52 protein-coding genes, 22 pseudogenes and 1 other annotated feature (1 of these 75 running past the window's edge) are annotated in these 56987 nt (G+C 46.6%); of the genes and pseudogenes, 54 read left to right on the top strand and 20 right to left on the bottom strand.

What is annotated here, in order from left to right; all coding sequences use genetic code 11:
* Positions 1–373 (top strand): annotated as a pseudogene (locus tag FQ015_RS23285) (S6 family peptidase); its annotated part reaches 222 nt to the left of the window's first position; the annotation flags it as partial.
* Between the two features lie 10 nt (positions 374–383).
* On the opposite strand, the pseudogene FQ015_RS23280 reads toward FQ015_RS23285, so the two are convergent.
* The 3 pseudogenes from FQ015_RS23280 to FQ015_RS23265 all read right to left on the bottom strand — a co-directional run.
* Positions 384–563, bottom strand: a pseudogene (locus tag FQ015_RS23280) (DDE-type integrase/transposase/recombinase); the annotation flags it as partial.
* Positions 564–643: 80 nt separating this feature from the next.
* Positions 644–2016: pseudogene (locus FQ015_RS24040) on the bottom strand (reverse transcriptase domain-containing protein).
* A 674-nt stretch (positions 2017–2690) separates the two neighbouring features.
* A pseudogene (locus FQ015_RS23265) lies at positions 2691–3077 on the bottom strand (IS3 family transposase); the annotation flags it as partial.
* 175 nt (positions 3078–3252) lie between these two features.
* Here FQ015_RS23265 and FQ015_RS24460 point away from each other — a divergent pair.
* The 5 genes and pseudogenes from FQ015_RS24460 to FQ015_RS23245 form a co-directional block, all read left to right on the top strand.
* Positions 3253–3354, top strand: a pseudogene (locus FQ015_RS24460) (hypothetical protein); the annotation flags it as partial.
* A gap of 449 nt (positions 3355–3803) precedes the next feature.
* On the top strand, positions 3804–4541 hold the full coding sequence (locus tag FQ015_RS23260) for a fimbrial biogenesis chaperone (RefSeq protein WP_000750408.1): 738 nt from the start codon (positions 3804–3806) through the stop codon (positions 4539–4541).
* 14 nt (positions 4542–4555) lie between these two features.
* The gene (locus FQ015_RS23255; protein WP_001470028.1) at positions 4556–7006 is read left to right on the top strand and encodes a fimbria/pilus outer membrane usher protein; all 2451 of its coding nucleotides are present in this window, start codon (positions 4556–4558) and stop codon (positions 7004–7006) included.
* A gap of 67 nt (positions 7007–7073) precedes the next feature.
* Positions 7074–7580 carry a hypothetical protein gene (locus FQ015_RS23250; protein WP_160524555.1) on the top strand — a complete coding sequence of 169 codons (507 nt, stop codon included), beginning with the start codon at positions 7074–7076 and terminating at the stop codon, positions 7578–7580.
* Between the two features lie 205 nt (positions 7581–7785).
* Positions 7786–8201, top strand: a pseudogene (locus FQ015_RS23245) (DDE-type integrase/transposase/recombinase); the annotation flags it as partial.
* Here the strand turns inward: FQ015_RS23245 and FQ015_RS23240 are convergent.
* From FQ015_RS23240 to tnpC, 3 pseudogenes are all read right to left on the bottom strand, one after another.
* Positions 8180–8451 (bottom strand): annotated as a pseudogene (locus FQ015_RS23240) (IS3 family transposase); the annotation flags it as partial. The pseudogenes FQ015_RS23245 and FQ015_RS23240 overlap by 22 nt on opposite strands.
* Before the next feature lie 16 nt (positions 8452–8467).
* Positions 8468–8773, bottom strand: a pseudogene (locus FQ015_RS23235) (integrase core domain-containing protein); the annotation flags it as partial.
* A gap of 90 nt (positions 8774–8863) precedes the next feature.
* Positions 8864–9657, bottom strand: a pseudogene (gene tnpC / locus FQ015_RS23230) (IS66 family transposase); the annotation flags it as partial.
* A 52-nt stretch (positions 9658–9709) separates the two neighbouring features.
* On the opposite strand from tnpC, the pseudogene FQ015_RS23225 reads away from it, so the two are divergent.
* The 5 genes and pseudogenes from FQ015_RS23225 to FQ015_RS24450 all read left to right on the top strand — a co-directional run.
* Positions 9710–10936, top strand: a pseudogene (locus FQ015_RS23225) (IS3 family transposase).
* Positions 10019–10135 (top strand) — a sequence feature (AL1L pseudoknot). (Overlaps the previous pseudogene by 117 nt.)
* A 74-nt stretch (positions 10937–11010) precedes the next feature.
* A pseudogene (locus tag FQ015_RS24455) lies at positions 11011–11166 on the top strand (hypothetical protein); the annotation flags it as partial.
* 678 nt (positions 11167–11844) lie between these two features.
* Positions 11845–12138, top strand: a complete 294-nt coding sequence (locus FQ015_RS23215; RefSeq protein ID WP_000061333.1) for an adhesin biosynthesis transcription regulatory family protein — start codon at positions 11845–11847, stop codon at positions 12136–12138.
* 177 nt (positions 12139–12315) lie between these two features.
* Positions 12316–12867, top strand: a complete 552-nt coding sequence (locus tag FQ015_RS23210; protein WP_000789840.1) for a hypothetical protein — start codon at positions 12316–12318, stop codon at positions 12865–12867.
* A 768-nt stretch (positions 12868–13635) separates the two neighbouring features.
* Positions 13636–13992, top strand: a pseudogene (locus FQ015_RS24450) (IS481 family transposase); the annotation flags it as partial.
* A gap of 398 nt (positions 13993–14390) precedes the next feature.
* Here the strand turns inward: FQ015_RS24450 and FQ015_RS24815 are convergent.
* The 3 genes and pseudogenes from FQ015_RS24815 to FQ015_RS23195 all read right to left on the bottom strand — a co-directional run bounded on the left by FQ015_RS24815 (position 14391) and on the right by FQ015_RS23195 (position 20122).
* Positions 14391–14600, bottom strand: a complete 210-nt coding sequence (locus FQ015_RS24815) for a hypothetical protein (protein ID WP_354125705.1) — start codon at positions 14598–14600, stop codon at positions 14391–14393.
* Positions 14567–15265 (bottom strand): annotated as a pseudogene (locus tag FQ015_RS24810) (IS3 family transposase). Before FQ015_RS24810 ends, FQ015_RS24815 begins: the two are co-directional and overlap by 34 nt.
* Before the next feature lie 975 nt (positions 15266–16240).
* The gene (locus tag FQ015_RS23195) at positions 16241–20122 is read right to left on the bottom strand and encodes a S6 family peptidase (protein ID WP_001034077.1); all 3882 of its coding nucleotides are present in this window, start codon (positions 20120–20122) and stop codon (positions 16241–16243) included.
* A 988-nt stretch (positions 20123–21110) separates the two neighbouring features.
* Here FQ015_RS23195 and FQ015_RS24445 point away from each other — a divergent pair.
* The gene (locus FQ015_RS24445) at positions 21111–21260 is read left to right on the top strand and encodes a hypothetical protein (RefSeq protein ID WP_064717472.1); all 150 of its coding nucleotides are present in this window, start codon (positions 21111–21113) and stop codon (positions 21258–21260) included.
* A gap of 120 nt (positions 21261–21380) precedes the next feature.
* Positions 21381–22121, top strand: coding sequence for a tyrosine-type recombinase/integrase (locus tag FQ015_RS23185; protein WP_001066927.1), 741 nt, complete (start codon positions 21381–21383; stop codon positions 22119–22121).
* Between the two features lie 284 nt (positions 22122–22405).
* Here the strand turns inward: FQ015_RS23185 and FQ015_RS23180 are convergent, their stop codons facing one another.
* The 5 genes and pseudogenes from FQ015_RS23180 to FQ015_RS23160 form a co-directional block, all read right to left on the bottom strand.
* Complete coding sequence (locus FQ015_RS23180) at positions 22406–23383, bottom strand: RepB family plasmid replication initiator protein (RefSeq protein WP_001470054.1); 978 nt, start codon at positions 23381–23383, stop codon at positions 22406–22408.
* 643 nt (positions 23384–24026) lie between these two features.
* A pseudogene (locus FQ015_RS23175) lies at positions 24027–24438 on the bottom strand (DDE-type integrase/transposase/recombinase); the annotation flags it as partial.
* 1 nt (position 24439) lies between these two features.
* Positions 24440–24727: a type II toxin-antitoxin system RelE family toxin gene (locus FQ015_RS23170; RefSeq protein WP_001270421.1), complete on the bottom strand. Its 288-nt coding sequence runs from the start codon at positions 24725–24727 to the stop codon at positions 24440–24442.
* Entirely contained in the window at positions 24724–24975 is a 252-nt protein-coding gene (locus tag FQ015_RS23165) for a type II toxin-antitoxin system Phd/YefM family antitoxin (protein ID WP_001132895.1), read from the bottom strand. Before FQ015_RS23165 ends, FQ015_RS23170 begins: the two co-directional genes overlap by 4 nt.
* Positions 24976–25149: 174 nt before the next feature.
* Positions 25150–25362 (bottom strand): hypothetical protein, encoded by a 213-nt coding sequence (locus FQ015_RS23160; protein WP_000402944.1) that lies wholly within the window; start codon positions 25360–25362, stop codon positions 25150–25152.
* Between the two features lie 373 nt (positions 25363–25735).
* Between FQ015_RS23160 and FQ015_RS23155 the strand changes: the two genes are divergently transcribed.
* Together FQ015_RS23155 and FQ015_RS23150 are read left to right on the top strand one after the other, a co-directional pair.
* A complete protein-coding gene (locus FQ015_RS23155) occupies positions 25736–26941 on the top strand; it encodes an AAA family ATPase (protein ID WP_000817642.1) in 1206 nt (401 codons plus the stop codon).
* Positions 26938–27900 (top strand): ParB family protein, encoded by a 963-nt coding sequence (locus FQ015_RS23150; RefSeq protein WP_000756325.1) that lies wholly within the window; start codon positions 26938–26940, stop codon positions 27898–27900. Before FQ015_RS23155 ends, FQ015_RS23150 begins: the two co-directional genes overlap by 4 nt.
* Before the next feature lie 140 nt (positions 27901–28040).
* Here the strand turns inward: FQ015_RS23150 and FQ015_RS23145 are convergent.
* Positions 28041–28214: pseudogene (locus FQ015_RS23145) on the bottom strand (DUF4113 domain-containing protein); the annotation flags it as partial.
* A 306-nt stretch (positions 28215–28520) separates the two neighbouring features.
* Between FQ015_RS23145 and FQ015_RS24440 the strand changes: the two are divergent.
* From FQ015_RS24440 to FQ015_RS23125, 3 genes and pseudogenes are all read left to right on the top strand, one after another.
* Positions 28521–28802: pseudogene (locus tag FQ015_RS24440) on the top strand (antirestriction protein); the annotation flags it as partial.
* Positions 28803–28844: 42 nt separating this feature from the next.
* On the top strand, positions 28845–29309 hold the full coding sequence (locus tag FQ015_RS23130) for a DUF1380 family protein (protein WP_050554502.1): 465 nt from the start codon (positions 28845–28847) through the stop codon (positions 29307–29309).
* Positions 29306–29497, top strand: coding sequence for a hypothetical protein (locus FQ015_RS23125; RefSeq protein ID WP_001027496.1), 192 nt, complete (start codon positions 29306–29308; stop codon positions 29495–29497). The genes FQ015_RS23130 and FQ015_RS23125 overlap by 4 nt, the downstream gene beginning before the upstream one ends.
* A 261-nt stretch (positions 29498–29758) precedes the next feature.
* On the opposite strand, the pseudogene FQ015_RS24805 reads toward FQ015_RS23125, so the two are convergent.
* Positions 29759–30020, bottom strand: a pseudogene (locus tag FQ015_RS24805) (hypothetical protein); the annotation flags it as partial.
* A gap of 511 nt (positions 30021–30531) precedes the next feature.
* Between FQ015_RS24805 and FQ015_RS23115 the strand changes: the two are divergent.
* The 3 genes from FQ015_RS23115 to FQ015_RS23105 are packed head-to-tail and all read left to right on the top strand — an operon-like array spanning position 30532 to position 32786.
* Positions 30532–30762 carry a hypothetical protein gene (locus tag FQ015_RS23115; RefSeq protein WP_032200972.1) on the top strand — a complete coding sequence of 77 codons (231 nt, stop codon included), beginning with the start codon at positions 30532–30534 and terminating at the stop codon, positions 30760–30762.
* Between the two features lie 51 nt (positions 30763–30813).
* A complete protein-coding gene (locus tag FQ015_RS23110) occupies positions 30814–32175 on the top strand; it encodes a DUF3560 domain-containing protein (protein ID WP_160524552.1) in 1362 nt (453 codons plus the stop codon).
* A gap of 47 nt (positions 32176–32222) precedes the next feature.
* Positions 32223–32786, top strand: coding sequence for a methyltransferase (locus tag FQ015_RS23105; protein WP_104730534.1), 564 nt, complete (start codon positions 32223–32225; stop codon positions 32784–32786).
* A gap of 75 nt (positions 32787–32861) precedes the next feature.
* Here the strand turns inward: FQ015_RS23105 and istB are convergent, their stop codons facing one another.
* Positions 32862–33644 (bottom strand): IS21-like element IS100kyp family helper ATPase IstB, encoded by a 783-nt coding sequence (istB, locus tag FQ015_RS23100; protein ID WP_001300609.1) that lies wholly within the window; start codon positions 33642–33644, stop codon positions 32862–32864.
* The gene (gene istA, locus FQ015_RS23095; RefSeq protein ID WP_000255944.1) at positions 33641–34663 is read right to left on the bottom strand and encodes an IS21-like element IS100 family transposase; all 1023 of its coding nucleotides are present in this window, start codon (positions 34661–34663) and stop codon (positions 33641–33643) included. The genes istB and istA overlap by 4 nt, the downstream gene beginning before the upstream one ends.
* A 58-nt stretch (positions 34664–34721) precedes the next feature.
* Here istA and FQ015_RS24025 point away from each other — a divergent pair, with 58 nt between their 5' ends.
* Positions 34722–34910, top strand: coding sequence for a hypothetical protein (locus FQ015_RS24025; protein ID WP_237427090.1), 189 nt, complete (start codon positions 34722–34724; stop codon positions 34908–34910).
* Here FQ015_RS24025 and FQ015_RS24020 read toward each other — a convergent pair.
* Positions 34834–35256 (bottom strand): annotated as a pseudogene (locus FQ015_RS24020) (hypothetical protein); the annotation flags it as partial. The gene FQ015_RS24025 and the pseudogene FQ015_RS24020 overlap by 77 nt on opposite strands.
* Positions 35257–35325: 69 nt before the next feature.
* On the opposite strand from FQ015_RS24020, the gene FQ015_RS24015 reads away from it, so the two are divergent.
* The 3 genes and pseudogenes from FQ015_RS24015 to FQ015_RS23080 all read left to right on the top strand — a co-directional run bounded on the left by FQ015_RS24015 (position 35326) and on the right by FQ015_RS23080 (position 36783).
* The gene (locus FQ015_RS24015) at positions 35326–35532 is read left to right on the top strand and encodes a hypothetical protein (RefSeq protein ID WP_053287522.1); all 207 of its coding nucleotides are present in this window, start codon (positions 35326–35328) and stop codon (positions 35530–35532) included.
* Between the two features lie 24 nt (positions 35533–35556).
* Positions 35557–35844: a hypothetical protein gene (locus tag FQ015_RS23085; RefSeq protein WP_104730532.1), complete on the top strand. Its 288-nt coding sequence runs from the start codon at positions 35557–35559 to the stop codon at positions 35842–35844.
* A gap of 118 nt (positions 35845–35962) precedes the next feature.
* Positions 35963–36783, top strand: a pseudogene (locus FQ015_RS23080) (DUF932 domain-containing protein).
* A gap of 295 nt (positions 36784–37078) precedes the next feature.
* Here the strand turns inward: FQ015_RS23080 and FQ015_RS23075 are convergent.
* Complete coding sequence (locus tag FQ015_RS23075; protein WP_000601037.1) at positions 37079–37726, bottom strand: transglycosylase SLT domain-containing protein; 648 nt, start codon at positions 37724–37726, stop codon at positions 37079–37081.
* Positions 37727–38001: 275 nt separating this feature from the next.
* Between FQ015_RS23075 and traM the strand changes: the two genes are divergently transcribed.
* The 29 genes and pseudogenes from traM to FQ015_RS22935 all read left to right on the top strand — a co-directional run.
* Positions 38002–38385, top strand: coding sequence for a conjugal transfer relaxosome DNA-binding protein TraM (gene traM / locus FQ015_RS23070; protein WP_001151520.1), 384 nt, complete (start codon positions 38002–38004; stop codon positions 38383–38385).
* Positions 38386–38576: 191 nt separating this feature from the next.
* Positions 38577–39224, top strand: coding sequence for a transcriptional regulator TraJ family protein (locus FQ015_RS23065; RefSeq protein WP_000337547.1), 648 nt, complete (start codon positions 38577–38579; stop codon positions 39222–39224).
* Between the two features lie 119 nt (positions 39225–39343).
* Complete coding sequence (gene traY / locus FQ015_RS23060) at positions 39344–39571, top strand: conjugal transfer relaxosome protein TraY (RefSeq protein WP_000589558.1); 228 nt, start codon at positions 39344–39346, stop codon at positions 39569–39571.
* 33 nt (positions 39572–39604) lie between these two features.
* On the top strand, positions 39605–39970 hold the full coding sequence (traA, locus tag FQ015_RS23055; RefSeq protein WP_000340270.1) for a type IV conjugative transfer system pilin TraA: 366 nt from the start codon (positions 39605–39607) through the stop codon (positions 39968–39970).
* Between the two features lie 14 nt (positions 39971–39984).
* A complete protein-coding gene (gene traL / locus FQ015_RS23050; protein ID WP_000012106.1) occupies positions 39985–40296 on the top strand; it encodes a type IV conjugative transfer system protein TraL in 312 nt (103 codons plus the stop codon).
* A 21-nt stretch (positions 40297–40317) separates the two neighbouring features.
* Positions 40318–40884 (top strand): type IV conjugative transfer system protein TraE, encoded by a 567-nt coding sequence (gene traE, locus FQ015_RS23045; RefSeq protein ID WP_000399792.1) that lies wholly within the window; start codon positions 40318–40320, stop codon positions 40882–40884.
* Positions 40871–41599 carry a type-F conjugative transfer system secretin TraK gene (gene traK / locus FQ015_RS23040; RefSeq protein WP_202385158.1) on the top strand — a complete coding sequence of 243 codons (729 nt, stop codon included), beginning with the start codon at positions 40871–40873 and terminating at the stop codon, positions 41597–41599. Before traE ends, traK begins: the two co-directional genes overlap by 14 nt.
* Positions 41599–43025, top strand: a pseudogene (gene traB, locus FQ015_RS23035) (F-type conjugal transfer pilus assembly protein TraB). The gene traK and the pseudogene traB overlap by 1 nt, the downstream one beginning before the upstream one ends.
* A complete protein-coding gene (gene traP, locus FQ015_RS23030; RefSeq protein ID WP_000002771.1) occupies positions 43015–43602 on the top strand; it encodes a conjugal transfer pilus-stabilizing protein TraP in 588 nt (195 codons plus the stop codon). The pseudogene traB and the gene traP overlap by 11 nt, the downstream one beginning before the upstream one ends.
* Positions 43589–43909 carry a conjugal transfer protein TrbD gene (locus FQ015_RS23025; RefSeq protein WP_053287529.1) on the top strand — a complete coding sequence of 107 codons (321 nt, stop codon included), beginning with the start codon at positions 43589–43591 and terminating at the stop codon, positions 43907–43909. The genes traP and FQ015_RS23025 overlap by 14 nt, the downstream gene beginning before the upstream one ends.
* On the top strand, positions 43906–44421 hold the full coding sequence (traV, locus tag FQ015_RS23020; RefSeq protein WP_000724020.1) for a type IV conjugative transfer system lipoprotein TraV: 516 nt from the start codon (positions 43906–43908) through the stop codon (positions 44419–44421). The genes FQ015_RS23025 and traV overlap by 4 nt, the downstream gene beginning before the upstream one ends.
* A 134-nt stretch (positions 44422–44555) precedes the next feature.
* The gene (traR, locus tag FQ015_RS23015) at positions 44556–44777 is read left to right on the top strand and encodes a conjugal transfer protein TraR (RefSeq protein WP_104730540.1); all 222 of its coding nucleotides are present in this window, start codon (positions 44556–44558) and stop codon (positions 44775–44777) included.
* Entirely contained in the window at positions 44770–45243 is a 474-nt protein-coding gene (locus tag FQ015_RS23010) for a hypothetical protein (RefSeq protein WP_000549569.1), read from the top strand. The genes traR and FQ015_RS23010 overlap by 8 nt, the downstream gene beginning before the upstream one ends.
* A gap of 79 nt (positions 45244–45322) precedes the next feature.
* Positions 45323–45541, top strand: a pseudogene (locus tag FQ015_RS24430) (hypothetical protein).
* Between the two features lie 27 nt (positions 45542–45568).
* Positions 45569–45931, top strand: coding sequence for a hypothetical protein (locus FQ015_RS23005; protein WP_000836687.1), 363 nt, complete (start codon positions 45569–45571; stop codon positions 45929–45931).
* Between the two features lie 125 nt (positions 45932–46056).
* Positions 46057–48687 (top strand): type IV secretion system protein TraC, encoded by a 2631-nt coding sequence (traC, locus tag FQ015_RS23000; RefSeq protein ID WP_160524551.1) that lies wholly within the window; start codon positions 46057–46059, stop codon positions 48685–48687.
* Entirely contained in the window at positions 48684–49070 is a 387-nt protein-coding gene (trbI, locus tag FQ015_RS22995; RefSeq protein WP_015059013.1) for a type-F conjugative transfer system protein TrbI, read from the top strand. Before traC ends, trbI begins: the two co-directional genes overlap by 4 nt.
* Entirely contained in the window at positions 49067–49699 is a 633-nt protein-coding gene (gene traW, locus FQ015_RS22990) for a type-F conjugative transfer system protein TraW (RefSeq protein WP_001203734.1), read from the top strand. Before trbI ends, traW begins: the two co-directional genes overlap by 4 nt.
* Complete coding sequence (gene traU / locus FQ015_RS22985) at positions 49696–50688, top strand: conjugal transfer pilus assembly protein TraU (RefSeq protein WP_000830839.1); 993 nt, start codon at positions 49696–49698, stop codon at positions 50686–50688. Before traW ends, traU begins: the two co-directional genes overlap by 4 nt.
* Before the next feature lie 8 nt (positions 50689–50696).
* On the top strand, positions 50697–51335 hold the full coding sequence (gene trbC, locus FQ015_RS22980) for a type-F conjugative transfer system pilin assembly protein TrbC (RefSeq protein WP_104730559.1): 639 nt from the start codon (positions 50697–50699) through the stop codon (positions 51333–51335).
* On the top strand, positions 51332–51712 hold the full coding sequence (locus FQ015_RS22975; protein ID WP_053287535.1) for a hypothetical protein: 381 nt from the start codon (positions 51332–51334) through the stop codon (positions 51710–51712). Before trbC ends, FQ015_RS22975 begins: the two co-directional genes overlap by 4 nt.
* A 235-nt stretch (positions 51713–51947) precedes the next feature.
* Positions 51948–53852 (top strand): type-F conjugative transfer system mating-pair stabilization protein TraN, encoded by a 1905-nt coding sequence (traN, locus tag FQ015_RS22970; protein WP_237427088.1) that lies wholly within the window; start codon positions 51948–51950, stop codon positions 53850–53852.
* 26 nt (positions 53853–53878) lie between these two features.
* Complete coding sequence (locus tag FQ015_RS22965) at positions 53879–54136, top strand: conjugal transfer protein TrbE (protein WP_000864317.1); 258 nt, start codon at positions 53879–53881, stop codon at positions 54134–54136.
* Complete coding sequence (gene traF / locus FQ015_RS22960; protein WP_001030406.1) at positions 54129–54872, top strand: type-F conjugative transfer system pilin assembly protein TraF; 744 nt, start codon at positions 54129–54131, stop codon at positions 54870–54872. The genes FQ015_RS22965 and traF overlap by 8 nt, the downstream gene beginning before the upstream one ends.
* 13 nt (positions 54873–54885) lie before the next feature.
* Positions 54886–55251 carry a hypothetical protein gene (locus tag FQ015_RS22955; RefSeq protein ID WP_000008455.1) on the top strand — a complete coding sequence of 122 codons (366 nt, stop codon included), beginning with the start codon at positions 54886–54888 and terminating at the stop codon, positions 55249–55251.
* Positions 55252–55629: 378 nt separating this feature from the next.
* Positions 55630–55911 (top strand): type-F conjugative transfer system pilin chaperone TraQ, encoded by a 282-nt coding sequence (gene traQ, locus FQ015_RS22950; RefSeq protein WP_001233876.1) that lies wholly within the window; start codon positions 55630–55632, stop codon positions 55909–55911.
* A complete protein-coding gene (gene trbB / locus FQ015_RS22945) occupies positions 55898–56443 on the top strand; it encodes a type-F conjugative transfer system pilin assembly thiol-disulfide isomerase TrbB (RefSeq protein WP_104730551.1) in 546 nt (181 codons plus the stop codon). The genes traQ and trbB overlap by 14 nt, the downstream gene beginning before the upstream one ends.
* Positions 56373–56672: a P-type conjugative transfer protein TrbJ gene (trbJ, locus tag FQ015_RS22940; protein WP_141094723.1), complete on the top strand. Its 300-nt coding sequence runs from the start codon at positions 56373–56375 to the stop codon at positions 56670–56672. Before trbB ends, trbJ begins: the two co-directional genes overlap by 71 nt.
* Before the next feature lie 28 nt (positions 56673–56700).
* Positions 56701–56910, top strand: a pseudogene (locus FQ015_RS22935) (F-type conjugal transfer protein TrbF); the annotation flags it as partial.
* Between the last annotated feature and the right edge of the window lie 77 nt (positions 56911–56987).

The following is a 56987-nucleotide window of genomic DNA, read 5'->3' as shown; positions in this document are numbered from 1 at the left end:
CGCCCGGGGGTAATAAATATCACTATTTTTAATAAACAGGGAGAGCTTGTCGGTACACTGGATAAGACGTCCATGCCGGATTTCAGCTCTGTGGATTCGGAAATCGGTGTGGCGACACTGATTAACCCGCAGTATATCGCCAGCGTGAAACATAACGGAGGATATACAAACGTCAGCTTTGGGGATAGTGAAAACCATTACAATATCGTGGACCGGAATAATGCGCCGTCACTGGATTTTCATGCCCCCAGGCTGGATAAACTGGTGACAGAAGTTACCCCGACTGTAGTGACGGTGCTGGGGGCTATGGCTGGCGCATATCTGGATAAGGAGCTCTATCCTGTTTTTTTATCGTCTGGGGTCCGGAACTGAGCCTGTTTACTATCGCTATGGAACATGACGTCCCGCGGCTGACCACGCACCTCATACGCCATCCGCAGGGCACTGCTTATCAGTGCAGTATCGGCATTCGCTGACAGGCCCCAGCCGATAACTTTGCGGGCAAAAAGATCCATGACGACCGCCAGATAGCACCAGCGATTTCCTGCCCAGAGTAGACTAAGATACAGGGCGTAGTCGGGCTATTTCCCTGTCTCTCCTCCCCAAACCGGACGTGCACCTTTCAGCGCATCCGGCTTTCCGTCTAAACACTGGCTAGTGCCATTGCCACTTCCGGATACCGTGACATGTACGTGTTTCTGGTCTCTGTCCTCAGGTGAGGGTTACTCTCAGGCACACGCCAGCGGAACGACTTCTTGCCTTGTCCGACCAACCGGTAAAGTACTTCACCGTTGAGCTTCCCGTGGTTGGTTTTATCAAATAAAACCCTCGTTTTACTCTGACCTGGTTTTGGCAATTTACACCACCACCTCATCAGATATGCAATACTTTTACGGTATTTTCGGGCAAGCCAGTGAGCCAGCTTCCAGAACACAACTCGGTCGATATAACTGAACACTTTGGCTTTAAAATCAACGAACTGATAGAACTCAGCCCAGCCTTTCAGCTTTCGGTTGAGTATCTCAACCATATCGATTTTGCTTTCACTGTAATTGCCTGATAACAATGTCGTCAGGGATGCCGCGAAGTTTCTGGCTTTATCACGTGGGATCGTCGTGACCACCCGCATACCGCCGTAACGACTGCGTTTGCGGATAATCCTGTGCCCCAGAAAGATAAAGCCGTCGTTAACATGGATGATTCTGGTCTTGTCCATGTTCAGCCTGAGTTTCAGGCTGTCTTCGACCCCGCTGGATACTGTTATTCCAGTACCAGCGGTCTTTCCGGGCTTTTCCGCTCAGGTAACGTTCATGAAGATACTGGTCGAACTTATTTAGCATGATGTTCGACAGCAACGACGAGATCACACCGCCCTGTGGCACACCTTCACTGGCCGCCCAGAAGAGTTCGACATCAACGTGTCCTGCTTTAATGATTTTCCACAGCAGGGCCATAAAGCGTGGATCCCTGATCCTGCGGCGTACTGCTTTCATCAGCAGTCGATGATGTACTGTATCGAAGTAGCTGGACAGATCCCCCTCAATCACCCAGCGTCCCCGAGTTTCACCACAGTCGGGGACGCTGTAATTTCACCGTGCGGATCGCGTGATGGACGCTGCGTTCAGGCCGGAAGCCACACGAGAGCGTATGAAAATCACTCTCCCATATCGGCTCCATCGCCATCAGCATGGCCCGCTGAACAATACGATCCCGCAACGCGGGGATATCCAGTGGTCGCAGTTTGCCGTTGCTTTTAGGGATATAAATCCGTCTGGCTGGCATAGGCTGGTAGTGACCAGAGAGAAGTTCTTCGCTGAGTCTCTGCAACTCAGCAGGCAGTCTGGCCTGTAGCTTTGCTTTACTCACACCGTCAACACCGGGGGTATGTGCCCCCTTTGATGAAAGGGTGATCCGTGCGGCTTCAGCCAGCCATTCTGGTTGTGTTATCAGACGCAGTAGCCGTGTAATCCGTCGGGACGGGGCGGTTGCTGTCCATGTGGCAAGCTTGCGTTGCATTTCACTGATTATCAAAGGTCTTCACCTCACTGGGTCAGTTAATTCGCTCCACAAACACATCTAAACTGCTTCCCTTCGCCATGTAACGGGCTTTCCCCATCCCATACTACTACGGAAGCTCCGCCAGCCAGCGCGTCATCGGAGCCATGCCTCCTTAATATCCGTCGCTGACCTTTCCCGGTTCACCTGTCTGAACTCATACATACTGAGGAGGCCTGCCCGTCGCACTCTTTGTCCTTGCTTGCCGCAAGTTGGCAGAAGTCAGCAACGCGAGCGTGATAGGCGTTGCTTTCCCGGTGTTTTGCATACATGTCAGAACACCTTTGACTGACCCGCGCATATGTGTCTCAGACAGTTACTTCTGCACGACCTGTCAGATCACGTAGGCCGTGGTGACGTTTTCACCCCACAGAGGCGGATTAACGGGTTCATGTTCTTCAGCCTTTCAGCACTCAGCCTTGAGGAGCATCTCGGCTTAGTGATCTCGCCTCAATCCCCGTTGTCAGCGGGTTACATCACCCTGCGGGCATGCCGCAGGTCACTGCCGCTCAGGTTCACCACCGCCATACCCGGTGGGATTGTTGGGCTTCTCGTCATGAGTTACCTGTTCAATATTCCAGACAGACTCGTGGTTCATTTGAGCATCCGTGCTCACCCTAAACTCCGGGCACACTATACGTAATATTTCCGCACCATACCCGGTCTGGCTCCGGCACAGCAAACTGACGCTCAAGCAGACTCGGCAGGCTGGTATGCTCCTAGCGGGCATTTTTATACTGATGTTTTCCGGACTGGCAACTGCTCAGGTTCAGATATTTCATCAGATGCCCCGCACGGTAACGGCTCATCGGGACGCCGTTTTGAGTCAGCATATCTGCCAAAGTGCGCGCCCTTGCAGAGCCCCAGCTCTGGTTCCAGACCAGGCGTATTTCGCTGCACAGCCTGACGCGAGCCGAATTAACCGTATCACGTCGTTTTCGCCAGTACCGGTAACTACTACGGTGTATTCCCAGTGCAGAACAGAGGCTGACAACAGAGTGGCTGTCACTCAGTCTGGTAACTTGATATGACCGGCATCTTCACTCAGGAAAATGGGCGTCTGACGCTGCAGGGACATCCGGTTATCCCAGAACGGTAACGAACACGTAAATAGGATAATGGCCATTACACATAGTGCCACAATCAACCTCTATCGGCCGTCCGGGCTAAAAAGCTGCGCGGAATAGTAGAGCACTTATAGCACCAATTTTCCGTGACGAACGACGCCTGATGCAGAAAGCCATCCATAAAACACACGATAAAAATTATGCCCTCAGATGGAGTGCCATGCTGATAATAGATTTTACAGTATAGAAGAGTAAGTGAAGAAATGCGGCATCACACAAAACTGATAATTTTATAATTGTTATTATTTTTGTTTTTTTTAATTAAAACAAAACAAACAATAAATGTATTTTATTTACATTTCTTTTAACTAGCTGTCTTTTGAGATTACATTCCTTAATTTGACCATATTCTGGTTTTTTGTATTGATTTTGCTTTTGTTGTTGGTGTTTTGTGTTGATTTTGATTTTTTTTATGATTAGATATGCTGTTTGTTTTTTGTTTTATCTATTCTTCACAAAATAAATACATTGAATACAATTAGTGAAAAAAGAAGATGGCTTACATGCTGTTGTTTATATTTTTTATTGGTGATTTTTGAGGTTTGCTAAAGAGTATTAGCTTCGTGCATGGTTTTTTATAGTGGAAAGATGGTTTGCACGATGTACTTCTCTGGAATGCTTATGAAAAAAACAGCTTTTATTTTATCCATGTTGTTTCCTTTTGTTGTTAATGCAGCAGGATTAAGTACCACAACAAGAAGCTATAGCATTGTATTGGGAGCTTCCAGGGTTGTGATGACATCAGGAAAGGAAGTATATAATTTACCTGTTGAAAATAAGCAGAGTTACCCTGTTCTTATTGAATCAGCTGTTTTTGATGAAAACTCTGACACTAAATCTGATATGTATATTATTACACCACCATTGTTTCGACTTGATGGTGGGCAAAAGAACTCGATTTCTATTATAAAGGCAAATGATAGCTTTCCAGAGCAAGTGGAATCAATGAATTGGATTTGTGTAAAGAGTATCCCGCCATCAGAGGGCAGTGCATGGATAAAAGATGATGAACTAAAGGAAAATGGTAGTATTAATGTTAATGTTTTGGTCAAAAATTGCATTAAGTTGATTAACCGGCCTGAATCACTGGATAATATTAAAAATGCATCTTATGGTTCTGAACTGAAATGGAGAATGAAAAATGGTGGTCTTGTTGTGGAAAACCCAACTCCTTATTATATAAATTTTGGTTCCTTGACTGTTAACGGGCAAAAGATTACGCCGCCGATTTTTGTGAAGCCCCAAAGTTCCTTTCAGTTTGATGAGAAAGACGTAAAACATAAAAAAGGGAAAATTGCATGGCGTCTTATTGATGATAACGGTGCATTAACAAAGGAATATGAAGTGTTGATAAAATGATTTATGGTGTAAGAATGCAAACCAGAATCAATCCTGTGATTTATTTTATGCTTCTTGCAGGTTTTTCTTATCATAAGACGTTGCTTGCAAGGAATATTGAGTATGTTTTTGATTCGGCTTTGGTAAATAATGTCGATGTTACTCGATTTAATGACGGACAGCAATTACCAGGGAGCTATCTTGTAGCTGTTTCTGTTAATGATAAAAGAAAAAAACAAGGTGATTATACTGTTGACTTCCAGTATAGGGGGGATGTGTTAACGCCTAATATTGAAAAGGATGAATTATTATTATTCGGTATTAATCCAGAAAAAATCACTCTTGTTTTTTATAAAAACGAGAAATATATTGACTTTGAAAAAAGTGATATTAAATTTGACTTTTCGTTTTTTTCAAAGTCACTTGTGCTTTATGTTCCAAACCAATCGTTAATAAATAACAGTAGCGAGTTGGCTCATGAGTCACAGTGGGATGATGGAATTAATGCATTATATTTAAATTATGATACAAAGTTATATCATCGGCGTGTGAAATATGATTCAAGTAATAATGAGTCATATTACGCGTCATTGAATCCAGGGGTGAATATAGGCAGTTGGCGTCTACGGAACTCAGGTATATGGATGAAAGGATATGACGGAGAAAGTGAATACCAAAATTCTTATATTTATGCTGAAAGGGATATAAGAAGTTTAAAAAGCAAACTTCTCTTAGGAGAAAGTAGCACTGGTTCAGAAATATTTGACAGCGTTCCATTTAAAGGGGTTAGATTATCAACATCTGATAATATGATACCATATCTTGAACGTACATTTGTGCCGACTGTAAGAGGTGTTGCGAATAGCGTGGCGCAGGTTGATGTACGTCAAAATGGATACATTATTTATAGTACTGAGGTGCCTGCTGGTCCGTTTGCTTTATCAGACATCCCAGCGGCTGAAGGCTCAGATATGGAAGTTACGGTAACTGAAGATAATGGCTCGGTCCAGCGTTTTACCGTGCCATATAATGCTCCAGCGATATCTATTAAGTCGGGAAGCTTGAAGTACGATGTAACATTTGGCAAATATCGTCCTTATTACAATGTTAGCAGAAAAGATAATTTTAGTCATTTTACCATCATTTATGGTTTTAATGATCTGTTAACGGGTTATACCGGCGTACAAGCCAGCAATAATTATTTCTCTGGCGCAATTGGTTTTGGTTTTAACTTTAATGAGTTAGGTGCTGTTTCTTTGGATGGGATTTATTCAAAGGATGGTTATAATAATGATGAGGATGGTAGTGCTGTTCGGGTAAGGTATAAGAATTTATTGAGTGAAACAAATACGACTTTTGATATTGCAAGTTATCAGTATGCGTCAAAAAACTATAGTACATTTGCCGATGCAATGGAAAAAAGTATGCGTCACTCCTATGATTGGAAAAAGAAAAATGACACAAGCATACGCATTAGACAAAGTTTTTCTGATTACGGATTATTAGATTTATCGTTAAATAAAACCACCTATTGGAATAAAAAAGATGAATCTTATGCTGCCTTTAACTACAGCACGTTATTGTTGAGAAACATAAGCTTTACCGTTGGATGGAACAAATATTTTGACTCATACTATAGTGATCAGGAGGACGTTTTCTCCGCATCTATTTCTGTTCCTTTTGGTAAAATGATTAACTCAGGTAGTGCAAATTTAAGATACCAAATCATTAACGAGCGTGATGACAGCATAAGTAATTCAGTCAGTTTAAACGGTATGGCATATAACAATCGTTTAGCATGGAATGTTACTCAGTCTGTTAATAGTAAAGAACACAATAATAACAGGACATCATTAAGTTCCTCATTAAAAAATAGTTTTGGCACTATGAATGCCATGTATAACCATAGCCATATGGTAACTCAATATGGTGGTGGAATTAATGGTAGTATTGTTTTGCATGATAAGGGAATCACATTTGGTCAGCGCATCACTGGTGCTGCTGCCCTGATTGATACAGATGGTTCGGAAAACATTACTGTTTTGAATAAACCTGGTGTTATTACTGACAGTAACGGATTTGCTATTGTCACAGGATTAGGCTCATATAGAAAAAATGATATTTACTTAGAACAGAGTAAAATTAGTAGTGATACCAGTATTGATAAAACAATATCATCTGTTGTACCAACAGACAGCGCCTTGGTACGTGCGAAGTATTCTACTATGAAAGGTAGTAAAGCAATATTAAAACTCTTAGACAGGAATAATGTTCCCATTGCATTCGGTTCAGTTGTGTCTGTTCAGGATAAGAGTAGCACAGGCATTGTTGGCGATGATGGACGGGTTTATATGAGTGGTTTAGATGGTAGTGGAATATTAAAGGTTCAATGGGGAAAAAACTCACAAGAACAATGCCAGATTCCTTATACTCTGAAGAATAAGAAATCTTTAGGATTGTATTCTGAAACTCTGAAATGTATGTAAATTTACTTTACTTTTGTCCCAAGTGAAGTGAATTAGATGGTAAGGGACTGATAGCTATGAGGTTATTATGAAAAAAAATATCATTTCTGCAGTAATCGCAGGTGCTTTCTTCGCTGTGGCAGGTTCAGCTATGGCTGCGCCTCAGGAAGCAGTTGATACCGCGACTGTAACGACTAGTGTACTTGCGACATCTGCTGCTACTGTTAGTGTTACTGCTAATAATGGTTCTGTTTCAGTAGATGATATTACGACTACCGGGGTTGATGTTGCATCTGTCGATGTGTCTGCATCTGGATTGTATGATGGTACAACTGGTGCAAACTTGAAATTATCTGTAGATGGCAGTCACTTCGCTGGAGGACAATACTGGAAAATGGTATCTGACTCAGGTGAAAGCTTTAAGGTTTTTGTGAAAACCAACTGGCAGCAAAATGGTAATAATATTACGCTCCGTACGGACGGTCAGACTTCTGTTCCGACCACTAATATCGTCTTTTCTACTGCAGCAGGTAATGGCACCGTAAGCCCAGGTGATTATAATATGCCTGTTACTCTGTCTTTCAATACTTGGTAATAAGATAGAAACTTTTTCTTGAGAGCCCCATTAGAGTGGACTGTTCCCATGAAATTGGACAGTTCATGTTAAGCGGCTATCAGAGCCTGGGTTTGGTATTCTGCCTGACTCAGGCTTTTTATTTGTGTAGCTAAAAACTGTAAACATCAGCGTTGACGAGCCGGAGAAGCCCTTATAGTACAATAAATTTCGCTGTCCCCGTGCACAGCGCGTATATGATGAATATCACTAGGTATACGGTGTGCGTAAAGTCTGGCACCAGTTATTATGGAAAGGTGTCATGGTGGCCAAGATGCACTGTGGCACGCTTTATGGCGGTTATGAGACTTACCGATGTTCTCCGGATACATCGTGAGATGGCGGGTCTCATCATCCATGGAAACGACATTTGTGCTGGGTGCACTGGAGCAGGCGTTGTGGTCCCGTCGGCCGTCCGGCACAGTCCATCACAGTGATAAAAGTTCTAAGTATTTATCGCTGGCCTACAAGCAGCGGCTTAAGGAAGCCGGATTACTGGTATCAACAGGGAGTACAGGCGACCCGTATGACAACACGATGGCGGAGAGCATTAATGGTTTTTATAAAGCGGAGGTAATACACCGTAAGAGCTGGAAAAACCGGGGCGGTTCATTCGCTACCGCCTGCAATGCGGCAATAACGAGTTCATCACGCGTGGTATCCGGGGGCGGTAATGGTAAACCGTTCTGCTCAGATTGAGACTCAGGCTGGCCTGACGAATACTGAGTCCGAACATCGTTATCAGATGATGTGACCAGCTCACGTTTAAAGGCTGATTTTAAATCTTTTTCGATAACATCTTTCAGCGCAGGTTCTCAAGACTGAGATCGACAAACATCTGTTTAAAATGCCTGTAGTGGATCACAAAATCAGGACACCGGAATAACCTGCTTCCACTTTTCTTCATGCAAGCAAGGCGTTAAACCACCATTGTTTGTATGAGGCCGATAAACGTTGTAATAACCATTTATCCACAGGTTTATATCGCGTACTGCATGGCTAAAATCACCATAACCACCTTTCGGAAGCCATTCACTTTTAAATCTGCGAAAGACTCTTTCCATCGGCGAATTATCTAGGCAATTCCCTCTGCGACTCATACTTTGCATGACCCCATAACGCTAGAGTAATCTACGGTATTTATTATTTTTATATTGAGCACCTTGATCTGAATGTGTGTAAACGTAAACGGAGCGCCGTATTGACACTTATTTATTGGTGAGGACGACGTTCCATGGCAGGAGTGCATCAACACGATTGGAGGGTCATTCCGACAGTACGCTCAGGATATGGAGCAGATACGCTTTCGGGTCGATACCATTCAGTCGGCAGGTGCCGATCAGCCCGTACAGTAGCGTACCACGCTCTCCACCGTGATCGTTGTCGAAGAACATGTAATTCTTTTTCCCGAGACAGACAGCACGAAGGGCTCTTTCCGCTGTGTTATTATCCGCCTCCGCCAGACCATCATCACTGTAATAACAGAGGGTGTCCCACTGATTCAGTACATAACTGAACGCTTTGCCCAGTCTGGATTTTTCGACAGCGTGGCATTTTTCTCCTCCATCCACTCATAGAGTGACGCCAGTAACGGTTTACTCCGCCTCAGCCTGACAGCAAGACGTTCAGACTCCGGTAACCCCCGTATTTCATCCTCGATGGCGTACAGTTCACTGATGCGCTTCAGGGCTTCTTCTGCTGTCGCACTTTTGCTGCTGATATATACATCGTGGATTTTCCGCCTGACATGGGCCCAGCACGCAACTTCTGTCAGTGCACCACCTTCACGTTCGGCACTGAACAGGCTGTCGTAACCTTTGAACGCATCCGCCTGCAGGACCCGGAAGGGACGAAGTTGTTGTACCGGATGTTTTCCCTGCCTGTCCGGTGAGTATGCAAACCAGACCGCCGGTGGCTCTGATGAGCCCGCATTCCTGTCATCCCGGACATACGTCCAGGTGCGTCCTGTTTTTGCCTTTTTTCTGCCCGGTGCCAGCACTTTTACTGGTGTGTCGTCAGTGTGAACCTCGCGGGTGTTAATCACGTAAAAGTACAGGGTGAACCGCACCGGGTTTCCTAGAGACTAAACTCTCAGTGAAAGGAGATCCTAAATGAAAGCAAAATCAGCAAATCGTTATCCGCCAGAGTTATGTGAACACGCCGTCAGAATGCTCCTTGAGCATCGTGGCGAATATGATTCAGAACTGGATGCTATCCGCCGCCATCTCATCAAAAATTGGCTGTCATTACGCTACCCTGCGGGCCTAGCTGCGACAGCACAAAACCGATGTTCATAGTGATGTGTCCCCTGCCCAAACTGATGGTGGGGGACTGACTGTCGACGAACGTCAGCGCTTAAAGGAACTGGAGCGTGAGAACCGGGAACTACGCCGCAGCAATGACATATTGCGCCAGGCTTCTGCTTATTTTGCACAGGAGGAACTCGACCGCCACTGGAAACAATAATGCTACTGATGGAGCGTCTGAGTGGTACACACGGGGTAGGGCCAGTATGTCGCGAGCTGGATATTGCCCCGTCGACATATTACTGGCATCAGCAGTGCCGACAGCACCCTGAACTATGTAGCCAGCGAGAAAAGCGTGATGATCACTCAAATTAGCCAGGTGATAAAACGCGTTTACGAAGCAAATTACAGCGTCTATGGGGCACGAAAAGTCTGGCGGCAGTTACTCCGTGAAGGCTTCCGTGTTGCGCGATGTACTGTAGAACGGCTGATGAAAATGATGGGCCTGCGGGGAGTGCTTCGCGGAAAGGTCATCAGGACTACGATCAGCCACAAAACAGCGGCAGCAGCGGATCGGGTGCACCGTCAGTTCGTGGCAGAACGTCCAAATCAGCTTTGGTGTGCGGATTTTACATATGTCAGCACCTGGAAGGGCTTCGCGTATGTGGAGTTCATCATCGATGTGTTCGCTGGCATGATCGTTAGTTGGCGGGGCTCATCATCGATGGAGACGTCGTTCGTCTTGGATGCACTGGAACAGGCGCTATGGGCTCGTCGCCCTACGGGGACCATCCATCACAATGATAAAGACTCGCAGTACGTCTCACTGGCATACACCCAACGGCTGCAGGACGCCGAGCTGTTGGCATCAACGGGCAGTACAGTACAGGCGACTCTTACGATAATGCAATGGCCGAAAGTATCAACGGTCTTTACAAAGCGGAGGTGATACACCGTAAGAGCTGTAAAAGCCACGCAGAAGTAGAGCTGGCTACACTGGTATGGGGGGACTGGTACAACAATCGCAGGCTAATGGAGAGGCTTGGTCACATCCCACCGGCTGAAGCCGAAAAAACATATTATGCTTCCTGAAACTGTAACAATCTGGCAGCCTGAGCTTCCTGCCTTAATTCACTCCAAGAAAACCGGTGCGGTTCAGACTGTGACAAGCGCTGCACGACACGATAACCCGGAACCAGCAGTGCCGCGCCATGTGGCAACTGCTGAAAAAGGGTCGCCATTTTATGGAAACCGTCAGCCCGTTCCCAGGAGGAAAAAATGGCCAGACACAAAGTGTAGCGGTATTAGAAACAGCTATTTAGTATAGTTTACCTTATTCTGCCAGAATGTAATGGTTATGATTAAATATGATTCATAAATAATAGGATAACTAAATATAAAATAACGCTGTACACGTAACAACGAAAGTTATGATAGCACTTGTGCAATGTCTGTGGCTGATAAAGTAGAAAAGAAAGTATGAGTTGGTAAATATAAGATTATTTTTTAGATCATGATTGGCAATATATGCGAAAGATTTTGTGAAATTCAATTGATGTTTTTGATGTTTGCAAAAGTAAGTATAGTAATCATGTACTCTTTTTATTTGCTAAAATAAAACATTGATAGCTATGTTATATATCATGCGTGGAATAATAAACATGTTTTTTATTTCATCTGTTTATCATTTTGCCAATCACAAAAAAAATAAAAAAATACAAACGCATACATAAAAATACCTTTTTTTTCATTTGGAGTAAAGTTGTGTTTTGTGTGTTGTTTTTTGGTTTTTTTTTGTGTTATACGTGTTTTTTTTAGTGTAATCATCTGGATAATTGTATTTTTGTAGTTATATATGTTGATTTATTTGTTTTTTTTTATTATTTGAAAAACTTCACATATGTTTTCTCATTTATATAATGCCAATGTGTTTCAAATATTGGTGTTTTTTATAAAAAGTAATTTGTGCTAGTAATATACGTACGATGCAAGGATTACATATGAGTATGGATTTAGATTCATCGGCAAATAAGCTATGCTTCACTAAGCTAAAGAAAGATTTCATTTCTCCTGGTAAATTGGATGAGGAACAATTCTGGTTGTTGGTGGAAATATCATCAATCCATAGTGAAAAAGTAATTAAGGCTATGAGGGATCATCTTGTTCATGGTATACCGAGAAAAAATGTATGTGATGAATATAATGTTAACAATGGCTATCTTAGTACTAGTTTATCTAGGCTAAACTATATACATAGAGTCGCTTCATACTTATCAAAGTTTTACCAAGGATAATAGTAAGTTATTTCAAGTTTGTGGGTGATTAAAATTATATTTCTTTAGAACGGTTAAGAGATGGGTTTCTGTATGCCTGCATTGTCTTTATGCTGCATGGTTATAAATTCCGTTTTTTATAGAAGTATTAAATAATTAAAATCTTAATTTATTATCTGCTATTATTTGTACTGCTGTATGAAAAATATATTATTATTTGGAACGTGTGAATATGAGTTAATTGGTCTCTATCACGTTTTAAAAGAAGGTGGATATAATGTAGTAAATGCTACCATAGATAATTATCAGGAAGATGTTTACGATCTTCTTATTGTGGCTTTGAGTTCTGTGCCTGTAATTGGATGGGGGAAGTATTTTGGCCTGCTGCACACTTTTTCCTGTAATTTTAGAGGAAGAATCATCCTTCTTGTGCCAGAAAAAATTGGCTCTCTTAGTATATTTCCTGGTATAGATAAGATAACCACAGGAAAAATCAGTAAAAATAAAATATTGTCAATAGTAAATGATGTTATTTATAAAAAGAACAATAACCATATGATAGATAAATACAATCTTCTTTCATCATTAGAATTAAAATATTTGCGGTTTTTGAGTGGGAGAGGATTATTATATAATAATGCATATTATTATTGCCGTTCAAGAATAGTGCAAAAAATAGGAGTAAATAATATGCATGTGGTAAATTTAATTGGCGCAAAGAACATTTTAAATTACTTTGCAAGAATTTAGCATGTTACTATGGATTAAGTAATTATTTTTTACTAGGGACTAGGTGTGTATAATAACTCTTTTGAGATAAAAAGTGGGAGTGATAATGCTATTTTTTTGTGTTTTGGCAATTGTATTGTGGATAGTTATGTTATATTTTTTTTTGCGAGCTATATTTTTTGATTTAAATGAATTGAAAAGAATGAATGAAATCTTGCTGATGGGCAAAAAAAACACGAATAACAACTTCATTTTTTTTGATTTATTTAAAGGAGTGGATGCATTAGATGTAATCTTTATATTTATTGCAATTACAATATCTTTTTTTATTATATTGTTATTATTGTTGTTAACCATTAACTCTTAACAAAAGAATTCTAGTTCTATTATTGCGAAAAAATCGAGCTGTCTTGATTTTAAATGTATGTTTTTCTTTTGTGTTAGAATGAAATATGTAATAACAAAATACATTCCAACATAAATATTGTCCACTGGATATTATAACTATTGGAGGGTAATGTGACTAAGTTATTATTTCTCAGAATATTATCGCCCATTTATTATATCAATTTTTATGACAATCGCTGGCTTTGGCATCGCTCATTATTTTCAGCCCTTATCCAGGGTACTGTAAAATACCGTCCTTCAGGGCTGTACAGTCCGGAGACATAGTGAACACTTGTTTGGTGACATGGTAGACACTTATAACTAAGATATAAGATCCCGTTTATAGAGCTTTTTATGCACTGAGAAGCGAGAGATACTATGTCACTATGTTCTTAGTTTGTTCTGTTCGCCTCAAAAAGAGGGGGAGCGAACATCCGTTCCTTTTGACATCACTATGGCATTTCTCCTGCCGCAGCCTACAGGTGGCTTAAATGCTGGCTGGAGGATAGTGGACATATCATGCCCGCCTTTACTGATGGCTCGCAATGGCCCTCTGCCAGGCTTGGTTGCGGCAGCCCAAGCGATGACCGGTTCGAACATGAAGCGCCGAACCTGCTCTGGCAGATGGATTTTTAGAAGCACTTTCCCTTTGGCGGTGAACGCTTAACGCGGCGGGATGACCATTCTCGTTTTGATCTGTGTCTGGCTCATTGCTCTAATGAACAATGGATGACCGTGCAGCAACATCTGATCAGCGTATTAATCTACATAACTCTTTCATGCAACAACATATGATCCCGTTTTCCGTTGACAATCAGCGTGGTTCTGTTTCTTAAATGTCATTCTGACAAGCCAGTCCGCTTTTATTCTAGGTGTCTGTTCTGCACATTCAAAAAAATCATAAAAATCTCCTTCACGATCAGAAATGGATAAGACATGAGTATCAGGACGGTAATGGGCCAGTTCTGTTGCCTTATTATATCCCCCCAACGCCTGGTTTCTTTTTCACTGATATGTTTTTTATGAAGTAAATCATTGCAGACATCTTGTCGGGTATTTTTACTAATTTGTTAATTTATCCCTGAGCCACTGATAGTCATCATAAACCCCAAGGCAAACACCTCACTAATGATAGGCTGAGGATGAATAAGTCATCTTTATGTTTTCTGTGGCCAATGCCCTGTTTTTCTTTTTGAGAAATAATCATTAAGTTCAGTTGTATCCTGTGAAACTATTTTAAACAGTTGAGCTCTTTCAATTATGTTTTCTTTGTGAGGAGCCATGTTTTTATCAGTAGAGACTTTATCGTTTGAAAAACAACAACAAGCTGCCTTTATTTCACTCCATGTATGGCAGGAAACTGGAATACTTTCTTCTGGTGAACGATTGAGGCTACTGAGGATATGTTTACCTTTTTATCAAGTCTTGAATCCCCATATCTAGATTTTGTTTTCGCGCAGGCATTATCGTAGCAGCATCCCTTTGCGCTCATACTGCTACGCAGATTATGCCGCTTCAGTAGCGCCTGATAATCTGCTGAACAGTACTGGCTTCCGCGGTCCGTGTGAACGATAAAGTTCAGGGGGCTCTTACGCCGCCACAGCGCCATCAGCAGGGCATCACAGGCCAGTTATGCATGGCGACATTGACCAGCCAATAACGTACGTGACCACAGGTCAATGGCCACTGCCAGATACAGCCAGCCTTCATCCGTACGTAAGTACGTGATGTCTCCTGCCCACTTCTGGTTCGGACCACTGGCGTAAAAATCCTGCTCCAGCAGATTTTCTGGCACAGGCTGGCTGCGTGCGAGGTAAGTGACCAGGCCGAACTTCCGGGAGGCTTTTGCCCTCTGTCCCTGACGGCGCAGGCTTGCCGTCACGGCTTTTACGTTAAAATGGTAACCCCGAGCACACAGTTCATCAGTCAGGCGTGGTGCACCGTAACGCTGTTTTGACCGGGTAAAAGCAGTGAGGACAACGCTGTCGGAGTGCTGACGAGGGGTTATCCTTGTCCTCCGCTGACACCACATATACCAGCCGCTGCGGGCCACCCGGAGCACGCGGCACATTTCCTTGATGCTGAATCATTCAATAAAGACATACTTCATTTCAGGCGCTTTGCGAAGTATGTTGCGGCCTTTTGGGGAATGGCCTGCTCTTCATCCCGTTCTGCCAGCTGGCGTTTGAGACGTGCAATCTCGGTAGACATCTCCAGTTCACGTTCAGAAGACGTCTACTGATTTTCTGTTTACTGCACCAGTTGTAGAGCTATGATTCATACAGGCTGAGTTCACGGGCTGCAGCAGCAACACCGATGCGTTCCGCAAGCTTCAGAGTTTCACTGCGAAATTCAGGCGAATGCTGGTTACGGGTTTTTTACTGGTTGATACTGTTTTTGTCATGTGAGTCATCTCTGGCTGAGAGTTTACTCACTTAGCTGCATGTCCATTATTGCTGGGTAAGCTCATAAGTCTATCACTATGGATAAAGAATGTTAAAAAGTGGTCACCATGTCCCCAAAACTTGTCTACTATGTTTCTTGATCGTATAAGGGCGGGGATATAAAGTGTGGTTTTCCACCTAACCCGGGGCTATTGTTTAATATATTATAGAATAATGGTACTGCTGCACCACTACAACTACTGGCAAAGTAGCTTAAAACGCCTTTGTGGTAATCCCCCTCTGAGACTGTTCAGCATACTGGAGATTACCTCCTCCCGGGAGGATGAGGAATCTCCAGAAAATTAGAAGTATTTAACGGGGGGGGGTTATTCATAAATTGAGATAAAAAACATCAGCATTTGGAGATGGGAATATCATTTATGACCTTCTCACTTACAATTTATGAGTTAACAGAAACAACTTTCTCGTAAAATACTCATTCTAATTAACTGAAACCACAAATAATTTTTTTTTGGATCCCTCAACCATAAAGGTTCATAGTAAAAGGCCACCTCCAGAAGAGGTGGCTTTATATTTTGTTTTCTATTATTAACAGTATAATATTAGAAAGAGTATCTTATATTAGCATTGACAAGATGATTGATGTTATAATCACCAAATGAAGAACGTTCAATGTCAACACCAATCCTGGTGTTCTTGTTTATATTACCATTAATCCCCACTGAATATACCATTCTTGCATCTTTCTTTCCTTTTATATTATATGTACCAACATCATCCTTTAGCGTGATGTCAGGTGTCTTGGTAATATCAAACTCATAATATACTCCAGCATGCGTTGTAATATTAGATGTGTCCAATGAGAATATATTTCCTGTCGACACGCCTAATTTTCCAATAACAGGAACATTTGAGTCTGTCATCATAGCCAAGTTAATACCATTATTATTCCACGCGTAATCATTTTTAGATATGTAACCGCTTATGAATTCTGCTTTTGGCTCAATAAATGAATTGTCTGAGATAGAATGGCGATATCCAAATTCAAAACTAGTCAAAAAAGAGTAATTTTTAGATTTTTTATTTCCAAATCTAAGTAAGTGTAGATTGTAATCTTGCTCAGAATATAACACTTTTGAAATAAAGTCAGCATATAATCCACAATCATAAATTATGGATGAATAATAACCAAGACCATAAGTGTTAGCTGTGCCATTATAAAAATCAGAACTGCCATTACTATGTGTATATGTGGCTGTTAAGCCAGTAAATACATCAAAATCTTGTTTTTCACTTTTTTTATCATATCCAATCTGAACATGGTTAAATGTATCATTGTAACCATTTTCAGAAGCCCCTTTACCATTTACAATCCTGGCCCAGACTCCTGTATCATAGTTAAGATTACGTAATTCACCCATTCTTTTATTCAGGTTATTAGACTCAATCAAAAAGCGGTCAACTCCATTTTTCATGAAATCTGTAGCTTGTTTGGTTATTTTCTTATTTTCTTTTTTCTCATAACCAGTTAAAATCCATTTCTTTTTCTGTTCACTGTTAACAGATTTTATTATTGGCATTATTTCACTAAACCCTCTTTCGGATGGCCCTGGTTTAAATATATCTAACTTAGTGTTTAGCGGAGCTTCAATCAGAGGTAGATTTAGCTTTTCCTGTGAGGATGGTAATTTTAGAAAATTTACATACAAAGTATTACTTTTTCCTTTGGCTTTACCAGTTACTATTAATTTATCAGATTCTTTTCCGTTTGTGCGAAATGTAAAAGATGAATTGGTTGCAGAAAGAGAATTCATCTTTAAGTCAGTCATTATTGCCTGAGATGGGGTAACTCCGGCCAGACTCCATGGACTGCTGGTAGTTTTATTGGCATGATATCCAACAGAAGTATTGCTGATTATTAAAGAATCAACTTCTGAATCCCCGGAAAGTGACCATTTTGTTGCATACATATCTACCCTTGAGCTAGGAGCCATCATCTTACCACTATAGAAGACTTGATTCCCTGAAAGTTGTTCCCCCAGTGTTTGCTTCGAATAATTTAAATCACCAAATGTTAATGTGGTGTTGTCAGAGGAGATTATATCCCCATACAAATGCGATAATGGTGAAACCGTTAATATACTTTTATCACCATTAAGTATCCAACCCAATTTACTATTGTACATTTGTTCAGTTTTTCTGTCAGCATTTAAAACAAGCGTGGAATCATCTATATCTATTTTTTCGTTTGATTTGAGATCTCCCGTTAATTGCACACGTGAATTATTCTTTAGATTGAGGAGTGAGTTTTCTAACATTACGTCGTTTAAGATAACATTTCTGGAATCAATTTTAATATTGCTATCACTGGATGTTATGCTACCATTGAAGTTATTTTTTATTGATAATGATGAGTTTTTGGAAATAGATATTCTCCCAACAAATGTACTTTCATCTTCCTTTTTTACAGCATCAGACTTGCCTTCTGTGATCTTGAAATCAATACCATTACCATCGTTTTCATCGATGTATACTCTATTATCACCTAACGTAATATTAGAACCTGTTGCATTAATATTGGCTTGCAAATGGGCATTTCTGGAAACACTTAAATCAGAGTTGTTCAGGTTTAACTCATTAAACAAATAGTGTCTGTTCTCCCAATCATTTTGTGAAGATGAAGTTGGTTTATTAAGGGTGGAGTAATCCCCCAATGAATTAGTCTTATCTACAATTGACTGACTACTGAATGCATGTATAACTGGATGACCCTGTAATAGTAATCGTCCATTTTCGGTGGTGAAGCTACCTGTGATGTTAGCTGAACCATCCATGATTAATGTGTTGTAATTATTACCTTGTGTTTTATTAACGATATCTAAGTTTCCTATGAATCTCCCATGGTAAATATGATTTTTACTAGGTAAATCTAATGTTATTTCAGCTGTTTTATCTGATGAATTAGAAATTATAGCACCATGATCTGCAGCATTTAAAATATGAAAAGTTAAATTATTTCCATTAACATCAAGGACTCCCCCTCTATATCCCCATGTTATATTGTCTGGATTTATTTGTTTATCATTACTGAGCACGACGGTTGGTCGGCCGCTTGCGATATTTACTGAGCTAAAAGCCTGTACTCTACCGTAAGCATCTGGCTGTTGATTTAAAACTGTAACACCATTACCGACTTTTAATCCTCCCTCGTTAATGCCTGAAGCATTGACAATTAATGTTCCTTCCCCAATTTTATGTAAATTATCATTTTTCTGTCCATTAACTTTCCATGTGACAGTTGCATTTTTATGTATATCTAATCCACCACCAATCCATGTTGAATTGTTTGATGTGCCAACTGTGTAATCAGTTAGGAAAGTTAATGAACCTGCACCTTGATCAATGTCATTATCTAATAATATGTGTCCAGAGTTACCAGTAAATGTTATATTTTTACCATTATCTAAATTATCAGATAAACGTCCATGCATTTCATAAGTATGATTTCCTTGTTGGATTTTTCCAAGACCATTTTTCTTATCAAAACTCCAGTGAAAAACATCATTACTTTGGCTAACAATAATCCCATCACTTTCTGTTGATGCAATAGAATTTAATTGTTCCAATTGAATTGGAGTATAAAATGAATTATAGTCATTATATCCATAAAAAACCCCAAACAGTACCCATTTTTTATCGATATTATCATATGCGAATAATGGAGAACCACTATCTCCAGGTTGAGGATGATTAGGAAGAGGCCCCATATGATCTCCAAGATTTCCTGTTGGTGACATATACACCCCACCCCACCAGTTCTTATAAGTTATATCTCCAACGGTACCACCTGTTAATACGGCATACGGATTAGCTATTGTTTTATTGCTTTCTGTAATTATTTGTGAACCTGAACCAATTCTTATAAATTGTGTATATCTTTTCTCATCGAATTTATTACCGACATCAATCTTAGCTACCTCCATCGGTGCAACTTCTGTTACTAATTTATTTAGTCTTGGGGCATGAAAATCTACAGAAGGATTATTATTCCTGTTTACAATAGTGTATAAATTATCGCCGACCCCAAAACTAACGTTCGTGTACCCCCCGTTGTGTTTAACGCTTGCTATGTGTTGAGCATCTACAAGTGTTGCTATACCTAATGTAGAAATACTACTAAAATCAGGCACAGGGATTGTAAGAATATTTTTTATATTGCCATTTTTATCATATATAGGAATATTTTTATTACCAGGAGCAAACATTCCTTTATTTTCAGCAAAATCTCTGTATGTTTGAAAAGGTATATCATTGCTCAGAATTGCTGTATTTCCATAGGCTGAATATAGAATACAGAAACAGGCAAGGTATTGTGTCAATTTCTTGATACGATATCCTTTTTTACAAACATGTCTTGCTAGTTCGGAAACGACTTTCAGACTATGCGTTTTGTAACAATATTTGAGAGAATAAATTTTATTCATGATTAATGCTCGTCAATTTTATAATAAATATGCTTTTGAAAAGCGTGAATATATTCCTTAATTTGAAATATTAGTCAATATTGATTTTTTTGTCTTTATTGTCTTTTTTATCTTTTTTTTGTTATGCTTGGCATGAAAATTAACCGATCTCATAGCTTTGTGCGCCGAACCCGAGAATATTATTCCTTTGTTCACTCATCTGTTGCCTTGCCCAAGCGAATTGTTAAAAAGACGTTTAGGTTAAATTGAAAAGAAAAGGATATCCAAATTTATATATTGACTAGTGATTTGTGATTTAGAATAATATAAAATTGCACAGATTATGTATTCATGATCATCAGTGTTTAATGGCCGCATATCAGAAAACCATATTACCATGGTATTCCCAAGACTTCAGGGAAACCATCTTCAGATGTTAGTGAAACTCATTAACACACTCATATTATTGCTGATAAGATTCCTGATGTGATTATAAGAATTATCTGGTAACATCCTTATCCTGTAAGGCATTTTTCTAAAAACACATATTACAATGAGCTGTTTAGGGAACAAATTACATCTCTCTAAATACTTGGTTTGTTCTGTTTATCAAATAACAGAGTATACCAGAATTTGTTAAAGTTCATTATGGATTCGAATGCTAAGTAACTTACAAACTTCAATATTTCGCTTTGTGTAGTAAGAATCATATAATAGCTCCTTATTTACCAAGCATCTTGAGATGCTTAGTAACATTTGGTTTAATACATTCACTAAGTGACTTAGTATCCTAAATTTTTTAAAGTAATCAGTTAATCTTTCAATTATTTTGTCACAACCTAGCATTAGTTCAGGTATGTCGGTCAGCATTGACAAGGGAGTTAATGTAGTCATCAACCAATTGGGAATATTATGGATTGTGTAACCCACAGTTTTTATCTTCATCTATAGTGGTTTATTGCTGTCAATAGGTTCTTCCAGCCCCTTTTTTACCAGCTCTTCCTGACAGATTTCTCACAACCTTAGATTTTACCATTCCTGGCATTACCCCAATTCTCCCAAAAACGGTAAACCAGCTCTCAGCCCGCATCATTACTGGCTTAAGACGGGATCCCTGCGGCAAAATGCGCCTTTACGTATTTGGTTTTACCCGCAATAATGCATGATAATCAAACAAAAGGATCCGCGCGCTGCGATTTATTGTCGTGGAAGGATCCGGGCGTTCAGGTCAGAATACCTGTATCCATAAACAGTGCGTGTGCTACGTGAAAAATAACTCATGAACAATGTCATTCCCCTGCAGAATTCACCAGAACGCGTCTCCCTGTTACCCATTGCGCCGGGGGTGGATTTTGCAACAGCGCTCTCCCTGAGAAGAATGGCCACTTCCACGGGGGCCACACCGGCCTACCTGCTGGCCCCGGAAGTGAGTGCCCTTCTTTTCTATATGCCGGATCAGCGTCACCATATGCTGTTCGCCACCCTCTGGAATACCGGAATGCGTATTGGCGAAGCCCGGATGCTGACGCCGGAATCATTTGATCTGGATGGTATAAGACCGTTTGTGCGGATCCTGTCCGAAAAAGTGCGTGCGCGACGCGGGCGTCCGCCAAAAGATGAAGTCCGCCTGGTTCCGCTGACAGATATAAGCTATGTCAGGCAGATGGAAAGCTGGATGATCACCACCCGGCCCCGTCGTCGTGAACCGTTATGGGCCGTGACCGACGAAACTATGCGCAACTGGCTGAAGCAGGCTGTCAGACGGGCCGAAGCTGACGGGGTACGCTTTTCGATTCCGGTTACACCACACACCTTCCGGCACAGCTATATCATGCACATGCTTTATCACCGCCAGCCCCGGAAAGTAATTCAGGCACTGGCTGGTCACAGGGATCCACGTTCGATGGAGGTCTATACACGGGTGTTTGCGCTGGATATGGCTGCCACGCTGGCAGTGCCTTTCACAGGTGACGGGCGGGATGCTGCAGAGATCCTGCGTACACTGCCTCCCCTGAAGTGACGGCATACACGCTTCCTTATATAAGCAGTGGTAAGCAGAACAGACATAACATAAGCTGGAGCAGGTAGATAAGCTGTAGTGAGTAAGCCATGTTTTATGAAGTGAGCAATGCCTCTGCATCGGGTTACGGGGCGACTTATGTAAGGAACAGGCAGATGGCAGCTCAGCCAGAGACCGTACAGCAGGAAACTGAATATAAACTACAGTGAGCACATCACTCACTGCAGCTGTTAATATAAACTGTAGTCAGTAAAGAGTCTCTCTTATCTGACTACAGTTTATGTTCAGCGGGATTTGAAGAGGTTTTCCAGGTCATCCAGCGTGATGCCCAGTTTTTCAAGCAGGGCAAGCTTCTCCGCCATCTCCGGACTGACTTTTTCCGCAGGTGAAGGTGGCAACGGATTTTCCTTACTCTCATCGTTCGGCGCTTTTAACCGGGGACGCCGGTAGTGAATACAGAAGAGTTTTGTCCGTCCCCGCTGGATCTCCGTGTAATCAAGATATCCAATCTCGCGCAACTGCTCCATTGCCCGTCTGACCGTCTGGTTCTGGGAAAATACAGGAGACTTCAGATTGAGGCGGGCACGCAGGCGCGCCAGCGATATCGGTGCCGGATCCCGGGGCAGGCTCTCTATAAAGGTGTAAAGAGCCTGGGCGGACTCCCGCCGCTTCAGGGCATTGATGGCCTTGAGCTGCAGCAGCACTTTCCGGTCAAACTGGTACAGTTCAAAAAGGCGGGGATCAGCCTGTAACTGAACAATATCCCGTTCAGTATCGTAGTAGGCTGACTGTACCAGATGGGTGATGTATTCCCGGGTGTGCTTCTCATCGGTGCGGGAAAAGGAGATCACGGTACCGGCAATGCGTTTCAGGGAAGGGCTGATGCGCTCACGCAGCCTGCGTGATGACTGGCTTGAGGGTATACCACACAGTTTTGCAAACTCGACAAAAGGCAGTTCAACTTTGTCACCAGTCACGTTATGGCGGGCAAAGGAATGAATGATCCCCACCCAGGTCTTGAAATCGTTATCCATATCCAGCCGGGGGCCGGTGATCTCAACCTTATCGAATCCTTCTGCACGGGCCAGGGAAAGACGCGTCAGTTCTTCCGTGGCATCGGTGCGTGACAGTGTATTTTTTTTACTGTTCTTCAGTGACTTAAGGGTCGGTACAAAGACGCCCAGACGCATCAGCGCCACAGGTTGTACGGTGTTGTTATTGTTTGGTGTCAGTGTCACCAGCTCACCGGACGACTTATCCACCTCGCCGAACAGTTTTTTGATGTCTGAATTTTCGTTTTCCAGAAAGCCTCCTGCCTGTGGACAGTAAAAGAATAAACAGAAAATCGTGTGTCAGAACCCCGTCAACTGACTGAAGAAAAACCTGCAGTCTGTATTTAACAACTGAGTCTGGCGTACTGACCATAGTTTATGTCATTAACTTACTTCAGTATATGCATTACTGAATACAGCTTATCATGAACCTGTTACAGTTTATCCATAACATGCCACAGCTTATGTGAACGTGGTCCCGGCCCATGAGTGACAAGGTTTGCAGCGATATGGGGATCTTTAATGGATCCTTTGTTGATCATTCATGGATCTGTTTACTGGATCGGGCCTCTGGATATGTGGATAAATCATTCCAGAAAAACAACATACATTACCGATTATGAAGGCTTCAGGGCGTACCTGCTCACTGTAACTACAGATATATTGCGCTTCCTCGCCAGTTCGCGGGCTTCGCCCGGTCACCGGTCTGCGGCGAGCACCGACAACATACAGACAGAAGTCGCCTGATATACCGATAATGTATATATACCCCTCCTATACTGCGTACTCTCTGAGGATGTGCAATGTGATTTATGCAGTGGCGTTCGTCAGGAATGTGTAGTGGATCATAAAATCAGGACACCGGAACAACCTGTTTCCATTTTTCTTCATGCGGCAAGGCGATAAACCACCATTGTTTGTATGAGGTCGATAAACGTTGTAATAAGCATTTATCCACTGATTTATTCGCGTACTGCATGGCAATCACCATAACCACCTTTCGGAAGCCATTCACTTTTAAGGCTGCGAAAGACTCTTTCCATCGGCGAATTATCCAGAAAATTCCCTCTGCAACTCATACTTTGCATTACCCCATAACGCCAGAGTAACTTTCTGTATTTATTGCTTTTATACTGAACACCTTGATCTGAATGAAACAGCAGGCGACCATCACGCGGTCGTGTTTCCAGTGCATTACGCAAAGCCCTACACTCCAACTCAGCATCAGCGGTTAATGAGAGGGCTGAACCGATAATCCGCCGTGAATTATCTCATTCTTTCACTGGCAAGATTATAAACGTCACTGCGCTCACGTTTACCCACAGCTACAACAGCGATAATTAATTGTTCGTCAATCACCTGATAGACCAGGCGAAAACCTGACGCACGTAATTTTATTTTGTAGCAGTCCTTTATCCCGCGCAGTTTTGCGGAAGGAATATGCGGATTGTCACAGCACTTTTTTAGCTTTTTCGCAAACTGTTGCTGAATAGTCTTGTCCAGTTTTTGCCACTCTTTCAGCGCATCTTCCCTGAATTTTACCTGATACCTCATAGGTATTTATCCAGGTCCACATCATGCAGCGGTTGGTTGCTGCGTTCGGCTACCAGTTTAACCAGCTCCTGATCGTCCAGGGCATCGAGCATCTTTTCGTACAGCTCTGCGGGTACACAGTAGAAAGCAGGCTGATTACGGTTCAGGATAGCGACCGGGAAACCATCACCGGCGCTGACTGTCGCCATCGGATTTTTCTTCAGCTCGCTGACACTGGCGCTTGTATCACTGAGAATAATGTTAGGCATAGGCCACCTTTCAAGACTATTTAACCAGTCTCAAAGATACTCCTTATATGACCTGTTAACAAGTCTTTTTGTTGTTTTTTTATACAGATGGACAGAATCACCTGAATGTCCAGGTAGTGCGGGAATTAAACAAGGGGCGTAAAAAAGGCCGCTTGCGCAGCCTGATGATGGCATTCAGCGCTGATAGAGCCGAACCCACTCGATGATCTCGTTAAGCTGGTCGTTATCCAGTTCCGCGCAGTTCGCAAAAATTGCTTCCGCCACGCGCCCCTGATGCTTTTCAGTCGTGGAACCGATACCCGCCACGCCGCCCATACCTTGTTGTCCGTTGTCAGTAAGGACTTGCCGCCCCGTTGATGTGACAAACTGTTGAGCCTTGATTTCCATCATATTATCCCTGTTTGAGCACTTTGCCGTGGCATCACTATACCAGGGGAGATCTCGCGCTGCCAGCAGAACTGGACGGAATAACCTGAACGTCCATTCTGGCATGGCATCAATGAATGTCCGTTCTGTGCCAGAGGTGGGTGTCACCTACCCGTATCCTAATATAACACTCTGACGCGCCCAACGGTCTTGTCTAACCCCTCGCCTGCTCAGAGACAATGTCTAACTATGCGGTTTGATGTGAATGGTGACTTGCAACGTACGATAATTTGATGGCAATGCAAAATATATTGTACGTCTTTCATGTTTGTGTACAATGTGATTGAACTTTGTACGCAATATATGGGCAGGGAATCTATCTCAGAGGAAAACTATGAAACGAGATTACGGTAGTGTCGGTACCATAGCGCTCAGAGCAAGTGCTCTACTTCAGGCCATGAGTCGGGATATTGAGGAGCAAAGAAAAGAATTCAATCTGACAGAGTATCATCAAACATATACTCGTAATGCGGTCGCAAAATTGCCGAAGCTGAGCCGACGCATCGTCGAACTGGCCGTTAAAGAAATGGAAGAAAGTGGCTATGAATTTAATAAAAAGCGGGTAGGCAACGTCGAGCAATATGCATTAACAATTCAGAACGTTATTGATATTTACGCTCACCGACAGATACCAAAATATCGCGATGTTCATAAAGAACCTTACGTAATTTTTGTCGTCAACTTGAAAGGTGGGGTTTCAAAAACCGTCAGTACAGTAACGCTGGCGCATGCACTACGAGTACATCCGGATTTGCTGCGTCATGACCTTCGTATCCTTGTGATCGACCTTGACCCGCAGGCGTCCAGCACTATGTTTTTGGACCATACCCATAGTATTGGTACAGTCCTTGAAACTGCCGCCCAGGCAATGCTAAATAATCTCGATGCTGAAACACTGCGAGAAGCGGTTATCCGACCCACTATGATTCCTGGCGTTGATGTCATCCCTGCTTCTATTGATGACGGCTTCGTAGCAAGCCAATGGGAGTCTTTGGTTGCTGAACACCTTCCTGGTTTTAAGCCTTCTGAAGTACTCAGGAAAACCATCATTGACCGTATCGCTGATGATTATGATTTTGTCTTTATTGATACTGGCCCTCATCTTGATCCATTTCTTCTCAATGGCCTGGCGGCGAGTGATTTACTTCTCACCCCTACTCCCCCGGCGCAAGTTGATTTCCATTCAACTCTCAAATATTTGACTCGTTTACCTGAAATGCTAGAACGTTTGGAAGAAGAAGGCGTTGAGCCCCGCCTCAGTGCGAGCATAGGGTTTATGTCCAAAATGACCAGTAAGCGCGATCACGAAACTTCCCATAGCCTGGCTCGTGAAGTGTATGCGAGTAATATTCTTGACTCATCGCTTCCGAGACTGGACGGGTTCGAACGATGTGGTGAATCTTTTGACACTATCATCAGTGCTAACCCTGTTTCGTATCCAGGAAGTGCAGAGGCATTGAAAAAAGCTCGTACCGAAGCGGAACGATTTACTAAAGCCGTTTTTGACCGCATTGAATACATTCGGGGAGCATCTAAATGAAAAAGGTTTTAGCTCGAGGGCGAGTTCTCGGCAATAGCAATTCAGAGTTCGCTCGCATGCTTGAAGGTGACGGAGAGATCAAAACGTTTACTCTTAAGTCTGGGAAACAAGCAAAATTCATTAAAACGGTTGTATTAAGCGGAGATATAGAATCTAAAACGTTCGTTGATGCATCTGTTAATGGACGCGATCAGACTATGCTTTCGCGTGAGTCAGTTAGTGACATAACTCGCACGATTAAACTTCAGCAATTTTTTCCGGCTATTGGTCGGGAAGTAGATGGACGAATTGAAGTATTAGACGGTACGCGTCGTCGCGCTGCCTGTATCTATAACAACGTAAAATTCGAAATACTGGTTACAAAAGACAGTATTGATATTGCCGACGCGAGACAACTTGCAAAAGATATACAGACAGCCAGAGAGCATAGCCTCCGAGAACTAGGAAAACGCCTTGAAGTTACTTATGGGGCAAGTATGACAAAAGAAGAGATCGCTCAGGCTGAAAGCATCTCTCCGGCAAAAGTAACACGCGCATTTCAGGCGGCATCAGTACCGGATGAAATGATCTCTGTATTTCCGGTAATCAATGATATTTCGTTGTCGGACTATCAATTTTTGTTGAAACTGTCTGAAAAGGCAACCAACAAAAAAATGTCAGTGGAAGAGTTTATGGATAGAGTTCGCCAAAAACTGATGGCTTTACCTGACTATCCAACAATTGAGAAAAGCAAAATCCTGGCGGTCTTCAGGTCTGAAGGAAAATTGCTTACAGACCGGCCTGTAAAAACAGTTGAAACTGAGAAGTTGAAAGAGTTTTCTGATCGTAACCAATTTGCCAGAAAGAAGACTGACCCCAGAAAGCGTCTTGTTGTTTATGAGTTCTCCCGCATATCTAATGAGGTGCAGTTAGAAATCGATGAGGCTATAAAAAACATTCTAAGAAAACTGCCTGAATAGGGTATGCCGGGTTAATATCAGGATGCCAAATGGCATCCTTTTTTTGCAATTTTCACCACGCTTTTTTCATGCTTATTTCACTGAATATAAAGTATTTTTTTTAATTCTTTCATAGTGAAATCACCATGAATTTCTTTTTTTCAAAGTCTGGCGACCGGTAGTTCGTTCCAGCGGGTAGTGTATGCCGGTGACAACATCTCACGCTTTATCTGCCTTTCTGGCGCAATGCCTCGGCCTGCAAACCACACTTTCCCCAGACCGGAATGGTTAATGCTGTCCACGACTTTCAACGGCTGGTTACTGTTGCTCCGGGGAGCAGTCACTTATGTGGCCGCCGTGTCGTGTGCGGGCTGTGCCGTGCCTCCATCTTAGCCGGGCTGGCGGGGATGCAAGGGTACGCTTCGCCGCTGCGGTCACCCGGTCCCTCCTTCCCGTCTGCCGTGATTTTCCGGTCGTTCACCCGCTCAGATTTCGCGGTCTCACCCTCCAACTCCTGTCAGCCGTGTGCGTCAGGCTGCGATTTCCCTTGCGCCCTGTGCATCCCCGCCTTATCGCCCGGCTTTTATGGAGGCACGGCACCGCCCGGTGTCGCGGAATATGTGAACAACGGAGGAAATCCCATGCAGTATGCAAAATCTGTCATTCTGAACGTTGAAGAAATCGACTGTCTGTCTTTTCTGCCTTACCTGTTTGGCAACGATTTTCTGTATGCCGAGGCATCTGTGTACGCGCTGGCGAAAAAAATGATGCCGGAATATGAAGGCGGATTCTGGCACTTCATCCGCCTGCCGGACGGTGGCGGTTACATGATGCCGGATGGCGACCGTTTTCATCTGGTCAACGGTGAAAACTGGTTTGACCGTACGGTCAGCGCCGATGCCGCAGGCATCATTGTGACTGCTCCCCGCCCGCACTGGGCGAGGGTTCTCGGCGGTTTTTTGCTGATTAACGGACGGGGCGGCAATGCCGTCCCTGTAAAGGCGACGAGAACATGTACTGTTAAAGAAATTATCCGCGAAGTGCTGGATACAGACGTGCCGGACAGTGAATGTGTTTTTGCCGTGGTGCTGACCCGTGGGGATGTGCGCCATATGGCTCAGGACTGGAGCCTGTCAGACGATGAGCTGGAAACCGTCATGCAGCGGCTGGACGATGCCTTTGAATATGGTGCGGATGTCAGCGTTGTTCACGGCGTTGTTCGTGAACTGATGGAAGAAAAGCGCGCCAGCAGTCAGGTGACAGTCCCGGCGGTGATGCTGGAAAAAGTGATGGCGCTGGCAGGCAGTGAAATGAAGCGCCTGTATGCCGTCGGGAGTGAGAACGGAGGCGACGGTGACGCATTCGTCAGGGAAGAACGCGAAGCAATGGACGTTGTGTTACAGGCGCTGGACGGGGAGCACATGTCATGAATATCAGCACAGAAACCCGCGAAATTCTGCGCAATTACAAAGCTGTGATTAATGCACGACGTCGTGAGATGGGGCAGAAACCGCTCACCACAGCGCAGATTGTTGATGAAATCTGCGATTTTGTGGCGAATCAGCAGGCGGTTTTCCTGGGCGGTCAGTACATCCTTCAGGGCAGCAGACACAGGTGATACAGGACAGGCGGTGGAGGCCGCCTGTCAGCCCGCGCGCCCCCCTGGCAGGCTGACGCCTGCCGGAAGGGAAGCGGGCCACGCTGACGCGTCGCCCGTTACCCTTCCCGTTTGTGATGTGTCCGGAATATTTTTTTTCTGATGTTATTTTTCTGTGGTTACCGTGCTTGTTATTGTTCTTCTTCCTCTTCTTCCTCTTCTTCCTCTTCTTCCTCTTCTTCCTCTTCTTCCTCTTCTTCCTCTTCTTCCTCTTCTTCTTTCCGTTCCTCTCCTGTTTATGGCTTTCCCGGGCGTCCCCCTGGCGGGGCGGGCTGTCGTGAACGGAGCCAGCGGAGCTGCCTCCGCCCTGGCGGGCTTCCATCCCTGACGCAAAACCCCGGGTTTGCAGCGACCAGAACGGTCGCGCCACCCTTGTCGCGCCGTGGCCTGCGCTCCTGGCATCCCGGCAAAAAGACGCCGGGATGTAAGGCGCAACGCCGTTTCGCGCACGCGCTCTCCGTCGTTGCGGCGGTTCCCTGCTCATTGCCTGCCGGGTGCCACACACCCGTATGAGTCCCTGTCGCCGGGGGCTGATACAGTCACAACCTGCCGCACCTGTCCAGGGTAAATGAACAGCCCACAAAATTTTTTACCCAAAACCCGGTAAAAAATTTTGCGTTCTGCCCCGGACAGGTGCGTCAGGCCGTGGCAGTGATGCCCCTTGCGGCGAAGGTTCTCAAACGGGTGACGTTCATACCACAGGGAATACAGCAGCAGGTTCCCGCGAAACGTCAAAACCGCGGCTCCCGAAACTCAACGGGTGATGTTCTTTAAAAATCAGGATTTATTTCAGGCTCCGGCAATACGCATTTATTTGTTCTGTCAGTCATCCGGCTGGCAGGTAATGAGAACGCAGGAACAGAAGGAGGAAAACACCGGAAAGCGTCAGATGCAGATATGAAAAAAGCAGGTCAGGGACCTGCTTAATCCACACCGCAGAGACTGCACGAACAGTCTTTACGGTTTCATTAATTAACGTCATAAGAGGCTAAATTATGACAGTAAGTATTGTTTCACCTTCCGCAGCGGCTGTAAAGCCCTGCCGTCATCCCCGTTTCAGACGCGAAGACATCCCCGCGCCGGAAATTGACCCCGTGCTGAAAGCCTTCGGGCGACACATTGCCCGGAGTTTTCACCGGGGGCGTGGTGTACACATCCCCGCCATGAAAAACACGGCCTTCGGGCAGGTGCTCCGCACACTCGAACTGAAACGCGCTTTTAACTGATGAGGTGAGCCGCCCCGTGAGGGGCGGCAACAGACGGAAGGAGAACATTTTATGACATTAGCAGCAATCACCATGACCGCCCCGGAAGCCGCCAGCCCTGTGCAGATGTACCGCGCGACCTACTCACCGGATGACAACAAACTGCGCCTGTATGCCGCGTCACGTCTTGACCCGGAGACGTATAAAAAAGTACATGATGCCGGTTTTCGCTGGGCACCGAAACAGGCGCTGTTTGTGGCGCCGGCCTGGACGCCGGACCGGGAAGACGTGCTCCTCTCACTTGCCGGAGAGATTGAGGATGAAGACAGCACGCTCGCTGAGCGTCAGGAAGCTCGGGCGGAGCGGTTTACCGGATACAGCGGAAAGCGGGCCAGTGAATCCGCACAGGCACTTGATGAAGTGGAAAGACTGGCCGCGATGATCCCGCCCGGTCAGCCCATTCTTGTGGGGCATCACAGCGAACGCCGCGCCCGTCGTGATGCGCAGCGTATTGAAAACGGCATGAAACGTGCTGTGATGCTCTTTGAACGTGCGGAATACTGGGAAGAGCGGGCGCGGTCGGCACTGCTTCACGCGAAGTATAAAGAACGTCCGGATGTTCGCTGGCGTCGTATCAAAAAAATCGAAGCTGATTTGCGCAAGGCTGAAAAGACCATCGCACAGTCGCAGAAATATCTGACGATGTGGCGGGCTGAATCGCTGGATCTGAATATGGCAAAACTTATCAGCAGTTATGACCGAATCAGTGCCTGTTTCCCTCTGGATACGTATCCGCGCCAGGCAGAAAAAAGCCAGTATGAAGGGAGTCGGTCGTTATGGTCAGCCCTGGATGATGACATCATCACCACGGAGCAGGCCCGCGAAATTGCGATCCGCTGTCATGAACGGCAGATTCAGCGTCAACAACGCTGGGTTAACCACTATCAGAACCGCCTGATCTATGAGCGTGCCATGCTGGTCGAAAGCGGCGGCGTGGTTACCCGGACACAGGATTTTGAGCCGGGCGGACAGGTTTTCAGCCGGGGCGAGTGGCTGACCATTATCCGCGTGAACAAAAGCAACGGGGCGGTGAGTTCAGTCACAACGCCAAATTACAGTTTCCTCGGGTACAGCGGCACGATGAAAGTGACGCCCGATCGCATCACGGACTACAAAGCACCATCGGCAGAAGAGGCTGCCGTCGCCAGTCAGGCCGCGAAGCGTCCGCCGGTAGTCAACTATCCGGGGGAAGGTTTCCGGGAAATGACAAAGGCACAGTGGGCCGCCCTGCCCCGGGACTGTAAGGCCGTGCGCAGTGTGGCAGAAGCAGAAGACCACGGGGCATACCGCTACCGCCGCACAATGGACAATAATTTCCGCCTGGTGAATGTGTATATCACCGACATGAAAATCACGGAAATCCCACAGAAATAAGGTATATCCCCCGGGGAAAATCCCCGGGGGATGACGGAGATAATGACATGCACAGTCAGTTAAAAGAACGTATCAGGCTGACGCGCGGAAGGCTGGATAACGCTGCGCCGGTTGCTGAAATCTGGGCTGAATCTCAGCTCTTTGTGACACCTGCCCCGGTCTGTGATCGCCTGGTGACGCTGGCGGAGATCAGCAACCATGATCACATTCTGGAGCCCTCTGCCGGCACCGGAGCCATACTGCGGGCGATTCGGGATATCGCGCCGGGGGCCATGTGTGATGCGGTGGAGATTAACAGCGGGCTGGTCCGGTATCTGCGGGATAATTTTAACGGTGTCAGGGTACAGTGCGGTGACTTCATGGAATGGCAGCCGGTGCAGTATTACAGCCGGATCATTATGAATCCGCCGTTCAGTCACGGGCAGGATATCCGACATATCCTGCGGGCCTTTTCCCTGTTGCGTCCGGGTGGGGTGCTGGTTGCCGTCTGTCTCAACGGGCCACGCCAGCAGGAGAAGCTGTTACCGTTTTCTGACGTCCGCGAGGAGCTGCCGCGCGGCACGTTTGCTTATACCGATGTCCCGACGATGATTATTCGTCTGCGTGCTTGAAGACGCCGGTGTCAACAACGGATGAAAAGTGATCCACTTATATCTCCACCAACGGCCCAATATTGATCCACCGTTTTACTCAGGATTAGCTTCTGCTATAACCCCGGCCTTTCGTTTCTGTCTGAGTCGATAGCTTTCTCCTTTGATTTGAACGACATGTGAGTGGTGTAAGATACGGTCCAGCATCGCTGAGGTCAGTGCTGCATCACCGGCGAACGTTTGATCCCACTGCCCGAACGGCAGATTGGATGTCAGGATCATTGCGCTCTTTTCGTAACGTTTAGCGATGACCTGGAAGAACAGCTTTGCTTCTTCCTGACTGAACGGCAGATAGCCTATTTCATCAATGATGAGCAGGCGGGGGGCCATTACTCCACGCTGAAGCGTCGTTTTATAACGGCCCTGACGTTGTGCCGTAGATAACTGAAGTAACAGATCTGCTGCTGTTGTGAAGCGAACTTTGATACCTGCACGGACTGCTTCATAGCCCATCGCTATTGCCAGATGGGTTTTCCCCACACCTGATGGCCCCAGTAATACGATATTTTCATTACGTTCTATGAAGCTGAGTGAGCGTAACGACTGGAGTTGCTTCTGCGGTGCTCCGGTGGCGAATGTGAAGTCATACTCTTCGAACGTTTTCACCGCCGGGAAGGCTGCCATTCGGGTATACATCGCCTGTTTACGTTGATGACGTGCCAGTTTTTCTTCATGAAGCAGATGCTCCAGGAAGTCCATATAACTCCATTCCTGGTCTACTGCCTGTTGTGACAGCGCAGGCGCTGCGCTTATAAGGCTTTCCAGTTGCAACTGCCCGGCGAGCACCATCAGTCGTTGATGTTGCAGTTCCATCATCACGCCACTCCTCTGCAGAATGAGTCGTAGATGGAGAGTGGATGATGCAGGGGGTGTTTGTCGAAGTTCACCAGATTTTCATCAAGATGCACGTCATACTCTTTTTTCTCCGGAGGCAGTGCCAGCATGGACTGCTGCTCTTCGAGCCAGCGATCGCAGGGACGTGCCTGGATTGTTTCATGCTTTCGTTGGTTAGCGACATCGTGCAGCCAGCGCAGACCGTGGCGGTTGGCTGTTTCAACATCGACAGTGATCCCCATCGGGCGCAGGCGAGTCATTAGTGGGATGTAAAAACTGTTACGGGTGTACTGCACCATCCGTTCCACCTTACCTTTAGTCTGTGCCCTGAAGGGGCGACACAGTCGGGGAGAGAAGCCCATCTCCTTGCCGAACTGCCACAGCGAAGGATGGAACCGGTGCTGACCGGTCTGATATGCGTCACGTTGCAGAACCACAGTTTTCATATTGTCATACAACACTTCGCGCGGCACACCACCAAAGAAGCGGAACGCATTACGATGGCAGGTCTCCAGCGTGTCATAACGCATATTGTCAGTGAATTCGATGTACAGCATTCGGCTGTATCCGAGAACAGCAACGAACACGTGAAGCGGTGAGCGACCATTACGCATAGTGCCCCAGTCAACCTGCATCTGTCGTCCGGGTTCAGTTTCGAACCGAACGGCAGGCTCCTGCTCCTGAGGAACCGAGAGAGAACGAATGAATGCCCTGAGAATGGTCATTCCGCCACGATATCCCTGGTCTCTGATCTCGCGAGCGATTACCGTTGCCGGGATTTTGTAAGGATGAGCATCGGCGATGCGTTGACGAATATAATCCCGGTATTCATCCAGGAGTGAAGCAACAGCAGGTCGCGGCGTATATTTTGGCGGCTCAGATTTTGCCTGCAAATAACGTTTAACGGTATTGCGGGAGATCCCCAGTTCTCTGGCAATCGCCCGGCTACTCATTCCCTGCTTGTGCAGGATTTTAATTTCCATAACTGTCTCAAAAGTGACCATAAGCTCTCCTGAATCAGGAGAGCAGATTACCCCCTGGATCTGATTTCAGGCGTTGGGTGTGGATCACTATTGCACCGTTCGTGACAGCCGGGCAGGCGGGAGGATAAATGCCCGTCTGCCCGCGCCGGGAAAAGACCGCGCGCCGGTGGCGCTGAAAGGGGCCGCGCTGACGCGCCGCCCCTTACATTACGCGGACATTCTGCTGTGGGCTTCTGTCTTTTCAGATCTGTCATTTGTCTGTTACTGATGATGTTCCTGCTACTGCTACTGCTACTGTTTTTCTTTTTTCTGCTGCTCTGATTACTGTCTGTCTTGTTCTTCTTCTGCCTGTGCCTTTTCCGGGCGTCCCCCTGGCGGGGCGGGCTGTCGTGAACGGAGCCAGCGAAGCTGTCTCCGCCCTGGTGGGCTTCCATCCCTGACGCGAAACCCTGGCTTGCAGCGACCGTTCCGGTCGCACCGCCTCTGTCGCGCCGTGGCCTGCGCGCCTTACATCCCGGCAAAAGGCCGCCGGGATGTAAGGCGCAACGGCGTTTCGCAAACCGCGCTTCACGTCGTTGCGGCGGGTGCCTGCCCGTTGTTGTGTCCGGTGCCATTCACCTGTTTAAGCCCCTGTCGCCGGGGGCAAAGACAGCCACAACCGTCTCCGCCAGTCCAGGGGTGAAATGCACATCCCACAAAACTTTTTGCCCAAAAGCAGGCAAAAACTTTTGCGGTCTGCCCCCGGACAGTCGTTTTCGGCCGTGGCAGTGATGCCCCTTGCGGCGAAGGTTCTCAAAAAGGTGATGGTGAATACCGGAGGGAACAAAAGGCAGGTCCCCGCAAAACGTCAAAACCGCGGCTCCCGAAACTCAACCGATGATGGGGGCTGAACACCAGAGAGAGGAGAAAGCAGGATGAGTACCCGAAATATCCACGTTAACACCGCGTCGTACACGCTTCTTGTTGCCGGGAAGAAAAAAAACACCGGGGAAGAGTGGGACGTCCTGGAATTCAGCAGCCTGACTGAGCTGAAAAAATATCACAAAAGCCACCCGGAAAAGATGGCCTTCAGCTATAGCTACGCGCTCAGCCGGGGTGTGGATACGCAGTTCCGCCATATCAACATTGCGGAAGCCGATCACTTCAAACAGTTCCTGCGTCAGATTAAGCGTGCCGGCCTCGATATCCGGGCGATCTGCTGACCGGATGTGATGAATATCCCTCCTGATTGTTGCAATCTTGTTAATGGAGATCGGGAGGGATGATATTAAGCGGAAAAATTTTTTATTAAATTTATTCTTTCATAAAGGAGTAGCTGTTATGCGATTAGCTTTCCGTTTTGGTCGGTATAATTCCATCCGCCGTGAACGTCCTTTAACGGATGATGAATTAATGCAGTTCGTGCCTTCGGTATTTTCCGGTGATAAACATGAGTCCCGGAGTGAACGTTATACGTATATTCCAACAATCAATATCATCAATAAGTTACGTGATGAAGGTTTCCAGCCATTCTTTGCCTGTCAGAGTCGGGTTCGTGATTTGGGACGTCGCGAATACAGTAAACATATGTTACGTCTTCGCAGGGAAGGGCATATTAACGGGAAAGAAGTTCCTGAAATTATCCTGCTTAATTCACATGATAGTTCATCCAGTTATCAGATGATCCCCGGAATTTTTCGTTTTGTCTGCACAAATGGCCTGGTGTGCGGAAATAATTTTGGCGAAATCCGCGTTCCACATAAAGGTGATATTGTCGGGCAGGTTATCGAGGGAGCGTATGAAGTACTCGGTGTCTTTGATAAGGTCGCTGATAATATGGAGGCGATGAAAGAAATTCATCTTAACAGTGACGAGCAACATTTATTTGGCAGAGCTGCACTGATGGTCAGGTATGAAGATGAAAATAAAACGCCAGTGACGCCTGAACAAATAATTACTCCCCGTCGTCGGGAGGATAAACAGAACGATCTCTGGACAACCTAGCAGCGGGTTCAGGAGAATATGATAAAAGGTGGATTATCGGGGCGAAGTACCTCCGGTAAAAATACCAGGACAAGAGCCATTACAGGTATTGATGGTGTATCCGAATCAACAAGGCATTATGGATGATTGCCGAACAGTTCAGAAAGTGGAAGTCGTGATAATATAAGTAAAGCCCCGAAAAATTTTCGGGGCTTTACTTATATTATCATTCTTCGGCATCGCTGTGTCGTCTGATATACCTCAATTTCATCAACTGGCTTTTCGGTTGTCTGTAAATATTGTGCCCGCGAAAAATAGTCTGGCAGAAGGCTGCGCAGTTACCGGGTATATATAAGATGGGTTCCCGCTTCGCGGGGCTTCGGCCAGTCAGTATTGTCACTCATATGATATTTTTGTGTGTGGCCTTCCATGCCGCTTTTGCGGCATAACCGGTATCTGACAATGTCTGTAAGATTAATTGTTCTGCACGCTGTTAATTTCCGGAAGTGATTTCTTCGTGGCCGGAAGCCGGATACCTTTACTGCTTTTTATCCCGGTATAAATCCGGTAAACATCTGATGCGTAGGCAAGACGTCTCTGGTTCTGGCGTTCGGTCTTCCTGAATCCGGCATTGTATGCACCAACGGCCTCCCAGGAGACGCCCCATTTTTTAAAGGCTATTGCCAGATAATAAGTGCCGGTATAAATGTTCATGCAGGGATCTGTTGTCAGATGTTCCGGCTTAATTCCGTAGCGGGCCAGTTCGTTAAAATGCTGGGAATCTACCTGCATCAGTCCGCTGCCATATCCCGTTACCGGATTAATACCGATGGCATTAACCCGGTAACGGGATTCTTTCCATGATATTGCTCTCAGTAAATCAGGATCTATTTTGTAATCCCGGCCAGCAAGATCAAAGCAATCAGTGGCCTGGCAGATCTCATTTATAAACATCAGGCAGATGGATAACATCCATTTTTTCATTTTTTCACCTCTGGTGACTTTATCCGTAAATAATTTAACCCACTCCACAAAAAGGCTCAACAGGTTGGTGGTTCTCACCACCAAAAGCACCACACCCCACGCAAAAACAAGTTTTTGCTGATTTATCTTTAATATCATTGAGTTGTATTTTTGGATTTATATTGTTTAAATCTGATTTATTTAAAGCAGCGTCGTTAACGCAGCTACAGCAACGCGCCGACACCGCTTTGTAGGGGTGGTACTGACTATTTTTATAAAAAACATTATTTTATATTAGGGGTGCTGCTAGCGGCGCGGTGTGTTTTTTTATAGGATACCGTCAGGGGCGCTGCTAGCGGTGCGTCCCTGTTTGCACTATGAATTCTAGTGTTTCGAAATTAACTTTGTTTTATGTTTAAAAAAGGTAATATCTAATGGCTAAGGTGAATCTGTATATCAGCAATGATGCTTATGAAAAAATAAAAGCGATTATTGAAAAACGTCGACAGGAGGGGGCGAGAGAAAAAGATGTCAGTTTTTCAGCAACGGCTTCAATGCTTCTTGAACTGGGTCTTCGTGTATATGAGGCTCAGATGGAGCGCAAAGAGTCTGCATTTAATCAGGCCGAGTTTAATAAACTACTTCTTGAATGCGTTGTAAAAACACAGTCATCAGTAGCGAAAATTTTGGGTATTGAGTCTCTCAGTCCTCATGTCTCAGGAAATCCAAAGTTTGAATATGCCAATATGGTTGAAGATATCAGAGAGAAGGTGTCGGTTGAGATGGAAAGGTTCTTTCCAAAAAATGATGATGAATAAAGGGAAATAAATTTTGACTTTGTTCAAATATCAGAGTTTTTAATGGTTCAAACTGATGACAATAATCAGAATAATTAGTATATTAATTACGTGGTTAATGCCACGTTAAAATTTGAACTTGAAAATCGCCGATGCAGGGAGCTTGTCCCTCCCTGCATCGACTGTCCATAGAATCCTTTGAGGAGGTTCCTATGTGTACGATGGATACTAGAGAAAGAGCACTCATACGTCAATCAGGCCTGCCGGAAATTATTTTATCCGCAAAATATCCAGTCTGTGTCCGCACAGAGTCAGGAAAATTCATAGACTCAAACTCTGTTTTTTTACAATTAATAAAGTGTCAGAATAGTGATTCTGAAATATGGTTTTCTGGTATTGATATTGATACGCAAATTTTATTTCATACTGCTGAAGTTGATGCTTTCTCGTCCTCGAATGGAGTGAGTATTATTAATAGTGTAATATTGAATGATGTATCATGGGATGTGGTGGTTGAAAGTACGGAAGTGAATAACTTGAATTTGTTTGTCTGGAGATTCTTCGAAAGATACGTAGTTAGTAGCTTTTTTATAAAGGGCAAGGAGTTTAGTTGTGAACATGACAAATATCGCTTTAATAAGATAATACCGTATCTTTTGGGTTATAGTCATGAGTATTCTTCTCAGAGAATGGATATCTCTGTTGACCAATCTAAAAAAATATTTATGAATTTTAAACAACACTATGGTTTCTCAGACAGGGATGAGTGGTTGCGATATGCTATAATCTCTGATGTGTTATTTTATCTATATCAATACTTCGCTAGTAATATTAACAGCCTTCACTGTAAAGAAATGTAATCATTCCCGGCACTAAAAGTGCCAGTATTTGTTAACGTAATTTACTATTTTGTTGTTTATTTTTGTGTGCGTCTTATGTGAATATTTTGACTAAATCTCTTTTATTTATGGGAGGGAGGGTGATTAAAGGAGCTTTAAGATCTGCGCCAAGTAGAAAGGTTTTACTTACCCTTGATGAGGAAACGAATAAATTATTACTTGGAGCCAGAGAGCGTAGTGGAAGAACGAAAACAAACGAAGCATTGGTGAGGTTGCAGGATCATTTGCAACGTTATCCAGATTTTTATAATGAAGAAATATTCAGGGAGGTGACCGAAGAGAGCGAGTCAACATTTAAAGAACTTTAGTTTTTATCTATCAATATTAAACAGAGGAATCATATGGACGCCGTTTTAAGTGTTCAGGGTGCTTCTGCGCCCGTCAAAAAGAAATCGTTTTTTTCCAAATTCACTCGTCTGAATATGCTTCGCCTGGCTCGCGCTGTGATCCCGGCTGCTGTTCTGATGATGTTCTTCCCGCAGCTGGCGATGGCCGCCGGCAGCAGTGGTCAGGACCTGATGGCAAGCGGTAACACCACTGTTAAGGCGACCTTCGGTAAGGACTCCAGTGTTGTTAAATGGGTTGTTCTGGCTGAAGTTCTGGTCGGTGCTGTCATGTACATGATGACCAAAAACGTCAAGTTCCTGGCCGGTTTTGCCATCATCTCTGTATTTATTGCTGTGGGTATGGCCGTCGTTGGCCTCTGACAGGAAATAAAACGATGTCGGGAGACGAGAATAAACTTAAGAAATATCGTTTCCCGGAAACACTGACCAACCAGAGCCGCTGGTTTGGCCTGCCACTGGATGAACTGATCCCCGCAGCAATATGTATTGGCTGGGGTATCACAACATCGAAATATCTGTTCGGTATTGGTGCAGCGGTTCTGGTTTATTTCGGGATTAAAAAACTGAAAAAAGGGCGGGGCAGTTCCTGGTTACGTGACCTGATTTACTGGTATATGCCAACAGCCCTGCTGCGCGGTATTTTTCATAATGTTCCCGATTCGTGTTTCCGGCAGTGGATTAAATAGAACTGATACCAGGATTGTTATATGGAACACGGTGCCCGTTTAAGTACCAGTCGTGTAATGGCCATCGCCTTTATATTTATGTCAGTGCTTATTGTTCTCAGCCTCTCTGTTAACGTCATTCAGGGGGTGAATAACTACCGTCTTCAGAATGAGCAACGCACTGCCGTGACGCCAATGGCATTTAATGCCCCCTTTGCCGTGTCACAGAACAGTGCCGACGCCTCTTATTTACAGCAGATGGCGCTGTCATTTATTGCCCTCCGTCTGAATGTTTCATCAGAAACCGTCGATGCCTCACATCAGGCGCTTCTGCAATATATCCGCCCGGGCGCACAGAACCAGATGAAAGTTATTCTGGCTGAAGAAGCAAAGCGTATTAAAAACGATAACGTGAACTCAGCCTTTTTCCAGACCAGTGTTCGTGTCTGGCCTCAGTATGGCCGTGTGGAAATTCGTGGTGTGCTTAAAACCTGGATTGGTGATTCAAAACCTTTCACTGATATCAAACATTACATCCTTATTCTGAAGCGGGAAAACGGGGTGACCTGGCTGGATAATTTCGGGGAAACAGACGATGAGAAAAAATAATACGGCAATAATATTCGGCAGCCTGTTTTTTTCCTGCAGCGTGATGGCCGCAAACGATACGCTGGCCCCCACCGTGGTGCCAATGGTGAACGGTGGTCAGGCCAGTGTTGCCATCAGCAATACCAGCCCGAATCTGTTTACCGTTCCCGGTGACCGGATTATCGCCGTGAACAGTCTGGATGGTGCCCTGACCAATAATGAGCAGACCGCCTCCGGCGGTGTGGTGGTTGCCACCGTCAACAAAAAGCCCTTTACGTTCATTCTGGAAACAGAACGTGGTCTGAATCTTTCCATTCAGGCCGTTCCCCGTGAAGGCGCGGGGCGTACCATTCAGCTGGTCTGTGACCTGCGCGGAACCGGAGAAGAAGCCGGTGCGTGGGAAACGTCCACGCCTTACGAATCCCTTCTTGTGACCATCAGCCAGGCCGTCCGTGGCGGAAAATTACCCGCAGGCTGGTATCAGGTCCCGGTGACAAAGGAAACCCTGCAGGCCCCGGCGGGGCTGTCTTCAGTGGCAGATGCCGTATGGACGGGGAATCACCTGAAGATGGTCCGCTTTGCCGTGGAAAATAAAACGCTGTCTGCCCTGAATATCCGGGAAAGTGACTTCTGGCAGCCGGGAACCCGTGCCGTGATGTTCAGCCAGCCTGCCAGCCAGTTACTGGCAGGTGCGCGCATGGATGTGTATGTCATCCGTGACGGGGAGGGCAACTGATGGCCAGTATCAATACCATTGTGAAACGCAAGCAGTACCTGTGGCTGGGGATTGTGGTTGTCGGTACAGCCTCCGCGATTGGTGGGGCACTGTATCTGTCTGATGTGGACATGTCCGGTAACGGTGAAACCGTGGCTGAACAGGAGCCTGTGCCGGATATGACCGGTGTGGTGGATACGACCTTTGATGACAAGGTGCGTCAGCATGCCACCACAGAGATGCAGGTGACGGCAGCGCAGATGCAGAAGCAGTATGAGGAAATCCGTCGTGAGCTGGATGTTCTGAACAAACAGCGCGGTGATGACCAGCGTCGTATTGAAAAGCTGGGACAGGACAATGCCGCCCTGGCAGAGCAGGTAAAAGCCCTGGGTGCTAATCCCGTCACGGCGACCGGTGAGCCTGTACCGCAGATGCCTGCCTCACCGCCCGGCCCGGAAGGCGAACCACAGCCAGGAAACACCCCCGTATCCTTCCCGCCGCAGGGCAGCGTTGCTGTTCCACCGCCGACGGCGTTTTATCCCGGGAATGGTGTCACGCCACCACCACAGGTGACGTACCAGTCTGTGCCGGTGCCTAACCGGATACAGCGTAAGGTGTTTACCCGTAATGAGGGAAAACAGGGACCATCACTGCCGTACATTCCGTCAGGAAGTTTTGCGAAAGCCATGCTGATTGAAGGGGCGGATGCCAATGCCTCTGTCACCGGTAATGAATCCACGGTGCCGATGCAGCTGCGTATCACCGGCCTGGTGGAAATGCCGAACAGCAAGACGTATGACGCAACGGGATGTTTTGTGGGTCTGGAAGCCTGGGGTGATGTGTCCAGTGAGCGTGCCATTGTACGCACCCGCAATATCAGTTGCCTGAAGGACGGCAAAACTATTGATATGCCGATTAAGGGGCATGTCAGCTTCCGGGGTAAAAACGGTATCAAGGGCGAAGTGGTGATGCGTAACGGCAAAATCCTCGGCTGGGCATGGGCGCGGGATTTGTTGACGGTATCGGTCAGGGAATGGAGCGCGCCTCCCAGCCGGCTGTCGGGCTGGGTGCCACAGCCGCTTACGGGGCTGGTGATGTCCTGAAAATGGGTATCGGTGGCGGCGCATCGAAAGCCGCACAGACGCTCAGTGACTACTACATCAAACGTGCCGAACAGTATCACCCGGTGATACCGATTGGTGCGGGCAACGAAGTGACCGTGGTGTTCCAGGACGGCTTCCAGCTGAAAACCGTGGAAGAGATGGCGCTGGAACGCACGCAGAGCAGAGCGGAAGAAGACAATCCGGAAAGTCCGGTTCCTGTTCCGCCATCGGCTGAAAGTCATCTTAACGGCTTTAATACTGACCAGATGCTGAAGCAGCTGGGCAACCTGAATCCGCAGCAGTTTATGTCCGGCAGCCAGGGAGGGGGCAACGATGGCAAATAATATGTCACTCCGTCAGATATGCCATGCCACCCGGTATGTTGTTGCCCAGGGCCTGTGTTGGTTGTTCTGGTGTCTGAAATACGCCGTCATTCTGCCGCTGGCCACAATGGCTCTGCTGGCGTTACTGGTTTTATGGAAGGACAACACCACACCGGGGAAATTGCTGGTTCAGGAGATCGAGTTTGTAAGGGGCAGAACGCCAGCCGGGCTGTATCCGGTCCGATACTGCTCGAACAGTTTTGGTTCCGATTTAGCGATGCCTCCGTCTGTAACGTGCGGTTTTCGCCGGGGGGATGCTGCAGAATATGCCAGGGAGACTGACCAGTCTCTGATGCAACTGTTCACCGCATTATGGGCAACGCTGGCACTGATGTATGTCTCGCTGGCGGTGATCTCCGGAAAATATCCGATGCGACCCGGAAAAATGAAATGTGTCCGGGTGGCAACTGCAGATGAACATCTGAAGGAAGTTCTTACGGAAGATGCTTCCCTGCCGGAAAAAATCAGGAAATGCCATGTTTATTTCCCTGATGACCGAACAAACAGAAGCAACGGAGATAAAAATGAACATGCGTAATATTAATATTATTACTGCACGCTCTGTACCGGATAAAAGCGTATCAGATGATTTTATGAATGCTGTTCTCAGTAACTGCGCCACAAGAATCGTACTTCCTGCACTGAAGGAATTCGGTTCTGAATCATTGCCGCACAATTTTAATATGGCAGCTGTCGGTGTGATGAAGAAGGGTATGTCGATGAGCTTATTTTCTTCTCCGGGAAATACAGTAGTCTTCGGACAACCCTGTGCAGGGAAAACAAATCTGACAGCAGAGTTAATTTCTGCTGTTGTGGGGAATAATAAAAAAGGAGAAGGGCAATGAAAAAGATTTCTTTATTTATTCCTCTGCTGGGGACGTTATTACTTTCTGGCTGTGCCGGAACTAATACGGAATTTGAGTGTAACGCCACCACATCAGATACCTGTATGACGATGGAGCAGGCCAATGAGAAGGCCAAAAAACTGGAGCAGTCCTCAGAAGCAAAGCCGGTTGCGGCATCACTGCCGCGCCTGGCTGAAGGGAACTTCCGGACAATGCCTGTGCAGACCGTCACCGCGACCACTCCGTCCGGCAGCAGACCTGCGGTGACAGCACATCCGGAGCAGAAACTGCTGGCACCACGCCCGCTGTTTACCGCTGCCCGGGAAGTGAAAACGGTTGTTCCGGTCAGTTCAGTTACGCCGGTAACACCTCCTCGTCCGCTAAGAACGGGTGAGCAGACGGCTGCATTATGGATAGCGCCTTATATTGATAATCAGGATGTTTATCATCAGCCATCCAGTGTGTTTTTTGTTATTAAGCCGTCTGCGTGGGGAAAACCTCGTATTAATTAACTGGCCCTGAAGTTGTATATCAGCCGGCAATGCCGGCGGGCTTTCTGTATTCAAAATCTGCCTGTAAAACGAGTGCCCTGTGCGTGAAAAGGGATGGGCGGTAGCGTGTCAGAACATGTCGGGAGGAATATTCCGTGAGTGATGAAGACGATGAAGCATATTCAGTGACAGAACAACTGACCATGACAGGAATAAACCGGATACGCCAGAAAATAAATGCTCATGGTATTCCTGTTTATCTCTGTGAAGAATGCGGAAATCCTATTCCGGAAGCCCGGCGGAAAATATTTCCCGGTGTGACGTTATGTGTTGAATGTCAGGCGTATCAGGAAAGGCAGAGGAAACACTATGCATAAATCAGAAGCTGAAAAAATAGATTCTATTCTGGATGAACATCAACAGATATATCGCAGACATAACCGAATAGATAACATCCTGGCGTTTTGTGCGTGTATTGCATGGGTTCCCTGTATTATTGCTGCGTTCGGCGTTGATGGTATATATCTGAAAATCCTGTTTGCGGTCCTTGCCTGCTGTGGTGCGGTATGCTTTTTTATTTTCTTCTTCACCCTCCTGCCGGAATCACTCATGGTCCTCAGCCGTCAGAGCCTGCTTCAGATTATGCGTCTGACTGAAGACGTACCGGATGCGAGACAGGAACTGCTTAACCGTCTGCTGTCCGGTAAAAAACTGACTGGTCGGGATGAAAAGGATATCCGGCGTCTCTGGCAGGAGAAAGTGGATGCAATGCAGGAGTCTGCCACCCGTCAGCGTGAACAGGATACCATCCGGAAGTTTACTGAAGGGAATAAATCCGAATGAGAATCTGCAGCGTTTTATGACCTCATAAGTTAACTGAAGGAATATTCAGTGATTAATATTTAACTGGAGGTAATAAAGAATGCATACCTTTATCTTTCTTGTGCTGATGAAAAATGTTGGCGGTGGTGGTATCTGGAATATTACACCCATGCCAAATACGGATGTATGTGTACAGATCCTTCGGAGAATATAAGCGCGTGGAGGCAGGGGCTTAGAAAATACAGGGGAGTGTATTGAAGTTAAAACAAATGAACCTTTGAACAACGTGATGGAAACACTGAATGGTGGTGGGCAATGAGTGCTTACTGCTTCGAAGGAAAATGAAATGAAGTCGATATATTTAAAATCTGTTCTGGCTTTTATATTTGTTGGCGTTATGGCTATGTTGATATGTGGTCTTTTTTACAATGATTACCTTGAGCAACAACCTGCAACACCAGAACAACTGACAGAGATTACACAGGATACCCCCTGTGCAGCAGAAGCATTTAAGGAAGCTATTAAGTCTGACACATCTGATTATCAGCCTGAGCCTTTAAGTCTTGGTAAGGCAAAAGAGCTTGCATCAGCGTGTAGAGAAAGAAACGAAATGGCAGAGGTGAAACGGGTAAGAGAAAATGAGCGAAATAAGATACGTGAAAAACAACTTCAGGCATTAAATGATGCTCATTCAGCAAAGGAACATTAATCCTGGTTTCCTGTTAAAAGCCTCCATCTCTTATTTGTGCTGTGGTTTTAAGAATGGCACTGCCTGATATATCCACGGTCACAGACTGATATTTTCCTTTTTTAAACGCACTAAGGAATACTCATATGAGTAATAACCCACTTGAGGCCGTCACTCAGGCGGTTAATTCACTGCTGACCGCGCTTAAATTACCGGATGAATCCGCAAAGGCCAATGAAGTTCTGGGCGAAATGAGCTTCCCGCAGTTCAGCCGTCTGCTGCCGTACCGTGATTACAACCAGGAATCCGGTCTGTTCATGAATGACACCACGATGGGCTTTATGCTGGAAGCCATTCCCATCAATGGGGCGAATGAGTCCATTGTGGAGGCTCTCGATCATATGCTGCGCACTAAACTGCCGCGCGGTATTCCGTTGTGTATCCATCTGATGTCCAGTCAGCTGGTTGGTGACAGGATTGAATACGGGCTGCGTGAGTTCTCCTGGTCAGGTGAACAGGCCGAACGGTTTAACGCCATTACCCGGGCCTATTATATGAAAGCGGCAGCGACACAGTTTCCGCTGCCGGAGGGGATGAATCTGCCCCTGACCCTGCGCCATTACCGGGTGTTTATCTCGTACTGTTCTCCCTCGAAGAAAAAAAGCCGGGCCGACATTCTGGAAATGGAAAACTTGGTGAAAATCATCCGGGCGTCGTTACAGGGGGCCAGTATCACCACACAGACGGTGGATGCACAGGCCTTTATCGATATTGTCGGGGAGATGATTAACCATAATCCGGACTCCCTGTACCCGAAAAGACGTCAGCTGGACCCGTATTCTGATCTGAATTATCAGTGTGTGGAGGACAGTTTTGATCTGAAAGTCCGGGCTGATTACCTGACGCTGGGCCTGCGTGAGAACGGCAGGAACAGCACGGCCCGCATCCTGAATTTCCATCTGGCCCGTAACCCGGAAATCGCCTTCCTGTGGAACATGGCCGACAACTACAGCAACCTGCTGAACCCGGAACTGTCCATCTCCTGTCCGTTTATCCTGACGCTGACTCTGGTGGTGGAAGACCAGGTGAAAACCCACAGCGAAGCCAACCTGAAGTACATGGACCTGGAGAAAAAGTCGAAGACCTCCTATGCCAAATGGTTCCCGTCCGTGGAGAAAGAGGCGAAGGAGTGGGGGGAACTGCGTCAGCGGCTGGGCTCTGGTCAGTCTTCTGTCGTGTCCTACTTCCTCAACATCACAGCATTCTGCAAGGACAATAATGAAACGGCGCTGGAAGTGGAGCAGGACATCCTGAACAGCTTTCGTAAAAACGGTTTTGAGCTGATTTCACCGCGCTTTAACCACATGCGCAATTTCCTGACCTGCCTGCCCTTTATGGCCGGGAAAGGGCTGTTTAAACAGCTGAAAGAGGCCGGAGTGGTTCAGCGCGCAGAGAGCTTTAACGTTGCCAACCTGATGCCGTTAGTGGCGGATAACCCCCTGACACCGGCAGGTCTGCTGGCACCCACCTACCGTAACCAGCTGGCGTTTATCGATATTTTCTTCCGGGGGATGAATAACACCAACTACAACATGGCGGTCTGTGGCACCTCCGGGGCCGGTAAAACCGGGCTGATACAGCCACTTATCCGCAGCGTGCTGGACTCCGGAGGCTTTGCCGTGGTGTTCGACATGGGGGATGGCTACAAGTCCCTGTGTGAGAACATGGGGGGCGTATATCTGGACGGTGAAACCCTGCGTTTTAACCCGTTTGCGAACATCACCGATATCGACCAGTCAGCGGAGCGTGTCCGCGACCAGTTGTCGGTGATGGCCAGCCCCAACGGTAACCTGGATGAAGTGCATGAAGGTCTGCTGCTGCAGGCGGTCAAAGCCTCCTGGCTGGCCAAAAAGAATCAGGCGCGCATTGATGATGTGGTGAATTTCCTGAAAAACGCCAGTGACAGCGAGCAGTATGCCGAGTCACCGACCATCCGCAGCCGTCTGGATGAAATGATTGTGCTGCTTGACCAGTACACTGCCAACGGCACTTATGGCCGGTATTTTAACTCTGATGAGCCGTCCCTGCGGGATGATGCCAGAATGGTGGTGCTGGAGCTGGGTGGACTGGAAGACCGTCCGTCACTGCTGGTTGCGGTGATGTTCTCCCTGATTATCTACATCGAGAACAGGATGTACCGCACGCCGCGTAACCTCAAGAAACTGAACGTCATTGATGAGGGGTGGCGTCTGCTGGACTTCAAAAATCACAAGGTCGGTGAGTTTATTGAGAAAGGCTACCGTACTGCCCGCCGTCATACCGGTGCCTATATCACCATCACACAGAACATCGTCGACTTTGACTCTGACAAGGCCTCCAGTGCTGCCCGCGCGGCATGGGGTAACTCCTCCTACAAAATTATCCTCAAACAGAGTGCGAAGGAGTTCGCGAAATACAACCAGCTGTATCCGGACCAGTTCCTGCCACTGCAGCGCGACATGATTGGTAAGTTTGGTGCGGCCAAAGACCAGTGGTTCAGTTCCTTCCTGCTGCAGGTGGAGAACCACTCCTCCTGGCACCGTCTGTTTGTGGACCCGTTAAGCCGCGCCATGTACAGCTCTGACGGCCCGGATTTTGAGTTTGTGCAGCAGAAGCGTAAAGAGGGGCTGAGTATTCATGAGGCGGTGTGGCAGCTGGCGTGGAAGAAGTCAGGGCCGGAGATGGCTTCGCTGGAAGCCTGGCTGGAAGAACATGAGAAATACAGGAGTGTTGCATGACCACAACGCAAAAAACGACTGATGTTACAGCCCGTCGATGCAGCCACTGGTGGTGGACGGTGCCGGGATGCCTGGCAATGGTGTTACTGAACGCAGCCGTCAGTTACGGCATTGTCAGACTGAACGCACCGGTGACTGTCGCCTTCAACATGAAGCAGACCGTGGATGCGTTTTTTGACAGCGCCAGTCAGAAACAACTGTCAGAAGCACAGTCAAAAGCCCTTTCAGCGCGTTTTAATACGGCACTGGAAGCCAGCCTGCAGGCGTGGCAGCAGAAACACCACGCGGTCATTCTGGTGTCGCCTGCCGTGGTACAGGGGGCACCGGATATCACCCGGGAAATCCAGCAGGATATCGCCCGGCGAATGAGGGCGGAACCATGAGATGCCGGGGGCTGATTGCCCTGCTGATATGGGGGCAGAGTGTGACCGCCGCCGATCTTGGTACCTGGGGCGATCTGTGGCCGGTAAAGGAGCCGGACATGCTGGCGGTGATCATGCAGCGTCTGACGGCACTGGAGCAGTCCGGTGAGATGGGCCGGAAAATGGATGCCTTTAAGGAGCGGGTGATCCGTAACAGCCTGCGGCCCCCTGCCGTGCCCGGTATCGGACGCACGGAGAAATACGGCAGCCGGTTGTTTGACCCGTCCGTCAGACTGGCTGCGGATATCCGGGATAACGAAGGGCGGGTGTTTGCCCGTCAGGGTGAAGTGATGAATCCGCTGCAGTATGTTCCTTTTAACCAGACGCTGTATTTCATCAATGGCGATGATCCGGCGCAGGTGGTCTGGATGAAACGCCAGACGCCGCCCACACAGGAGAGCAAAATTATCCTCGTGCAGGGAAGTATCCCGGAGATGCAGAAAGCGCTGGACAGCCGTGTTTACTTTGACCAGAACGGTGTGCTCTGTCAGCGCCTCGGCATCGATCAGGTACCGGCACGGGTGAGTGCTGTTCCCGGCGATCGCTTCCTGAAGGTGGAATTTATTCCGGCAGAGGAGGGCAGAAAATGAAGCGAAGCCTGTGGCTGCTGATGTTATTCCTTCTCGCCGGTCATGTCCCTGCGGCGTCTGCGGATTCTGCCTGTGAGGGGCGTTTTGTAAACCCGATCACGGATATCTGCTGGAGCTGTATTTTCCCGCTCTCGCTGGGCAGTATCAAAGTCAGTCAGGGTAAGGTCCCCGACACGGCGAACCCGTCGATGCCCATTCAGATTTGTCCGGCACCGCCGCCGCTGTTCAGGCGTATCGGGCTGGCCATTGGTTACTGGGAGCCGATGGCGCTGACGGACGTCACCCGGTCACCGGGATGCATGGTGAACCTGGGCTTCAGCCTGCCGGCTTTTGGTAAAACGGCACAGGGAACGGCGAAAAAGGATGAGAAGCAGGTGAACGGGGCGTTCTATCACGTTCACTGGTACAAATACCCGCTGACGTACTGGCTTAACATCATCACATCGCTGGGTTGTCTGGAAGGTGGTGACCTGGATATCGCTTATCTTTCTGAAATTGACCCCACATGGACGGACAGCAGCCTGACCACCATTCTCAATCCGGAAGCTGTCATCTTTGCCAATCCGATAGCACAGGGGGCCTGTGCAGCAGATGCCATTGCCAGCGCCTTTAATATGCCTCTCGATGTTCTGTTCTGGTGTGCCGGTTCGCAGGGCAGTATGTACCCGTTCAATGGCTGGGTGAGTAATGAGTCCAGTCCGTTGCAGTCCTCCCTGCTGGTCAGTGAACGCATGGCGTTCAAGCTGCACCGTCAGGGCATGATTATGGAAACCATCGGGAAAAATAACGCCGTCTGTAATGAATATCCGTCCCCAATCCTGCCCAAAGAACGCTGGCGTTACCAGATGGTGAATATGTATCCGGACAGCGGACAGTGCCACCCGTTCGGGCGCAGCGTGACCCGCTGGGAAACCGGGAAAAATCCGCCCAACACAAAGAAAAACTTCGGCTACCTGATGTGGCGTAAACGTAACTGTGTCTTCCTGTGAGGTGAATGATGAAGCTGAGTATGAAATCTCTGGCAGCACTGCTGATGATGCTGAACGGGGCGGTTATGGCGTCAGAAAACGTGAACACTCCTGAAAACCGCCAGTTCCTGAAGCAGCAGGAAACACTGAGTCAGCAGTTACGTGAAAAGCCGGACACACAGTTGCAGGCATGGGCAGAGCAGCAGGTCAGGGCGAATCCCCTTCAGCATTCCGATAACCGGTTTCTCGATGAACTGGTCCGCAGGCAGCAGGCGGCTCAGAAAGACAAACCACAGCAGGGCGCCGTGTACTTTGTGTCCTTCTCCATTCCGGAAGAGGGGCTGAAGCGGATGCTGGGGGAAACCCGGCACTACGGTATCCCGGCCACACTGCGGGGCATGGTGAACAATGACCTGAAGACCACCGCTGAAGCCGTGTTGTCCCTGGTGAAAGACGGCGCGACTGATGGTGTTCAGATCGACCCGACGCTGTTTTCACAGTACGGCATTCGCAGTGTACCGGCACTGGTGGTGTTCTGCAGTCAGGGATACGACATCATCCGGGGAAACCTGCGGGTCGGCCAGGCGCTGGAGAAAGTGGCCGCCACGGGTGACTGCCGGCAGGTGGCCCGGACGTTGCTGAATAACCCCGGAGATAAACAAAAATGACTTTACCTGCCGGGTATTATCAGATTGATCCGGAGATCCGTGCACTGGTGGCCGCGATGAACATTTACGGCTTCCGTACATATGCTTCCTGTCAGGGACATGGTTTCCCTGTTACAAAGCTGCCTCCTTATATTGCCTTTGCCTGTCCGGTAAAAATGGCTGCCCTTCTTGAGCAGCGACTGCGGCAGGATGCTGAATCAGCAATACCACGTCTGACATGGGGATGGTCGGTGAAGGGGGCTTTTAACAGTGAGTTTCAGCTCTGTTTCAGGCTTCAGCCCGATGCCCCTCATTACTGGTATAACCGGTATTGTCGTCACTCGTTATGTGCCGATTTCAGAACACTGATATCGTTACTGAAGTCGTTATCTGAGTAGTAATCCCGGTACGTCAAGAAGCCCCATGTACCATAATCCGCCAGCAATAATAATAGCCGTAATAAACAGCCCTGCAAACCACTGGTAAAAGCGATCGCTGCGCCGTTTTTTTCCAAAAGGGTCCGTTGAGCTGCAATTCCCGCACGTTGTGGCTGTTCGACTTAATGCTTTACCACAATCAACACAGTTCTGAAGTTGAGATGACATCACTTCATTCTCCAGTATGGTTCAGGTTATGAAAGAAAAGATAAATACCTTTTTCAGGTCTCTGAATTTTAATTATTCCGTAAAGCCGTGCAATCTTTGTGCAATTGTTTTTTTTCTGAGCTTTTCTGTGTTTGCTGACAGCAACAGTGATTACCGGGCTGGTTCTGATTTTGCTCACCAGATCAAAGGACAGGGAAGCAGCGGTATTCAGGGCTTTAAGCCACAGGAGAGTATCCCCGGCTATAACGCTAATCCGGACGAGACAAAATATTACGGTGGTGTGACTGCTGGCGGGGATGGCGGCCTGAAAAATGACGGCACCACGGAATGGGCGACCGGTGAAACCGGAAAAACTATCACAGAGTCATTCATGAACAAGCCGAAAGACATTCTGTCACCGGATGCACCGTTCATTCAGACCGGCAGGGATGTGGTGAACAGGGCTGACAGCATTGTAGGAAACACAGGCCAGCAGTGTAGTGCACAGCAGATAAACCGCAGTGAATTTACAAACTATACCTGTGAACGGGACACGATGGTGGAGGAGTTCTGCACACGGACTGCCAGGATCACCGGAGACTGGAAATACACGGATGAATATCGTGAGGTGACGATACCGCACTCACAGTTCCGGTTCAGTATGAACGGGCTGAAACTGGTGTTCAGTGTCACGGCTCCGGTAACCGGTACAGTGGAAAGTGCATCATTGTCTGTATACGCCGCTTTTTTCTTCCTGAATTCTCGTTATACCTTCATGAATTCAACGTTCAATGTTGGCCTGGTAAACGGGCAGTCGGGTACTTTCCCCTTGTCCGGGGCGACAGGTTTGCAGGTGACACAGGGGCAGGTACTGACCGGCAGTGGCTGTACTGCTAACGGTAACTGTCTTTCTGGCGGGAACGGTGACCGACAGGTTTATGAGAAACTAGCCAGCGGCGCGTCCACCTTTACGCTGAAACTCAGGATGAAGGTCCGTGATAAAGAATGGGTTCCACGGGTGGAGTGGGTGGAGAGTTGTCCGTTTAATAAAGCGGATGGCGTGCTGAAAGGTACTGAGTGTTCAGAGCCGGGTGGTACGAAAACCGGAGTGATGGAAGGTAAACCCTGGAGCATCACACAGGCATGCTGGGCATACCGGGATAAATATGTCACTCAGTCCGCAGATAACGGCACCTGTCAGAAATATGTCGATAATCCGGCCTGTACGCTGGCCTCACGTCAGTGCGCGTTTTATTCCGATGAGGGAACCTGTCTGCATGAGTATGCCACGTATTCCTGCGAGTCAAAAACATCAGGAAAAGTGATGGTCTGTGGTGGTGATGTCTTCTGCCTTGACGGTGAATGCGATAAGGCACAGAGCGGAAAAAGCAGTGATTTTGGTGAGGCAGTATCACAGCTGGCTGCGCTTGCCGCCGCAGGTAAGGATGTTGCCGCCCTGAATGGTGTGGATGTCAGGGCTTTCACGGGCGAGGCGAAATTCTGCCGTAAGGCCGCAGCCGGCTTCAGTAACTGCTGTAAGGATGGTGGCTGGGGTCAGGATGTGGGGCTGGCGAAGTGCAACAGTGAAGAAAAGGCACTGGGAAAGGCAAAGGACAACAAACTGACGGTGAGTGTGGGCGAGTTCTGTTCGAAAAAGGTGCTGGGCGTCTGCCTGCAGAAAAAGCGCAGCTACTGCCAGTTTGATTCGAAGCTGGCGCAGATAGTCCAGCAGCAGGGGCGTAACGGGCAGTTGCGTATCGGGTTTGGCAGCGCCAAAAGTCCTGACTGTCGGGGGATTACGGTTGATGAGCTGCAGAAAATTCAGTTCGACAGACTGGATTTCACTAACTTCTACGAAGACCTGATGAATAACCAGAAAATCCCGGACAGTGGCGTTCTGACGCAGAAAGTGAAAGAGCAGATTGCTGACCAGCTGAAACAGGCAGGGCAGTAAGGTATGGGAAACAACCGGGGGAAATGATGAAGGTCATATTCACGTCGAACCGTTTTATTGATTTTCTTATCCGGCTTTTGATTACAGCGATTGTCATTTCCCCGGTAATTATCTGGTCGTGGGATACGGTAAAAGAAACCACGGCAGACGGGATGCTTGCCGCTGCTTTCGTTATCCTTTACTCCGGTGTGCTCCTGTTTATTCTGTATTTTTGTTTTTCTGCCCTGACTGACCTGCAGAAACCTGATGAAAGAAAAAATGATGAAAGGAATGAAGATGAATAAAGCATTACTGCCACTGTTACTCTGCTGCTTTATTTTTCCGGCGTCAGGGAAAGATGCGGGCTGGCAGTGGTATAACGAAAAGATGAAACAGCCGGAGCCGGAAAATAAACCTGCACCTGTAATTCCCCGTCAGGAGCCGGATATTATGCAGAAACTGGCCGCGCTGCAGACGGCAACAAAGCGGGCGCTGTACGAAGCCATTCTGTATCCCGGTGTGGATAATTTTGTGAAATATTTCCGGCTGCAGAATTACTGGACTCAGCAGGCCGGGCTTTTCACCATGAGTGCTAAAAAGGCTATGCTGGCACATCCCGAACTGGACTATAACCTGCAGTACAGCCATTACAACGGCACGGTACGGAACCAGCTGGCAGCAGACCAGGCGCAGCAGCGACAGGCGATTGCCAGACTGGCAGAGCATTACGGCATTATGTTTTTTTACCGGGGGCAGGAACCCATCGACGGGCAGCTGGCGCAGGTCATTAATGGCTTCAGGGATACCTATGGTCTGAGTGTTATTCCCGTTTCCGTGGATGGCGTGATTAATCCACTGTTGCCGGATTCCCGGACTGACCAGGGGCAGGCGCAGCGCCTCGACGTGAAATATTTCCCGGCCATGATGCTGGTTGACCCGAAACAGGGCAGTGTTCGTCCGTTATCATACGGCTTTATTTCGCAGGACGACCTGGCAAAACAGTTCCTGAACGTTTCTGAAGACTTTAAACCGAATTTTTAAAGAGGTCGTTTAAATGAGTTTTATTTCTTTATGGCCTTTATTGCTGGCCCAGGTGACAGTGATGTCACTGACAGTGATTTTCCTTGCCGCTGACAGGCGTTTTTTTTCATGGGACTGTTTTGTTGTTTGCACCCTGTCCATGATGATGGCAGAAGGTATTGTTATTATGAAATATGAACTGTGGCATATCCCTCCTGCCCTGCAGGGTCTGGCAGGAGTGTTGTCATGGTTGCTGCTGCTACTCCATACAGGATATTTTTCAGGCATATCAGAAGGAGTGCATAAGCGTTTGTGGCTCGCTGTTGCCGCAGTGTTTTCTGGTGCGGGAATGATTATATTCTACTGGTTGCTCCATGCATCAGAAAACATAATAAAATAACGAATAGTTAATGCGAGAATAAGACACATCCAGAGAATAAATATTATAAGTGCGAGTTTTGCTCTTCTTATTCGTAACGCGGACAAGTAATTTATTACAGAGAGGAGCATCCAGAGTTCAATGCATATTATTATTAATATAAAAATAGAGAGCATGATAATTGATGGACTGTTCTTTTGTACCATATAGTCCGGTGAAATGTTTATCAGTAAGACAATGGCAACATTGCCTAACATTGTTTCCCGGATAATGTCTCTGATAGCTTCCAGTGTTTTTCTGTCAAAAAATAAACTCATAGTATTAAATCCGTGATAATTAACATAACTGTGTCTGATTGATGAAGTCAGCAATATACTGAATAATAATGGTGTTTTAAATATGAGAAAATATAAATTCTCTTTACCCCGGCTTGATATTACGGGTATGTGGGTATTTTCCCTGGGTGTCTGGTTTCATATCGTCGCCCGTCTTGTTTACAGCAAACCCTGGATGGCTTTTTTTCTGGCGGAGCTGATTGCGGCCATCCTTGTGCTGTTCGGCGCATACCAGGTGCTGGATGCATGGATTGCCCGTGTCAGCCGGGAAGAGCGTGAGGCACTGGAAGCCAGGCAACAGGCCATGATGGCAGAGCAGCAGGAGGGCGGACATGTCTCTCACTAAATTACTGCCGGTCATTTTGTTGATTATGGCCACAGGTGTACAGGCCTCCACCCGGGATGAAATTGAACGACTCTGGAATCCGCAGGGTATGGCCGCGCAGCCTGCACAACCGGCAGCAGACACATCAGCCAGGACAGAAAAGCCGGCTCCCCGCTGGTTCCGCCTCAGCAACGGCAGGCAGGTTAACCTGGCCGACTGGAAGGTGGTGCTGTTTATGCAGGGGCATTGCCCTTACTGTCACCAGTTTGACCCGGTACTGAAACAGCTGGCACAGCAGTACGGCTTTTCCGTTTTTCCCTACACCCTGGATGGTCAGGGGGATACCGCCTTTCCGGAGGCATTGCCGGTGCTACCGGACGTGATGCAGACCTTCTTCCCGAATATCCCGGTGGCCACACCGACCACCTTCCTGGTCAACGTCAACACGCTTGAGGCATTACCGCTTTTACAGGGGGCAACGGATGCCGCCGGTTTTATGGCGCGTATGGATACCGTTCTGCAGATGTACGGAGGGAAAAAAGGTGCGAAATAAGCAGGTGGTGTTACTCATTGCCGGAATATCCGGCATCGCGACGGGAATAATCGTCAGCCTGAATATCCCCTTTATCCGTCTGGGGCTTTTTTATCCCGCCAGCCCTGTAGAAATTGTCGTTTCGCTGTGTCTTACCTTTTCTGTTTCTGTTGTGTTTTTTGTAGGGGCAATTGTGGGATGGATTTCGGTGTCTGAAATATATTACAGCCGCATGACTGGTCTGAATTAATCATCGAAAATATCAGAGGGAACTTATAATGAGAGAAAATAAAAATAATCCTGAACTCAAAATCAGAAGTACAGAACGAGATTATAAATACATTTCCAGGATTACTGACAGGTATGCTGGATTGTCTCTGGTATTCCTGACTGCCGGAATTGTTTTATGGACAGTTATGAATATTATTTTTGATGCCTGTATTGATTCGTGGAAAGCTGACCCTGAGTTAAATAACTTACGTTATATGTGTGTAGTGGCACAGTAAATTTGGCCACCTGATTAAAGGTGATATTCTCACCTCAACACAAAACAGGTGACTTAATG

It is taken from the genome of Escherichia sp. HH26CH, assembly GCF_009820205.1.
Lineage (GTDB): Bacteria > Pseudomonadota > Gammaproteobacteria > Enterobacterales > Enterobacteriaceae > Escherichia > Escherichia coli_F.
Note: the sequence above shows the minus strand (reverse complement) of the source record. Positions and strands in the feature narration are given on the sequence as shown.

Coding starts and splice junctions, on each gene's coding strand:
- trbC (WP_104730559.1), top strand. CDS start 50,697: ATGAAGCTGAGTATGAAATCTCTGGCAGCACTGCTGATGATGCTGAAC.
- traQ (WP_001233876.1), top strand. CDS start 55,630: ATGAGAAAATATAAATTCTCTTTACCCCGGCTTGATATTACGGGTATG.
- traC (WP_160524551.1), top strand. CDS start 46,057: ATGAGTAATAACCCACTTGAGGCCGTCACTCAGGCGGTTAATTCACTG.
- traV (WP_000724020.1), top strand. CDS start 43,906: ATGAAAAAGATTTCTTTATTTATTCCTCTGCTGGGGACGTTATTACTT.
- FQ015_RS23185 (WP_001066927.1), top strand. CDS start 21,381: ATGAACAATGTCATTCCCCTGCAGAATTCACCAGAACGCGTCTCCCTG.
- traL (WP_000012106.1), top strand. CDS start 39,985: ATGTCGGGAGACGAGAATAAACTTAAGAAATATCGTTTCCCGGAAACA.
- FQ015_RS23165 (WP_001132895.1), bottom strand. CDS start 24,975: ATGCCTAACATTATTCTCAGTGATACAAGCGCCAGTGTCAGCGAGCTG.
- trbJ (WP_141094723.1), top strand. CDS start 56,373: ATGCCGCCGGTTTTATGGCGCGTATGGATACCGTTCTGCAGATGTACG.
- traP (WP_000002771.1), top strand. CDS start 43,015: ATGGCAAATAATATGTCACTCCGTCAGATATGCCATGCCACCCGGTAT.
- traA (WP_000340270.1), top strand. CDS start 39,605: ATGGACGCCGTTTTAAGTGTTCAGGGTGCTTCTGCGCCCGTCAAAAAG.
- FQ015_RS22965 (WP_000864317.1), top strand. CDS start 53,879: ATGAAGGTCATATTCACGTCGAACCGTTTTATTGATTTTCTTATCCGG.
- trbB (WP_104730551.1), top strand. CDS start 55,898: ATGTCTCTCACTAAATTACTGCCGGTCATTTTGTTGATTATGGCCACA.
- FQ015_RS23010 (WP_000549569.1), top strand. CDS start 44,770: ATGCATAAATCAGAAGCTGAAAAAATAGATTCTATTCTGGATGAACAT.
- FQ015_RS23075 (WP_000601037.1), bottom strand. CDS start 37,726: ATGATATTAAAGATAAATCAGCAAAAACTTGTTTTTGCGTGGGGTGTG.
- FQ015_RS23250 (WP_160524555.1), top strand. CDS start 7,074: ATGAAAAAAAATATCATTTCTGCAGTAATCGCAGGTGCTTTCTTCGCT.
- FQ015_RS23260 (WP_000750408.1), top strand. CDS start 3,804: ATGAAAAAAACAGCTTTTATTTTATCCATGTTGTTTCCTTTTGTTGTT.
- FQ015_RS23195 (WP_001034077.1), bottom strand. CDS start 20,122: ATGAATAAAATTTATTCTCTCAAATATTGTTACAAAACGCATAGTCTG.
- FQ015_RS23150 (WP_000756325.1), top strand. CDS start 26,938: ATGAAAAAGGTTTTAGCTCGAGGGCGAGTTCTCGGCAATAGCAATTCA.
- FQ015_RS23125 (WP_001027496.1), top strand. CDS start 29,306: ATGAATATCAGCACAGAAACCCGCGAAATTCTGCGCAATTACAAAGCT.
- traW (WP_001203734.1), top strand. CDS start 49,067: ATGAGATGCCGGGGGCTGATTGCCCTGCTGATATGGGGGCAGAGTGTG.
- istA (WP_000255944.1), bottom strand. CDS start 34,663: ATGGTCACTTTTGAGACAGTTATGGAAATTAAAATCCTGCACAAGCAG.
- FQ015_RS22975 (WP_053287535.1), top strand. CDS start 51,332: ATGACTTTACCTGCCGGGTATTATCAGATTGATCCGGAGATCCGTGCA.
- FQ015_RS23215 (WP_000061333.1), top strand. CDS start 11,845: ATGAGTATGGATTTAGATTCATCGGCAAATAAGCTATGCTTCACTAAG.
- FQ015_RS23255 (WP_001470028.1), top strand. CDS start 4,556: ATGCAAACCAGAATCAATCCTGTGATTTATTTTATGCTTCTTGCAGGT.
- traM (WP_001151520.1), top strand. CDS start 38,002: ATGGCTAAGGTGAATCTGTATATCAGCAATGATGCTTATGAAAAAATA.
- FQ015_RS24015 (WP_053287522.1), top strand. CDS start 35,326: ATGCACATCCCACAAAACTTTTTGCCCAAAAGCAGGCAAAAACTTTTG.
- FQ015_RS23005 (WP_000836687.1), top strand. CDS start 45,569: ATGAAGTCGATATATTTAAAATCTGTTCTGGCTTTTATATTTGTTGGC.
- traN (WP_237427088.1), top strand. CDS start 51,948: ATGAAAGAAAAGATAAATACCTTTTTCAGGTCTCTGAATTTTAATTAT.
- traE (WP_000399792.1), top strand. CDS start 40,318: ATGGAACACGGTGCCCGTTTAAGTACCAGTCGTGTAATGGCCATCGCC.
- trbI (WP_015059013.1), top strand. CDS start 48,684: ATGACCACAACGCAAAAAACGACTGATGTTACAGCCCGTCGATGCAGC.
- FQ015_RS23105 (WP_104730534.1), top strand. CDS start 32,223: ATGCACAGTCAGTTAAAAGAACGTATCAGGCTGACGCGCGGAAGGCTG.
- traK (WP_202385158.1), top strand. CDS start 40,871: ATGAGAAAAAATAATACGGCAATAATATTCGGCAGCCTGTTTTTTTCC.
- FQ015_RS23085 (WP_104730532.1), top strand. CDS start 35,557: ATGAGTACCCGAAATATCCACGTTAACACCGCGTCGTACACGCTTCTT.
- traF (WP_001030406.1), top strand. CDS start 54,129: ATGAATAAAGCATTACTGCCACTGTTACTCTGCTGCTTTATTTTTCCG.
- traU (WP_000830839.1), top strand. CDS start 49,696: ATGAAGCGAAGCCTGTGGCTGCTGATGTTATTCCTTCTCGCCGGTCAT.
- FQ015_RS23160 (WP_000402944.1), bottom strand. CDS start 25,362: ATGGAAATCAAGGCTCAACAGTTTGTCACATCAACGGGGCGGCAAGTC.
- FQ015_RS22955 (WP_000008455.1), top strand. CDS start 54,886: ATGAGTTTTATTTCTTTATGGCCTTTATTGCTGGCCCAGGTGACAGTG.
- FQ015_RS23065 (WP_000337547.1), top strand. CDS start 38,577: ATGTGTACGATGGATACTAGAGAAAGAGCACTCATACGTCAATCAGGC.
- FQ015_RS23025 (WP_053287529.1), top strand. CDS start 43,589: ATGAACATGCGTAATATTAATATTATTACTGCACGCTCTGTACCGGAT.
- FQ015_RS23210 (WP_000789840.1), top strand. CDS start 12,316: ATGAAAAATATATTATTATTTGGAACGTGTGAATATGAGTTAATTGGT.
- FQ015_RS23115 (WP_032200972.1), top strand. CDS start 30,532: ATGACAGTAAGTATTGTTTCACCTTCCGCAGCGGCTGTAAAGCCCTGC.
- FQ015_RS23110 (WP_160524552.1), top strand. CDS start 30,814: ATGACATTAGCAGCAATCACCATGACCGCCCCGGAAGCCGCCAGCCCT.
- FQ015_RS23170 (WP_001270421.1), bottom strand. CDS start 24,727: ATGAGGTATCAGGTAAAATTCAGGGAAGATGCGCTGAAAGAGTGGCAA.
- FQ015_RS23155 (WP_000817642.1), top strand. CDS start 25,736: ATGAAACGAGATTACGGTAGTGTCGGTACCATAGCGCTCAGAGCAAGT.